At 50.4% G+C, this 57,671-nt stretch carries 44 protein-coding genes and 1 other annotated feature (1 of these 45 running past the window's edge); of the genes, 41 read left to right on the top strand and 3 right to left on the bottom strand.

The window, feature by feature from the left end:
• The 22 genes from M6D81_RS15960 to M6D81_RS15855 all read left to right on the top strand — a co-directional run.
• Positions 1–628, top strand: partial view of a response regulator transcription factor gene (locus tag M6D81_RS15960; protein WP_262677911.1) — the 3' portion only. 131 nt of this gene lie to the left of the window's left edge; the window shows 628 of its 759 coding nt (coding positions 132–759); its start codon lies off the left edge, out of view; its stop codon occupies positions 626–628.
• Positions 625–1,749 (top strand): sensor histidine kinase, encoded by a 1,125-nt coding sequence (locus M6D81_RS15955; protein WP_262677910.1) that lies wholly within the window; start codon positions 625–627, stop codon positions 1,747–1,749. Before M6D81_RS15960 ends, M6D81_RS15955 begins: the two co-directional genes overlap by 4 nt.
• Before the next feature lie 38 nt (positions 1,750–1,787).
• On the top strand, positions 1,788–3,182 hold the full coding sequence (locus M6D81_RS15950; protein ID WP_262677909.1) for a molybdopterin-dependent oxidoreductase: 1,395 nt from the start codon (positions 1,788–1,790) through the stop codon (positions 3,180–3,182).
• A gap of 259 nt (positions 3,183–3,441) precedes the next feature.
• Complete coding sequence (locus M6D81_RS15945) at positions 3,442–4,560, top strand: ABC transporter ATP-binding protein (protein WP_262677908.1); 1,119 nt, start codon at positions 3,442–3,444, stop codon at positions 4,558–4,560.
• A gap of 15 nt (positions 4,561–4,575) precedes the next feature.
• Positions 4,576–7,698 carry an extracellular solute-binding protein gene (locus M6D81_RS15940; protein ID WP_262677907.1) on the top strand — a complete coding sequence of 1,041 codons (3,123 nt, stop codon included), beginning with the start codon at positions 4,576–4,578 and terminating at the stop codon, positions 7,696–7,698.
• The gene (locus M6D81_RS15935) at positions 7,673–8,629 is read left to right on the top strand and encodes a carbohydrate ABC transporter permease (protein WP_317259132.1); all 957 of its coding nucleotides are present in this window, start codon (positions 7,673–7,675) and stop codon (positions 8,627–8,629) included. Before M6D81_RS15940 ends, M6D81_RS15935 begins: the two co-directional genes overlap by 26 nt.
• Positions 8,626–9,528: a carbohydrate ABC transporter permease gene (locus tag M6D81_RS15930; protein ID WP_410795747.1), complete on the top strand. Its 903-nt coding sequence runs from the start codon at positions 8,626–8,628 to the stop codon at positions 9,526–9,528. Before M6D81_RS15935 ends, M6D81_RS15930 begins: the two co-directional genes overlap by 4 nt.
• A gap of 14 nt (positions 9,529–9,542) precedes the next feature.
• Positions 9,543–11,708 (top strand): YIP1 family protein, encoded by a 2,166-nt coding sequence (locus M6D81_RS15925; protein WP_262677906.1) that lies wholly within the window; start codon positions 9,543–9,545, stop codon positions 11,706–11,708.
• Positions 11,705–13,981 (top strand): DUF5696 domain-containing protein, encoded by a 2,277-nt coding sequence (locus M6D81_RS15920; protein ID WP_262677905.1) that lies wholly within the window; start codon positions 11,705–11,707, stop codon positions 13,979–13,981. Before M6D81_RS15925 ends, M6D81_RS15920 begins: the two co-directional genes overlap by 4 nt.
• On the top strand, positions 13,981–14,841 hold the full coding sequence (locus M6D81_RS15915; protein ID WP_262677904.1) for a carbohydrate ABC transporter permease: 861 nt from the start codon (positions 13,981–13,983) through the stop codon (positions 14,839–14,841). Before M6D81_RS15920 ends, M6D81_RS15915 begins: the two co-directional genes overlap by 1 nt.
• Positions 14,842–14,860: 19 nt before the next feature.
• Complete coding sequence (locus M6D81_RS15910) at positions 14,861–15,835, top strand: carbohydrate ABC transporter permease (protein WP_410795746.1); 975 nt, start codon at positions 14,861–14,863, stop codon at positions 15,833–15,835.
• 46 nt (positions 15,836–15,881) lie between these two features.
• On the top strand, positions 15,882–16,583 hold the full coding sequence (locus tag M6D81_RS15905) for a response regulator transcription factor (protein ID WP_262677903.1): 702 nt from the start codon (positions 15,882–15,884) through the stop codon (positions 16,581–16,583).
• A 36-nt stretch (positions 16,584–16,619) separates the two neighbouring features.
• A complete protein-coding gene (locus tag M6D81_RS15900; protein WP_262677902.1) occupies positions 16,620–17,960 on the top strand; it encodes a sensor histidine kinase in 1,341 nt (446 codons plus the stop codon).
• 3 nt (positions 17,961–17,963) lie between these two features.
• The gene (locus M6D81_RS15895) at positions 17,964–18,845 is read left to right on the top strand and encodes an AraC family transcriptional regulator (protein ID WP_262677901.1); all 882 of its coding nucleotides are present in this window, start codon (positions 17,964–17,966) and stop codon (positions 18,843–18,845) included.
• Positions 18,846–18,989: 144 nt separating this feature from the next.
• A complete protein-coding gene (locus tag M6D81_RS15890; RefSeq protein ID WP_262677900.1) occupies positions 18,990–20,474 on the top strand; it encodes a hypothetical protein in 1,485 nt (494 codons plus the stop codon).
• Positions 20,475–20,497: 23 nt separating this feature from the next.
• The gene (locus M6D81_RS15885; RefSeq protein WP_262677899.1) at positions 20,498–21,847 is read left to right on the top strand and encodes an ABC transporter substrate-binding protein; all 1,350 of its coding nucleotides are present in this window, start codon (positions 20,498–20,500) and stop codon (positions 21,845–21,847) included.
• Between the two features lie 127 nt (positions 21,848–21,974).
• Complete coding sequence (locus M6D81_RS15880; protein WP_262677898.1) at positions 21,975–24,257, top strand: helix-turn-helix domain-containing protein; 2,283 nt, start codon at positions 21,975–21,977, stop codon at positions 24,255–24,257.
• A 237-nt stretch (positions 24,258–24,494) separates the two neighbouring features.
• Positions 24,495–26,141 (top strand): extracellular solute-binding protein, encoded by a 1,647-nt coding sequence (locus M6D81_RS15875; protein WP_262677897.1) that lies wholly within the window; start codon positions 24,495–24,497, stop codon positions 26,139–26,141.
• Between the two features lie 90 nt (positions 26,142–26,231).
• Positions 26,232–27,137, top strand: coding sequence for an ABC transporter permease (locus tag M6D81_RS15870; protein ID WP_262677896.1), 906 nt, complete (start codon positions 26,232–26,234; stop codon positions 27,135–27,137).
• 16 nt (positions 27,138–27,153) lie between these two features.
• Entirely contained in the window at positions 27,154–28,026 is an 873-nt protein-coding gene (locus M6D81_RS15865) for a carbohydrate ABC transporter permease (protein ID WP_262677895.1), read from the top strand.
• An 18-nt stretch (positions 28,027–28,044) separates the two neighbouring features.
• Positions 28,045–29,640 carry an arylsulfatase gene (locus tag M6D81_RS15860; RefSeq protein WP_262677894.1) on the top strand — a complete coding sequence of 532 codons (1,596 nt, stop codon included), beginning with the start codon at positions 28,045–28,047 and terminating at the stop codon, positions 29,638–29,640.
• A gap of 49 nt (positions 29,641–29,689) precedes the next feature.
• Complete coding sequence (locus tag M6D81_RS15855) at positions 29,690–31,159, top strand: arylsulfatase (RefSeq protein ID WP_262677893.1); 1,470 nt, start codon at positions 29,690–29,692, stop codon at positions 31,157–31,159.
• Positions 31,160–31,246: 87 nt separating this feature from the next.
• Here the strand turns inward: M6D81_RS15855 and M6D81_RS15850 are convergent, their stop codons facing one another.
• On the bottom strand, positions 31,247–31,834 hold the full coding sequence (locus M6D81_RS15850; RefSeq protein WP_262677892.1) for an NAD(P)H-dependent oxidoreductase: 588 nt from the start codon (positions 31,832–31,834) through the stop codon (positions 31,247–31,249).
• 121 nt (positions 31,835–31,955) lie between these two features.
• Here M6D81_RS15850 and M6D81_RS15845 point away from each other — a divergent pair, with 121 nt between their 5' ends.
• Positions 31,956–32,450: a MarR family winged helix-turn-helix transcriptional regulator gene (locus tag M6D81_RS15845; RefSeq protein WP_262677891.1), complete on the top strand. Its 495-nt coding sequence runs from the start codon at positions 31,956–31,958 to the stop codon at positions 32,448–32,450.
• 113 nt (positions 32,451–32,563) lie between these two features.
• Positions 32,564–33,334, top strand: a complete 771-nt coding sequence (locus M6D81_RS15840; protein ID WP_262677890.1) for a DeoR/GlpR family DNA-binding transcription regulator — start codon at positions 32,564–32,566, stop codon at positions 33,332–33,334.
• Positions 33,335–33,450: 116 nt separating this feature from the next.
• Here the strand turns inward: M6D81_RS15840 and M6D81_RS15835 are convergent, their stop codons facing one another.
• Both M6D81_RS15835 and M6D81_RS15830 read right to left on the bottom strand, forming a co-directional pair.
• On the bottom strand, positions 33,451–34,362 hold the full coding sequence (locus M6D81_RS15835) for a LysR family transcriptional regulator (protein ID WP_262677889.1): 912 nt from the start codon (positions 34,360–34,362) through the stop codon (positions 33,451–33,453).
• Between the two features lie 93 nt (positions 34,363–34,455).
• Complete coding sequence (locus M6D81_RS15830) at positions 34,456–35,094, bottom strand: HD domain-containing protein (protein ID WP_262677888.1); 639 nt, start codon at positions 35,092–35,094, stop codon at positions 34,456–34,458.
• A gap of 278 nt (positions 35,095–35,372) precedes the next feature.
• On the opposite strand from M6D81_RS15830, the gene phnX reads away from it, so the two are divergent.
• The 17 genes from phnX (at position 35,373) to M6D81_RS15745 (ending at position 57,305) form a co-directional block, all read left to right on the top strand.
• Positions 35,373–36,221 carry a phosphonoacetaldehyde hydrolase gene (gene phnX, locus M6D81_RS15825; RefSeq protein WP_262677887.1) on the top strand — a complete coding sequence of 283 codons (849 nt, stop codon included), beginning with the start codon at positions 35,373–35,375 and terminating at the stop codon, positions 36,219–36,221.
• A gap of 2 nt (positions 36,222–36,223) precedes the next feature.
• Positions 36,224–37,363 (top strand): phosphonoacetaldehyde reductase, encoded by a 1,140-nt coding sequence (locus M6D81_RS15820; RefSeq protein WP_262677886.1) that lies wholly within the window; start codon positions 36,224–36,226, stop codon positions 37,361–37,363.
• A gap of 625 nt (positions 37,364–37,988) precedes the next feature.
• Positions 37,989–39,080, top strand: a complete 1,092-nt coding sequence (locus M6D81_RS15815) for a phosphate/phosphite/phosphonate ABC transporter substrate-binding protein (protein WP_262677885.1) — start codon at positions 37,989–37,991, stop codon at positions 39,078–39,080.
• Positions 39,077–39,865 carry a phosphonate ABC transporter ATP-binding protein gene (gene phnC / locus M6D81_RS15810; protein ID WP_262677884.1) on the top strand — a complete coding sequence of 263 codons (789 nt, stop codon included), beginning with the start codon at positions 39,077–39,079 and terminating at the stop codon, positions 39,863–39,865. The genes M6D81_RS15815 and phnC overlap by 4 nt, the downstream gene beginning before the upstream one ends.
• Positions 39,855–40,640 (top strand): PhnE/PtxC family ABC transporter permease, encoded by a 786-nt coding sequence (locus M6D81_RS15805; RefSeq protein WP_262677883.1) that lies wholly within the window; start codon positions 39,855–39,857, stop codon positions 40,638–40,640. The genes phnC and M6D81_RS15805 overlap by 11 nt, the downstream gene beginning before the upstream one ends.
• A gap of 15 nt (positions 40,641–40,655) precedes the next feature.
• Positions 40,656–41,492 (top strand): PhnE/PtxC family ABC transporter permease, encoded by an 837-nt coding sequence (locus M6D81_RS15800; RefSeq protein WP_262677882.1) that lies wholly within the window; start codon positions 40,656–40,658, stop codon positions 41,490–41,492.
• Between the two features lie 25 nt (positions 41,493–41,517).
• The gene (locus M6D81_RS15795; protein WP_262677881.1) at positions 41,518–44,142 is read left to right on the top strand and encodes a discoidin domain-containing protein; all 2,625 of its coding nucleotides are present in this window, start codon (positions 41,518–41,520) and stop codon (positions 44,140–44,142) included.
• Between the two features lie 65 nt (positions 44,143–44,207).
• A complete protein-coding gene (locus tag M6D81_RS15790; protein ID WP_262677880.1) occupies positions 44,208–45,851 on the top strand; it encodes an S-layer homology domain-containing protein in 1,644 nt (547 codons plus the stop codon).
• Positions 45,852–46,060: 209 nt separating this feature from the next.
• Positions 46,061–46,329, top strand: a binding site (T-box leader).
• A gap of 115 nt (positions 46,330–46,444) precedes the next feature.
• Positions 46,445–47,536 carry an aspartate-semialdehyde dehydrogenase gene (gene asd / locus M6D81_RS15785; RefSeq protein WP_262677879.1) on the top strand — a complete coding sequence of 364 codons (1,092 nt, stop codon included), beginning with the start codon at positions 46,445–46,447 and terminating at the stop codon, positions 47,534–47,536.
• Between the two features lie 473 nt (positions 47,537–48,009).
• On the top strand, positions 48,010–48,924 hold the full coding sequence (locus M6D81_RS15780; protein ID WP_262677878.1) for a class I SAM-dependent methyltransferase: 915 nt from the start codon (positions 48,010–48,012) through the stop codon (positions 48,922–48,924).
• A 152-nt stretch (positions 48,925–49,076) separates the two neighbouring features.
• Positions 49,077–50,666, top strand: coding sequence for an S-layer homology domain-containing protein (locus M6D81_RS15775; RefSeq protein ID WP_262677877.1), 1,590 nt, complete (start codon positions 49,077–49,079; stop codon positions 50,664–50,666).
• A gap of 269 nt (positions 50,667–50,935) precedes the next feature.
• The gene (locus tag M6D81_RS15770; protein ID WP_262677876.1) at positions 50,936–51,751 is read left to right on the top strand and encodes a hypothetical protein; all 816 of its coding nucleotides are present in this window, start codon (positions 50,936–50,938) and stop codon (positions 51,749–51,751) included.
• Positions 51,752–51,949: 198 nt separating this feature from the next.
• Complete coding sequence (locus M6D81_RS15765) at positions 51,950–53,905, top strand: GTP-binding protein (RefSeq protein ID WP_262677875.1); 1,956 nt, start codon at positions 51,950–51,952, stop codon at positions 53,903–53,905.
• Positions 53,906–53,922: 17 nt separating this feature from the next.
• Positions 53,923–54,885, top strand: coding sequence for a sigma-70 family RNA polymerase sigma factor (locus tag M6D81_RS15760; protein WP_262677874.1), 963 nt, complete (start codon positions 53,923–53,925; stop codon positions 54,883–54,885).
• Positions 54,886–55,150: 265 nt separating this feature from the next.
• Positions 55,151–55,627 (top strand): GNAT family N-acetyltransferase, encoded by a 477-nt coding sequence (locus M6D81_RS15755; RefSeq protein WP_262677873.1) that lies wholly within the window; start codon positions 55,151–55,153, stop codon positions 55,625–55,627.
• A gap of 32 nt (positions 55,628–55,659) precedes the next feature.
• A complete protein-coding gene (locus M6D81_RS15750) occupies positions 55,660–56,319 on the top strand; it encodes a hypothetical protein (protein WP_262677872.1) in 660 nt (219 codons plus the stop codon).
• 173 nt (positions 56,320–56,492) lie between these two features.
• A complete protein-coding gene (locus M6D81_RS15745) occupies positions 56,493–57,305 on the top strand; it encodes a MerR family transcriptional regulator (RefSeq protein WP_262677871.1) in 813 nt (270 codons plus the stop codon).
• Positions 57,306–57,671: the final 366 nt, after the last annotated feature.

Below are 57,671 nucleotides of genomic sequence, written 5' to 3'. Positions count from 1 at the left end.
GGAGCATGGCGCCGATCTGCTCGTGCTGGATCTGATGATGCCGCGCCGAGATGGACTGGAGGTGTGCGATGCCATCAGACAGGTGGCCGACACGCCTATCATTATGCTCACCGCCAGAGGAGAGGAGCCAGACCGCCTGCTCGGTCTGACGATGGGTGCGGACGACTATATGACCAAGCCGTTCAGTCCGCGCGAGTTGGTGCTGCGTGTGAAGAATATATTGCGCAGATCAGGGATGAGCGGCAACAGCTTAGCCGTACAGGGGAAGCAGACGCCGGATTCGGGCACCGTGCCGACGGAGCGGGAAGCGAAGGAGGAGCTGCGCTTCCACGAGCTATCCATCTTCCCAGATGAGCGAAGAGTGGTTGTGCAGGGCAAGGAAGTGGAGTTGACTGCGAAGGAGTTCGATCTGCTGCAATTGCTGGCGACCTACCCGGGCAAAGTGTTCTCCCGCAATAAGCTGCTTAGCGCCGTATGGGATATCGCATTCGAGGGCGACACGACGACGGTAACTGTTCATGTGCGAAGGCTGCGCGAGAAGATCGAGCCGAATCCATCCGATCCCATCTGGATCAAGACGATATGGGGAATCGGCTATAAACTGGATGGCAAGGGGAGTTCGCCATGAAGCTTCGGACTTACCTGTTGCTGGCCAACTGTATAAGTATCGCCTGTATTATGATTCTGCTGCTCGTATTCTTCCAATATATGCTGGTGACGAAGGAGCAGCTGCTGTGGTTAAGCGGGGCCACGATTGGAGCAGGCATTCTGTCGGCGGGGCTTCACTTCCTGCTCGTGCGTCCGCTGGAAGCCTCCGTCCGCCGAGTGAAGGAAGGTGCCTCGCGTATTGCAGACGGCGAGCTGAAGACTCGAATCGAGTCGGCGGGGCTGGCGGAGTTCAAGGCGCTGGCCGGGCAGTTCAATGCGATGGGCGCCAGTCTGGAGAGAAGCTTCGAGCAGGTGAAGGAGGCCGAGCGCTCACAGCGCGAGCTCGTCGCCAATATCGCGCACGACTTGCGGACGCCTCTGGCTTCCTTGCAATCTTATGCAGAAGCGCTGGAGGATGGCATCATCCGCGACGAGGTTACGCTTCAACGTTATGTCGCGACGATTCGCTCTGAGTCGATCAGGCTGGGTGAGCTCATCGGAGATGTATTCGAGTTGTCGACGCTGGATACCGGCGGCCGGGGAGGCGCAACGTCTCGGGGAGAAGGCGGGGAAGAATCGTCAGTCCTGGAGGATGTGCTCATTGAGCTGCTGCCACGCTTTACCTTGCAGCTCAATGAGAAGGCGTTGCAGCTGCGGGTGAAGCTGCCGGAGCGGGAGAAGGCGGTCGCGGTCGCCATGCCGTCACGGCACTTGCTGCGGATTCTGCAGAACTTGATAGAGAATGCCATTCGCTACTCGCCTGGTGGGGGGATAATTGAAATTGTCGCGTGTGAAGGAGCTTCATCTCCATCGATCTTGCAAGCAGAGGATGGGGCGGAAGGGCCGGGCAAGGCCGCCTGGAGGATGATCCGAATTGAAGTGACGGACGAAGGAGCAGGCGTACCGGCTGAGGAGCGGGAGCGCATCTTCCAGCGCTTCTATCGGTCCGATCGTTCCAGAAGCCGGGATAAGGGCGGCGGTTCCGGTCTGGGGCTGTCGATCGCGAAGCTGCTAGTGGAGCAACATGGCGGAGCAATCGGCGCAGAGGGGCGGTCATCGGGGCAAGGGAGCTGCTTCTGGTTCACTGTGAACGAAGCTTAGATCAAGCTTGATGACAGAGGGACGAGGAGGATGGCGGAATGCGTGAATGGATAGTGAAGCTGCGCAAGGGGTACGGCAAGAAGCTTGCAGCGCTGCATGCCTGGAACGGGTGGATTGTCGTATTGCTGGCCGTAACGGGTCTTGTGCTGATTAGCGGCTTGCTGCGTGGAATGCTGGGAGAGGTGCGTGTCTGGATCAAGTGGCTGCATATTGCCGTTGGAGTGGCCTCGCTCTTGCCCATATTGTATTATTTGCTGCTGGCGGGCAAGCATTGGAAGGGATTGCGGGGCAAGCCCCGGCAGAAAGCCAATGTCTATATCGTGATCGGTTTCCTGCTTGGCTGGTTCGTATCCGGCGTTGTGCTCTGGCAGTTCAGGCTGACGGGCCCTGCAGCTTCGAATGCCGCTCTCGTCGTACATGACCTGCTTACCTGGATCGGCCTTCCCTATATCCTCTATCATTCCGTTACTCGAATGAAGTGGCTGAAGGACCCCGCCAGAAGGACGGTGAATGCGGCCAAGGCACAAGGAAGCGAGCGCGCAGGCATCGGCAAGACGGCAGGGGAGAGCTCTGCCAAGCCGCAGCCGGGACAGCGTGCAGCCCCGTCCGTTGCGACGGAGAGCTCGGACTCGTCGAGCGACGGGCTACGCGATTCCGAACGTATGAAGGAGAAGCGCCGGCATAAGCACGTGCTGCATCCTGCCGCGCCTCAGCCTCTCTACACAAGAAGAGGCTTCATTCGCGGGGCGATTGGCGTAGCGCTTATCGCTGCGGTAGGGCCGTCCTTCTTCAAGTGGCTGGGCAGATCTCTCGGCAGCGGCGGAAGCGGAGCGATTATCGAAGAACTGGTGGAGAAGGATGCCAATGCGCTGCTGCCCGCGCCTCAGCCTCAGCCGGACTCGCTGCCCCCGATCGGCGGCGGAGCCGAGGGGCATTTTCGCGTCTACTCCGTCACCCCTATACCTGCATTTGATAACGGTAATTGGTCATTTTCCATCGATGGCCTGGTAGAGCGCCCGGAGAAGTGGGACTGGGAGGCGTTCGTGAAGTTGAAGCGTTCCGTGCAGGTGAGCGATTTCCACTGCGTGACAGGCTGGTCGGTCTATAACAATACTTGGGAAGGGATACCGCTGAAGGAGCTGCTGGAGCGGGCGGGGGTGAAGGAAGGCGCGAAGTCGGCGATATTTTATTCAGGCGATGGGGTGTATACGACGGGAATTACGCTGGAGCAGCTGGCAAGCGATGATGCGATGGTGGCGGTCATGCACGACGGCAAGCCGATCCCCAGCGATCTCGGCGGTCCGGTGCGGCTTATTATGCCGAAGATGTACGCCTATAAGTCGGTTAAGTGGCTCGCCCGCATTCAACTCATTGAAGGGGAGCATATCGGATACTGGGAGCAGCGCGGATATGCCAATAACGCTTGGGTATAAGCGTAACTTTCCTGATACCTGACAAGTTAGCATCAAGTCTGTGTGCATTTGAAATAGAGTAAGAGACAGGAAGGGGCAGCCCCTCATTCTGTCTCTTTTTGCGTAGCGGGCATCAAGTATAAGATAGCGCTTACAATCTTTACACCATCTTTACACGATTTTCTTACAATTAATATAGAGGAACTTCACATGGCATTTACTTCTATATTGCTGTGAAATGTTGCAGCTATGTACTGTATGAAGCGAGGTGGGTGAAAAAATGGCGCGTATATTGTTCAATCATGTTTACAAGCGTTACGACAAAGAGGACAGGGCTGCCGTACAGGATTTCAACCTGGAAATCGAGGATAAGGAGTTTGTTGTCTTTGTCGGTCCCTCAGGCTGCGGGAAGTCGACGACGCTCAGAATGATCGCCGGGCTGGAGGACATCAGCGAAGGGGAGGTTTTCATTAACGAGGAGTTGGTGAACGACTTGCCGCCCAAGGACAGGGACATTGCCATGGTGTTCCAAAATTACGCCTTGTATCCGAATATGAGCGTTTATGAGAATATCGCCTTCGGCCTGCGTCTGCGCAAGATGCCGAAAAGTGAGATTGACATTTCCGTCAAGCGTGCGGCCCGCATATTGGAGATTGAGCCCTACCTGTGGCGCAAGCCGAAGGAATTGTCCGGAGGCCAGCGGCAGCGGGTGGCGCTGGGAAGAGCGATCGTGCGCAATCCGCAGGTATTTCTTATGGACGAACCGTTGTCCAATCTGGACGCCAAGTTGCGTGAGCAGATGAGAACCGAAATAATCAAGCTGCACAAGCGGCTGGATGTGACGACGATCTATGTCACGCATGACCAGACGGAGGCTATGACGATGGGGGATCGCATCGTTGTCATGAAGGACGGACTTATTCAGCAGGTAGATACGCCGGAAGATATCTATAATCTCCCGAACAATATGTTCGTAGCCAAGTTCATCGGCTCTCCCTCCATGAATTTCATTGAAGGCAAGTTGAAGGGAAATGAAAGCGTTATCGAATTTCACACGAGGCGATTTACGCTGATCGTACCGGAAGGGAAAGCCGAAAGCTTGAGACGAAGCGGGATGATCAATCGTTACGTGGTGCTTGGCATTCGTCCTGAAAACATCAGTCTGGAGCCGATCCTCTTCGAGACGTATCCGGACGCCGTCGTCTCAGGCATGCATAAGCTGAGCGAGTTGATGGGGCCCGATCGTTATCTGTTCATCGATGCGGGAACGAGCAATCCTGTCGTTATACGTACAAATCCAATGCGCAAATTTGATGAGGATGAGAAGATGAACTTCGCCTTTGATATGAGCAAAGCGTTGTTCTTCGACAAGGACAGTGGCAAGCGGCTGTCGGACTGAAGGGGGGACAGGTGAATGTACAGACGTAAACGAAGCGCAGCGTTCAAAAAAGTACTCGTTCATATGCTTATCATCCTATTGCTAAGCTGCATGCTGGTTTCGTCGGAGGTGCCGCATAGGAACAATAACACGGTTGCCGCCGAGGCTGCCTCTGTCACGGCAAGGAGCAGCTCCGCTGCGGATAGCGCAAGTGCAGCAGAGGATAGGGAGCAGTCTAAGCTTGGCGTCTACGATTATGATGCGCTTGGCGGGTATTACCTCGATGCGTTGGCGAAGTGGGAGGCAGACGGCGTGCCGGAAGCGACGAGTATAATCCGCATTCCTGGAGTGAGCGTAACTGCGACATCGGAAGCTGCCGATGCAAGGGGAGGCAGCTATCAGGGGAAGTCAGACGTGCTCATATGGCGGAATTATGCCAGCCACTGGATTGAATACAAGGTGGAGGTGGAGGAAGCGGGCTTATATGAGATGGCCTTGACGTATCACGCTTACACTGATCCGTCGCAGGAGACTAGCCAGTATTATCCGACAGTGCTGGCGGTATCGATCGACGGGCATTATCCATATCGCGAGGCAAGAGCCGTACCGTTCCCGCGTTATTTCGCCGATGAGTTTCCATTGAAGAAGGATCGCTACGGCGATCATATTCGACCGCAGCCGATTGAGATTGAGCGCTGGGCGGAGCTTCCTTTCCGCGATTCGTCGAACGCTGTCAGTCTCCCGCTGCTCTGGAAGTTCTCGGAAGGCGAATATACTATTCGGCTGCAAGGCTCAGAATCGATCGTTATCGACGAGCTTACACTTCGCCCGCCGACCCGGGTGCCTGCATATGCGGAAGCGATCGAGCAGTATCCGCAGCGGACGGCGAGTACGGGCAAGGTGCATATTGTGGAGGCCGAGCAGGCGGACGAGAAGACATCAGTCTCCTTGCAGATGTCTTCCGATCAGTCCGCTTTCATGTCTCCCAAGGCGAGTGGCGACATTATTTTCAACTCGATAGGCGGCAACAACTGGAGCAAGGGCGGTGAGAAGCTCACCTGGAAGTTCGAAGTGCCCGAGAGCGGAAGGTATAAGATTGCGTTGCGCGCCCTTAACTCCTGGTATTCCAATAAAGCGGCTTTTCGCACGATTTATATTGATGGAGAGGTGCCCTTTCAGCCGTTCCTGGCCTATCGATTCCCGCAGTCTAACGATTGGCAAGGCATTGTGCTGGGGGATGAGAGGAATCGGCCCTATGAAATCTATCTAGAGCAGGGAGAGCATACGATTGCCATGGAAGTCACCCAAGCCCCGATGGCCGCCATATCCCAATTGCTGGATGGTTCCATACGCGCTCTCGGGAAGGTGTCCCGGGATTTGACAGCTTTGACAGGCGGTCTGACCGGCAATAAAGTCGATATGAACCGCACATGGAATATTACGGGCGACTTCCCGGAGATCCCGCAACAACTGCAGCAGATCAGAGCAGAGCTATTGACGATGCACGAGATGCTGCTGGAAGCCAACGGGAGGAAAGATGGCGATACACAGACGCTGCTTACGTCCGTGAAGGATATCGATGATATGCTGGACTATCCCAATGATATTCCGTACCATATCGAATCGCTGTCGATCGTCATGAACAAGATGGGGTTGCTTCGCACGAATTTGCTGCGGAATCCCTTGCGTCTTGATCGCCTATACATTGCGCCCATTGATGTGCCATTCCCCCGAATGGAGTCTAGTTTCTGGGAGGACTCGAAGGAGAAGGTGGCGAACTTCGGGCGTTCCTTCACAAAGAAGGACAAATTGTCGGAAAATGAAGAAGATGTATTGAATGTATGGATGAGTTTCGGGCGCGACTACGTTAATCTGCTGCAGGAGATGGCCGATCAAGTCTTCACACCGGCAACAGGCATTCCAGTGAAAATCGATCTGCTTCCGCGCGAGGACTTGATCGTGCTGGCGAATGCGGCCGGTAAATCGCCGGATGTGGCCATCGGGATCTCGGAAGGCCGGCCAATCAATTTCGCGTTTCGTGATGCGGCTGAAGACTTGTCCGCCTATCCCGGATTCGACAAGCTGAAGGAGAAATTCCCTCCGGGTGCGCTGCAGCCTTATTACTACGAGGGCGGCATCTATGCTATGCCGGAGACGCTGCAATTCAAAATGATGTTTTACCGCAAAGATATATTGGATCAACTTGGACTGCAAGTGCCGGACACGTGGGAAGATGTATACGAGATGCTGCCCGTGCTTCAGCAGAAGGGATACAACTTTTTCATCCCTCCCGATTTCTTGGCTTTCTTCTATCAGCATGGGGCCAAGTTCTATACGGATGACGGGATGCAGACCGCGCTTGATTCCCCGGAAGCATTCCAAGCGTTCAAGATGATGACAGAGCTGTACGGTATATATGGAATCGACAAGCAGGTACAGAGCTTCTTCCAGCACTTCCGTGATGGGACGATGCCGATCGGCTTCTCTGACTTCAACGAATACTTGCAACTGAAGATTGCCGCGCCGGAGTTGACAGGGTGGTGGGACATGGTGCCGATTCCGGGGATGAAGAATGAGGAAGGTGTCACGGAGAGATGGGCGGGCAGCAACCTGGGGATGCTGTCGCAAACGCTCGGCGGATTCGGAGGAGGAGTCCAATCGGGAGGAGGCGTGCAGACGTCTGCGATGCTGTTCAAGAAATCTGTGAATAAAGACTGGGGCTGGAAGTTCGTGGAGTGGTGGCTGTCCGCGCAGACACAGCAGGATTTCGGCTCTCGTCTGGAAGGCTATTACGGCGTGCAGTTCCGGTGGAACACAGCTAATATTGACGCTTTCACGAAGTTGCCCTGGGAAGTGAACGAGCTTCAGGCGATCTTGCAGCAGCTGCAGTGGTACAAGTCGATCATCAACATTCCGGGCTCTTACTTCATTCCGCGCGAATTGAACAATGCCTGGAACCGGACGGTCATCGACGGTATGAATTATCGCTCATCGCTGGAGGGCGCGGTTGTGAATATTAATCGTGAATTGATGCGCAAGCAACAGGAATTCGGCTATCGTGACAAGCTCGGTCATGTGGTGAAGACATTCGAGTTCCCTGTCATCGATAAGCCGTGGGAAGGAGTGCAGCGTTATGTTATCGACGGATATGCCCCTTAAGCCAGCCAGGTCGGGGAGGGTGAAGCTGCTCTTGCAGTCGATGTGGCGGTCTCGCCACTCCTATGCTTTTATGGCGCCCTTTCTCCTGTGCTTCACCATATTCATTCTCATTCCTGTTATCGTCGCTATCGCTTTAAGCTTTACGTATTTCAATGCCATTCAATCGCCTGTATGGAACGGATGGGGGCATTATCAATACTTGCTGTCGCAGGATATATTGCTGCTGGAGCATGCCTTGCCGATCACGCTTAAGTTCGCTCTCATTGTGGGGCCTGGCGGCTATATAGCCTCGTTCATACTGGCCTGGCTGATCGCCCAGATTCCCGATAAGGTAAGGCTATGGATCGTCTTAGCCATCTATGCGCCATCCCTGACGGCCGGTACCGCCATGGCGGTCATCTGGACACCGTTGTTATCCGGCGATCGGTTAGGTTACTTGAACAGCTTGCTGTTGAAGCTGGGCTGGATCGATGAGCCGCAGCTGTGGACTTTGGATAAGATTTATCTGATGGACTCGATGATCGCAGTCACGCTCTGGTCCAGCGCCGGCATTGGCTTCCTGGCTATGCTCGCCGGCATTCTGAATGTCAATCCCGAACTGTATGAAGCGGCCAGAATCGACGGCATTAACAATCGGCTGCAGGAGGTATGGTACATTACGATTCCGGCGATGAAGCCGCAGATGCTGTTCGCTGCCGTCATGGCGATCGTAGGGGCGTTCAAAGCAGGCAATATTGGCGTTGATTTGTCAGGACAATTCCCGACGCCGCAATACGCCGGTCATACGCTGGTCAATCATATTGAGGACTACGGGCTCGTTCGATTCGAGATGGGGTATGCTTCGGCATTGTCCGTCGTGCTGCTAATCATTATATTTATCGCGAATCGGATAAGCTGGAGACTGTTCGGGACGAGGGGGGATGAAGGGTGAGACTGCAGTATGCAACAGAGAAGCTTAAGCTTCCGTTTCGTAGAGACAAGAAGCTGTTCGGCTGGGATCGCACGCAGAAATTTCTTTTCGTCCTGCTGTTGTTCATCGGTGTGTTCATGCTGCTCCCGCTCGTGTACATTTTCAATCACGCGCTGAAGCCCTACTCGGAATTGTTCATCTTCCCGCCGAACATCCTGGTTATGGAACCGACGCTGTCGAACTTTACGGAGTTGTTCGTTATCACGAGCGAATCCGTCGTTCCCGCCTCGCGGTACTTGTTCAACAGTGTGCTTATCGCCGTGTTCGCTACGGTCGCCGTAGTCGTGATCAGCGCGATGTGCGCCTACCCGCTGGCCAAGCATAAGTTCCCCGGTCGCGACCTCATCTTCATGACCATTATCGTATCGCTGATGTTCGTGCCGGAGACGATGGCCATTCCACGTTATGTGGTCATCTCTAATCTAGGAATTATCAATACGTACTGGGCGCATATTTTCCCGCATGTCGCCGCACCGGTAGGGGTGTTCCTGATGAAGCAATTCATGGATCAGGTGCCTAATGAAATTATTGAAGCGGCCAAGATTGACGGCGCTCGGGAGTTCATGTTGTTCCTTAGAATCGTCATGCCTGTCTGCATGCCGGCGGCGGCTACGATCGCGATTATTCAATTTCAGCAGGTGTGGTCCAATACGGAGACTTCGATGTTGTTCATGACCGATGATGCGATGAAGACGTTCCCGTTCTTTCTCTCGACGCTGTTGAATAATCTCACCAATTCAGTAGCCAGGCAAGGTGCGGCGGCGGCGGCTACTCTCATTACCTTTGTGCCGGCATTGATTATCTTCCTTGTATTTCAGCGGAAGGTGATTGCTACGATGGCGCATTCGGGCATTAAATAATGACGGAGGTACGTATGATACGCATGTGCATACAAGCAAGATTCATTGCTGTCGGTATCCTGATTCTCGCTATCACACTCTCCGTCCTGCCGATGCGGGCGCACGCGGAAGTCATCTACTCCACGTGGACGAAGGACAGCTACAATGCGTTGGTCTGGACTCAGCCCGTCTACACTCCGGTCAAGGTGCTGGGCAATCAGCTGCAACTTCCCGATCCCGACCAGCCGGGACAGATGAAGTCGTCCCCGCTGGCCGATCCTCAGGACGTATTCGTCGATGCGAATGATCATGTCTATATCGTCGATACGGGGAATCAACGGATTGTCCATTACGATGCGCAGTGGGAGTTGGTGCGAATCATAACCGTCGATGAGCGGCATACGCCGCTTCATATGCCGCAGGGCATCTTCGTGACGGATAGCGGAGACATGTACATTGCCGATATGGGGAATAATCGGGTTGTGCATTTGAATGCGGACGGGGAGTTCATACGGGCGCTGGGTCGTCCGGATTCGAAGTTTTTGCCTGACGATTACAAGTACGATCCGTACAAGGTCGTGGTCGACAAGCGCGGTTACTTGTACATTAATACGCTCGGCGGCTACTACGGCTTGATTCAACTGGATCAAGAGGGGAATTTCGCCGGATTCTACGGCGCCAATCCGACCCCCTTCTCGGTCGTTGACGCATTCAAGCGCGCCGTATACACTCGCGAGATGTATGCGAACGAGCTGAGCAAGCTGCCGCCGCCGATTCTTAATGTTGCGACGGGGCCGCAAGGCTTCATTTATACCGTCTCTTCGAGCGATCAAGTGCTCAGGAATCAGGTGAAGCGCTTGAATTACGAAGGTGTCAACATTCTGGTCACTTCTGATGAGTACGCGGCTGGCGGCGACTCCGGCTTGCAATTCGCCGAGACGATAGAAAACAAGTATGTGAATCGGAAGAAAGTGAATCCGATCCTGAACGACGCCGCGATAGACGACAACGGCAATGTCATTACGGTGGATTCCTCTTACAAGTTCATCAACCATTACGACGCCAATGGCAACTTGTTGTTCTTCTGGGGAGGCGCAAGCTCCACGGATTCGTCACAGCTCGGTCTTGTCCGTAATCCTATTGCGGTAGATGTCAACTCTCGCAACGATCTGTTCCTATTGGACAATCAAGAGAATGTACTGCAGGTCCTGCAGCTATCCGAATTCGGCAAGCTGGTGTATACAGCGAATGAATTGACCCTGAACGGCTACTATGAAGAAAGCGAGTCGTATTGGGAAGAAGTGCTGAGGCTGAACAGCCTGTATACCCCTGCCATGCTCGGCCTGGGCAAGGCGGCTTACAAGAAGGGGGATTATTCCAGAGCGATGGAGCTGTTCGAGCAAGCCGGGCATCAGAAGGGGTACTCGGACGCCTTCTGGCAAGTGCGGCTGCAGTGGTTCCAGAATAACTTCTCTCTGTTCGCTACCTTGTTCCTCTCGTCCGTTGTTCTTCTATGGCTGATCGATAAGGTGAGGAAAAGAATAGGCAGAAGCCATGTCAGGAAGCAGAGCAGACACACGCCGCTTATCGTGCAGCAACTGAAGCACGCGCTGTATATTCTTAGGCATCCGATCGACGGCTTCACGGCAATTCGCTTCGAGAATAAAGCCAGCTACGGCAGTGCGTTCGTTATGCTGCTAGTCGTCTACGGCGCTCTAGTGATCGGGAAGTTGTATACTAGCTTCACCTTCGACAAGACACTGGCAGTAGATATCAATATTATCAAGATCGGCTTGCAATTTCTGCTGATCTGGTTCGCCTGGGTGGTGTGCAACTATTTGATCAGCTCCATCTACAGGGGGGAGGGCCGGTTCAAGGATGTGTTCATCAGCAGCGCCTACGCACTGGTTCCGCTCGTCCTGATCGGCATTCCGCTTGCGCTGATGTCCAATGCGATGACGATAGCCGAAGGGGCGATTTATCAATATTTGCTCAATGGGATGTATGTATGGGTGGGACTGATGTTTTTCTGGAAGGTGCAGTCCCTGCACAGCTACACCGTCGGAGAGACGGTCGTGAACATATCGCTCACTATATTCTCGATGCTGGTGCTCGGTGTTGTTATTTTTATCGTAATCGGACTGACGAATGAGCTGAGAATATTCATCTATGAAGTGTATCAGGAGGTGTATATGCGATGAAGCTGTTCGCACAGAAGCTGAAGTGGAAGCCCAGTGCGACGCAAGCGATTATCGGCGTTCTGGCGCTCGTCCTGCTCGGTATGGCGATCCCGCGGATCGATGTCGAATTCAGAGCAGCGGCCGATGAGGTTCAGACGGTGAATCGCGTAGAACGCACAGAACACCCCATGACAGCGCATGACAAGCTCCCGGATGAAGCGGATTTCGAACTGGTTGCCGAGTCGGAGTCGCTGGCATTGAAATTTGATTCCGTCAGCGGACATTTCATCGTGCATGATCGCCGAAGCGGTCACGTCTGGAGATCTTATCCAGAGCCTGAGCATTGGGAGAATGAGGGGATTGGCGGGATATGGAAGGATCACTTGCGATCGCCGTTCATGCTCCGTTATACCGATTTCGCTCAACGGCAAATGAAGCCCAAGGATACGAACTTCATCAGTGCAGGCGGACGTATTCAGGAGGTCAAGCGCATTGATGGAGGCATTCGCGTCGATTATGAATTGCCGGAGTTGGGTCTGGTCATCCCTGTGCAGATTCGGATCGGGGATGACTACGTGGAGACGACTATCCTTGACGAAAGCTTGAAGGAGCAGAATTTCAGTCTCATCTGGGTGCGGCTGTTCCCCTTCCTTGGCGGGGTTCACTCCGTTGGTCAGGAAGGTTACCTATTCATACCGGACGGCTCAGGTGCGCTTATCTCCTTCAATAAGCCGGAGGAGAATCAGACGAGAACTTTCCAGGGGGCTATATATGGAGAAGACCCTTCCTTCATCAACGGCATGGAGCGTTCGCGGCAACCGATCTCCATGCCTGTCTACGGGGTGAAATCCGGGGATAAGGCGGTGCTGGCCATAGTGACTGAAGGGGAGGAATATGGCGAGATTGTAGCATCGCCGGCTGGGGTATACAGTCAGTACAACTGGATTACGATTCAAAATCGCTACAGATCGACCTTTTTGCAAATTACGAACCGCAGCAGGGAGTCGGGTTTTGCAGCTTACAATGAAGATCAGCGCTTCGCTGCTAATCGTTCCGTCCGCTATTATTTTTTGGAAGGGGATGAGAGTGATTACGTCGGCATGGCTGCACGCTACCGCCAGTATCTGCTGGAAGAAGACGGCTATTCGCGCATAGAGGCCTCTGACGGCAACTTGCCGCTGCACTTGACCATCGTCGGAGCCGACAGGCAGTCGGGGCTCGTTACAGATTCCTATCTGCCAACGACAACGACCGCGCAAGCGATGCAGATCGTGCAGAGATTGTATGGACTTGGCGTGGAGAAGATGCAGATTCAATATACCGGCTGGCAGAATGACGGTTACAGCTCTTACGGCGGTTACGATAGCGTAGATCGACGGCTGGGCGGCGGTTCGGGCATGAAAAAATTTATCGATTACGCCCATTCGCTCGGATTTCCCGTTATGCTGGGAGCCGATTATACGTTGAACAATACGGGGGAAGACGGCTTCAGCGAGCGCCATCACGCTGTAAGGAATATGTCCGGGACGACGCTTAGAGATGCCTACTGGAGCAGTAATGATGCTTCCTTGGTCAGCTTGCAGCGCGCCCAGCACGTGATGGAGAACGATATGGCATTCTACAAGGAGCTTGGCGTGGACGGCATCGTCTTGGGAGGTATCGGGAGTCGGCTGGCCAGCGACTTCAACACCCGATATGGCGGAACACGCACCGAGTCGAAGCAGCTGCAGCAGCGCATGGCCGATGAACTGAGTGAGCAGTTCCCATTAGTAGGCGGCAATTCTACGAACAACTATGTCAATGCTTCTATGGATCATATTTACCATCTGGCCAGCGATTATTCCTACGATGTATTCTCGGATCGAGCGGTGCCCTTCGCCCAGATTGCCCTGCACGGTCTCGTATCCTATTCGTCCTCCTATGCCAATCAACGAGACGAATATCACAAGCAATTCTTGAAGGATATCGAATACGGCGCCGTACCGTCGTTCATCTTGACGCATGATGAATCTGAGAAGCTGAGGTTCGCTTACGGCATCCAGTTATTCAGCTCCGAATACGCGAATTGGGCGTCCCCTGCTGTGAAGGAATATCAGCGTTACAACATGGCGCTCGGCGATGTACAGGATCAATATATCGTCGATCACAGGCAATTGGCGGACGGTGTATTTGCAACGACCTATTCGGGCGGCAAGAGCGTCATTGTCAACTACAATCGGTATCCGTATGCCGGAGACGGCATACGGGTCGGCGCCGAGGATTTTACCGTTGTACAGGGAGGGGCTGACGACTGATGAGGAGAATGAAGGCATCGACGTTGCGTCGGCTGGAAGGCTCGTTATTTATTGCGCCATGGGTGAGCGGTTTTCTGTTATTTATGGCCTTTCCGCTCGGCTATTCATTCTATATGAGCTTTCATGATGTGAAGGTGCTGGCGGACGGCATCAAAATGACGTTTCTGGGCTTGGAAAACTATCAATATATTTTATTCACGAATGGCAGTGTCCTGTACAACGATCTGATTCCGTTCTTGCAGCAAGCGCTGCTGATGATACCTATCATCGTCATATTCTCGTTGCTCGTAGCGATTATGCTCAATCAGAAATTCAAGGGACGCGGCCTGTTCCGCACTATCTTCTTCCTGCCGGTTATCTTCTCAACGGGTCAGATCGTCAATGAGTTTCTTACGCAAGGCGAAGGCGATCTCGGCTTCTTGGAACGATATAACATCGCCTTCTACATCCGAGAAGCGGTAAGTCCGAGATTAGCCGAACCGATTATAGGGGTGATGGATTCCTTCGTGCTCGTTCTGTGGTATTCAGGCGTGCAAATTCTCATCTTTGTGGCGGGAAGGCAGACGATCTCTGCCTCCGTATACGAGGCGGCGAGGATCGACGGCGCTTCCCCGTGGGAGACCTTCTGGAAGATTACATTGCCCGGGATGCTGCCGTTCATTATGCTCAACACGCTTTACACGATAGTCGACTTGTTCACGTTTCCGACCAACCCGATCATTACGAAGGTGACGAACACGCATTACGGCCAGTCCAGTGCGCTCGTGTGGATCTATCTGGTAATTATTTTGACGTTTTTGGGTGTCGTCATGCTGTTATTCGCCAGACTGATCAAATCTTATCAATCGACTCATCGATAAGACAAGGGGGGAGAGGTAGTTGGAGAATCCAATCTCGCTATTCAAGAAGCGGGCGCGGCTCGCCAAGCCTAAGGGATTGCGATCGCCGCTGTATTACGTTCGTAGAACGGTGATCGGGCTGGAGGCCGATAAAGGCTTGCTGTTCAAACTGTTCATCTATGTCATTCTGATCGATACCGCTTTTATTTATTTAAGTCCTATTCTCTACATGATCTCCAACATGATGAAAGGGACTGCCGACCTGCTGGATCCTTCGGTCGTGTGGGTGCCCAGAACGCTATACTTGGGTCATCTTCAGGATGCGTGGGAAAGTCTGAAGTATGTCAAGAGCTTCACCATCAGCTTGTCGCTGACGACTTCGGTGGCCTTGCTGCAGACCGTATCTTGCGCTGTAGCCGGCTACGCATTCGCTCGGTTGCAGTTTCCGCTTAAGAAGTTTTGGTTTTTCTGCTTGTTGTTAAGCTTCGTCATCCCTATTCAGGCGACTGTGCTTCCTTCGCTGTTAGCTGCTGTCAGCATGGGGTGGATCAATACCTATATCCCGATTCTGCTGCCGGCTGTATTCGGACATGGATTGAAAGGAGCGCTTTTCGTTATTATCTTCCGTCAGTTTTTCATGACGCAGCCGAAGGAATTAGAGGAAGCTGCGAAGATGGACGGAGCGAATGTATTCCGAACGTTTTACCGCGTGATGTTGCCGTTGGCGAAGCCGGCCAGCATTGTCGTCTTTTTATTCGCTTTCGTATGGACCTGGAACGACTACTACCTACCGGGCATGTACTTGATGAGTTCCGACAATACGCCGCTGTCGATGGGATTATCGCAGATCTCTGAGGTGTTGACTGTGCGGCAAGCCGAGGAGGGGCCTTCGATATTCGACGAGTCAATCAAGATGGCGACTTCCTTCCTGGTGATCTTGCCTCCGCTCATTCTCTATGCGTTCACACAACGATGGTTCGTAGAGGGGGTGGAAAGAACCGGATTGGTGGAGTAAAGTGGTTATTATAATCCAAACCGCCAAGAAGGGGAGTTGAGCTCGGGTGCGCATTCTAGTAGTGGAAGACGAGCCGAAAATACGCCATGTGCTGATGGCCTATCTGGAGAAAGAGGGCTGGGAGAACGATTACACTGGAGATGGGCACGAAGCGGTCGCCATGCATGATTATAATCAGTATGATTTAATATTACTCGACCTGAAGCTGAACGGCTTGAGCGGGGAGGAGGTGTGCACGCGCATTCGCGAGAAGTCGAATGTGCCGATCATTATGATTACCTCGAAATCCCGCGAGGACGATGTAATTAACGGCTTGCATATCGGTGCCGACGATTATATTCTGAAGCCTTTCCGCGTTAAAGAAGTGATTGCGCACATTCAGGCGTTGTTCCGCCGAATGGCAGTCATCGAACGGCAAGATACACATGCGGCGCGCACTTCGTTCGATCAGGGACGTCTTATCGTTGACTTCGACGCGAGAGAGGTACTCGTGCGGGGCGTTCGCGCGCATCTGACAGAGACGGAGTTCAAGCTGCTCTCCATCGTCGCGTGCGAGCCCAAGAGAGTGTTCAGCCGCAGTGACTTGTATTACCGGGTGCTCGGCTATCGCTTCCAAGGCGATGGCCGAACGATAGATATGCATGTCAGGAATCTGCGCAAAAAAATAGAGGCGGATGCCGCCGAACCGAGATATGTCGTCACGAAAGTCGGGCAAGGCTATCAGTTCGCCATGCAGCCGGACGGTTAAGCGATGAAGGGGAGTCTGTTTCGGTGGTTTCGCAAAATGAGAGTCGTGCTGTTCGTCGCTTTCTTCGGTTATTCGCTGCTCTTTATCGGCCTGGTGTCTTATTTCTATAACGTCAATCTCCACGGCATGTTTGACGGCTATCAATCGAATCTGTTGACGGACCACGCTTACCGGTTGATGGACGATATGCGCAATGCCGACATCGCCAGCACACCTTTGTCCGATGAGACGAAGCAGTGGCTGCAGCGCCGAGCCAGTCTGAGCGCCGTCGTCATGCAATTTGCTGATGCTTCGGGGGAGGAACTATGGCTGGATATGTTCGACAATATCGGAGAGCTGAAGCTGTCCGAACCCGTGGAGCTTCCCTACCTATATGAAGGGCGGCTGATCGGGCACGTTCGCGTCGCTTATACGGGTGTGAATAACGATCTTAGCCCGGTAGTTATCGAATATGAGAAGAAACTGAAAATTCGCTCACAGCTGCTGCTTTTTATCGTCGTCGTATTATCGCTGTTCATCAGCTTATTCATCGCGAAGCTGCTCTCCTCTCCGCTAAGCCGTCTGAACGAGAAGGCCCATCAGATCCGCATGGGCAGGCACAACCTGTCCATAGAGCAGTCAGGACCAGAGGAGGTCCGGAGGCTGGCTGCTTCGCTCGATGAGATGAACCGGGAACTGAAGAAGCAAGAGGATTGGCGCCAGCACTTGATGGAAGACTTGACGCATGAGCTGCGTACGCCGCTTGCCTCCACGCTGTCGCATGTCGAGGCGATGATAGACGGCGTCTATGATATGAGCCGTGAGCAGCTGGAAGAGATTTATGAAGAGCTGGACAGACTCTCCCGCCTGGTCAACGATCTGGAACGGTTGTCCGAGGCGGAGAGCGCCCGCTTCGCCATCAAGTTCGTTCGCACCGATATGATTCGGATTGGCAAGCGGGTATACCATAATTTTGACTCCCTGGCACGGAATAAGGGGATCAGGATGCGCTTCGAATCGTCCTACGTGCCTTGCTACGGTGAGGTCGATAGCGACAAAATTATGCAGGTGTATTCCAATGTCGTCTCTAATGCGATCAAATATACGCCGAGCGGCGGACATATCGTGCTTGGCATCCATTGGACAGCCGAGTATACCGTCTTCACCTGCAAGGACGACGGCATTGGCATTACGAGAGAAGATCTGCCGTACATCTTCAATCGGCTGTATCGGGCTGACAAGTCGCGCTCGCGATTCAGCGGGGGCGTCGGCTTGGGATTAAGTATCGCCAGGGCGTTGGTTGAGGCGCATAACGGAACCATTGAAGCTGAGAGCGAGCCGGGCGTCGGCTCTACCTTTACCATCTATCTTCCGAACAAATTCGGCCAGAGGCAATGAAGCATGGACGATTTCCGAGGAAAAGGGGTGCAAGGCATGAGGGAAAGCGATATTGAATTTATTAACGAGAGTATGTATCCTCTCGAAGATTGGGAACAAAAAGGCGGGGTTTGGCTGGTTAAAGCAGGAAAATCCAGTGTGAAGCCCAATTATTTTGTCGGTCCCAGAACGGCTCCCTTCTATTGCTTGCATTTTATTTTGGAAGGTCACTTGCGTTTTAAACAGGGAGATGTCGAAAAAACATTGAGCTCTAACGACTTATTTTGTTTATTTCCAGGCATGACTCATCAATACTCGATTGCTGATCCGACGCAACCTCTCAAATTAGCCTGGATTGGATTCAACGGGTTACAGGCAGCGGATTTGTTAAGACAAGTCGGCATCACGCCCGGCAAGCCTTATGCGGAGAAACGGTTTTGCGACACTTTACAGCGTCTGTTTAACAGTATTTACAGGAAGGTTACTGTTAATAAGAGCGAAGGGATGGATATGATTGTTCTGCTGTATACGCTTTTTCAGAAACTGCAAACACAGGAACCGGAAAGCGATAAAATACAAGATCCCTATGACTTGGTCTATAAGAGTAAAGAATATATGAATCTGTACTTTCCCGAAGGCATTCAAGTGATGGATATTATTCATCGCTTCGGTGTTAGCCGATCGTATTATGCCAAGATGTTCAACAAGTATTTAGGGTGCAGACCGAAAGATTATCTGCATCAGCTTCGGATGAAAACCGGACAAAGCATGCTCGAAAATACGGAAAAAAACGTCACGGATATCGCTTTGGCAGTCGGGTATTCGGATGTGTATTACTTCTCCCGCGCATTCAAAAAGTACTTTGGCATTTCTCCGCTGAAATATCGAGATAAGTGCAAGTCCTAGCGCTGCCCCGTGTTCTAGTAAACACAAATGGACAAAAAAATAAAGACATTTTCAAATTCTCTTTCCTTATCATTTTAGTTATGATTTTCTTACAAACACGAACCGTAACTATCGCAATGATCATGAAGAAGGAGGGGTTGAATAATGGATGATCGCAATGATAAGCAGAAAACAAAGCATATGAGCCGCAGAGAGGTACTTGCAGGGCTGGGAGCCATAGGGCTCGGGACGACACTCGGGACTACGCTAGGGGCTATTCCTGTATTCGCGAGTGCAGAAGCAAATGGAGAGGGCATCCCCCAGCAATTAAGCGAGCTTAACGCCCAAATGCAAAATCATGAGTACTTCGTCTCCATGAGCGACTTTCCAAGACAAAGCGGAGAAACGGTGGATAATCCGAGAATTCAGAGAGCCATTGATAGTATGACCAGAGGCACGCTGTTTTTCCCGAACGACACCGAGTATGAAATTAATGCTCCGATCATTGTCAACAAAGAGATGGCTTTGACGGCCCCTTATCTAACAAAGATAAAGCCTGTGGTGGACACAGATGTCATTAAAGCGTCGGAAAGATGCCTGATTGAGAATTTCTGGATCGACGGCAGCTCGCTTCCTCCCGGACAAGGAAGTGGAAGCGGTATCATTGTCGGGTATGACGGGGTGCGAAGGAAAGGCGGAACATCGATCAAAAACGTCATGATCGAATATTTGAAAGGTCATGGCGTAGTGTGGGAGCAATCTCCTTATCTATCCACTGAAAAGCTGCTTATAAGATGGTGCGGCGGTGACGGCATGCACTTCACGGCTAATTATAACGATAACAATCACGGCATTATTCATGCGCATGTGGTCGCATGCCAAGGCGCTGGATACCGTCTGAAGTCAACGCCAACTAACCAGGACCGGTACTTGTTGGAAAGCAGGCATCATTTATTCGTGAACGCCAAGGCCTGGGGGTGCAGCGGGGGCGGCGCCATCATAGAAACAAGGGCAAATGCCGGCAAAATTTTCATGGAAAACAATCAACCCTTCGATCTAAAACTAACCGATTCTTCAAGAGGCAATCACTTGGAATTGCAAGGTACGCTCACCGCTTATAAAAACCACATCGATGAAGGCTTCGCCAATCGAATTGAAGGATATGACAATTTCGATCAATGGTCAACGAGAAGGCATTTGTCGGAAAAGTTAAGTGTAAGAAAGCCTGGTCGCCGCGGCTCCATTAATATTGAGCCGGTTGCGCACGACACCTTTGAGTTATTCCCCGAATATACGCTGGAAGATGTCACATTGAATTTTAGTAGACGAAGTGCGAGAAGTTTGACAGTAGGGATTCCTCAGGCCAAAATCGGCGGCGGCGACACGATAAAAAAACATATGAATCAGCTTATTACGCAGCAAATTCCTGCCATACCCGCGCAATCTACGCATGATCTCATCGTGACATGGAATGGTGTGGTACCGGGTGACTCTATTGCTGCAACAGCCAAGACCGTCATGCCTGCGGGCCTGATGAGCAATGTGTATATTTCAGCCTCCAACACAATTATTCTGCGAATTGCCAACATTTCAAGCCAGGCAACAAGTCCATATAGCACCGACTTTGCTCTGGATGCTTGGAAACACTAACTTTCATACGGGGGGACAAGAAAATGTATACAAATAAACGTAAATTTGCACCTGTTGCGATACTCCTGCTCATTGTCATGATGCTGTTCGCTGCTTGTTCGAACGAGCCAGCGGAACCAAATGCATCCAAAGGAACTCCTGAGCCTACAAAAGCTGCTACAACCAGCGAACCTTCCAATAAAGCGGCGGAGGACGAGAAGCCTGAGCCTGTGACAATCAAGGTGTATTCGCATTGGCCTAACATGCCGTCCGACGATGACTTCCAACAATTCTTCGTCGAACCTCTTAAGAAATCACATCCTCATATTACGCTGGAAAGAATAAAACCGGCGGAAGGCATGCGTATTCAAGATCTGGTAGCGGCAGGAGATATTCCAGATATTCTTATTGGCACGGTGCACGACTTGACGAATTATGGGAAATTAGGACTATATTATGATCTGAGGACGCTTGTAAAAGAGAATAACTTCGATCTAGGCTCATTGGAGTCGAATATCATGAAAATTGTCGAATCGTATGGTCAAGAAGGAGAAATATACGCCATTCCGTATTATGTGAACTACAATGTACTGTGGTATAATAAAGAAATATTCGACAAATTCGGAGTGGATTATCCGACAGACGGCATGTATTGGGAAGATGTCGTTGATTTGGCAAAGCTTCTGACTCGTACAGACGGTTCCGTACAATATCAAGGGTTGAATGTGGAGAACGTATCGCGTATCGGGCTTCAAGTGAGCGATGGCACATTGGATCCTACTGCTATGCAGCCTATGATTGACAAGTGGAAGCCGGCTTATGAATTATTCAAGACCATTACGTCGATTGAAGGCAATCAGCCGATGAAGAAGGTAGATTTCAGCAAAGAATTGTTCCTGCAGGGAACACAAGCGATGATCGCTACATCAGATATTACGAATCAGCTTATGGCGGTGCAAAGCCCATTCGAATGGGATATGGTCACTTTCCCGCAGCATAAGGATTCTCCGGGGACCTACGGTTACGGGGGCAGCCGGGCATTAATGATTGCCAAAACAAGCGAGCATAAACAAGAAGCCTTCCAATTGATTCAATCCCTGTTATCGGAAGAAGTGCAACTGGAATGGAGCAAGCTCGGCAAGTTGTCTCCCTTGACCACAGAGTCCGTGCAGAAGGTATTCGGCAGCGCTGTACCGATCTACGACGGGAAGAATGTAGAAGCCATATTCAAATTGAAGCCGAAATGGTTCACGCCTACCGATTATCATCATGAAATGACGAAGATTATTCATAAACATATGTACGATTTATATGAAGGAAAAGATGTAAATACCGTCATTCGCGAAACAGAACAAGAAATGCAACAGAAGTTAGAGGAACTGAAAAGAGGATAAAAGAACAAGGTATCATATTATGAAAGCCAAAGACAATTTGTCTTTGGCTATCTCCATTACAGTGAGAGCAGGGTACTCTTGCAATAAACAAAACCACATGCTGTAAAGGTCTGGGAGGATGTTCAACATGAAGCGGCAGCTGAGAAATTTATCGGTCAGGAAGAGAATGTTTATTTCTTACCTTTTTATATTTATTGTTCCTGTACTGATTATGGGGGCCGTTACTTATCAATGGATGTATAATGTAACCGTTTCCCAAGTGGAGGATTCCTATAAGAAGAACCTGTCTACGATTATTCAAACGATAGATCAGCGTATTCAATCTTTAGATAGCTTCGCCATTCAGCTTTCCCAGACACGTTGGGTCAGCAAGTTAATGTATATGTATGGCTCTTCAATTGACCCGGCATTGATCGATCCTGTCTCACTGAAGGATTATAGCGAAGAGTTCAGACTGTATACGGTCGCCAACGAGTTCATTGAGAGCATTGGTGTCTATTATCACAGCAAAAACCTGGTTTTGTCCACTTTTGGGAGAGATACGTTTCCTTGGTTCGTTGAAGAGGGCTTCAAGGTCAACGAACTCAGTGTCGAGGACTGGACGGCGATGACTCGTGAATATAATGATGGGAAAATTCTAAATCCCGTAACCTTGGAGCGCTATGACCATCAAAAAGAAGGTCTGGTGTATTTGCATTCTCTTCCTGTAGGGAAATATCAGGGGATTAAAGCCACACTAATTGCATTTATTAATGTTCAGTCGATTAACACATTGTTAAACAATTTAATAGTGGACAGAGACGGCTCAGTCTATATATTAGATGAACATGATCATCAAGTGGCTGGCCATGTCCTTAGCGAGAAAGACAAAGAATTTATTCAAAATCATTCCTTTGACTCCACGCTTGTTACGGCTACATCCTATAGTCAGGACAATGAGGAGAGAATGATCTTCTTGAGTCAATCCGAGAAGAACAATTGGAAGTACGCAGTCACTATTCCTGCAGCCAGTGTAGCGGAAAAAATTAAGCATGTTCAAACGATTGTGTTGCTTTTGGTGTTTGTTTCAAGCGGTCTGGGAGTGTGGCTTTCCTATGAGTTATCCAGAAGAAGCTACAAGCCGCTCGAAAGAATAGTGAAGCTTTTCATCCATGACGCACCGCCAGCGGAAGGCAGTGCAAGAAATAATGAGTTTATGTGGTTGGAAAACAATATTCAAAAGTTGTTAATTGAAGAGAATCAGTTGAAGAAGAGAATGGAGAAATCTCATCCCATACTGAAGAACGGCTACTTGCTAAAGCTGTTAACGAATGATAACCACACAAGACAAGAAGCTTTACGAGGGTTGCAGTTGCTTGGGATTGATTTTCCATATCCCTTCTTTACCTGTATAGTGATTGTTGCTCATCACGCTTCTGTCTCAGAAGCGATAACGAATCGTGCCCTTGATTGTTCCAATCGTTGTAAAACCATTGTGTACAGTGCGGAATCAACAGAGCAAATAATACTTGTTGTAAATTATGAGGAAAAGTCTCGCAAGGAATCGCTTATTACAGCATTCTCTAATGCTTGCAAGGATCTTGCGGAGCATAAGTTTTCTGTTGGTGTTGGAAGCTCATCGGATATGAACAGTCTTCATCTGTCCTACCTTACTGCTTGCACTGCAGCAGATTATCGGCTGTATAAGAATGAAGATCGGGTTATTCGATACGAGGAAGTTCTGAAGGAAGAACTGTATTATTTTTATCCATTGGATAAGGAAATTCACATTACCAATCACCTTAAATCAGGCAATTATGATGATGCAGCAGCATTATTCCAAGAAATTTTGCAAGAAAATCTAGGGAAAGCGACTGCCAAGGCTACATCAATCAACGCACTGCGATACTTTTTCTTTAATGCAGAGCTAACGGCTATTCGATTGATCGAGGAACGAGGTCTAACCTCGGTTATTCAGCTGTCCTCAAACCATATTTTCAGACTGGATACGATTGATGATATGAAAGCGTATATTTTAACGATATATCATGAGCTTTGCGAAGCCGTTAATAATGGGAAAGAAAGTCACAACTATGAGCTAAAACAAAAAATTGAACAGTATATAGAGAATCATTACAGAGACTCGTCGATATCACTAAGCGGGATAGCGGACAAGTTTAATCTGTCATCCTCTTATTTAAGTCGCTATTTCAGAGAGCAATTTGGTTACAACTATACGGATTATGTAAATCGGATGCGGATTGAAGCAGCTAAACGCATTCTAATGGAAGACAAACAAGTCAGCATTAATCAAATTGCGCAAGACATCGGCTATGACAATGACGTTACATTTCGCCGAGTTTTTAAAAAATATACGGGAGTTGCCCCAAGTCAATATAAAGGTAATTTGTTGGAGAAGCCCTTACTTTAGCCGCTTTGTTCAAAGCGGTTTTTGTAAACGTAAAGAAATGTATGCCTTTTCAAATGATGTTTGCAGCGAATTGTAAAAAAAAATGATGCTCTCAATTTTTGTTCGTTGCTTGCTCTGAGCTTCTTCCCCTACCATGAGATTGCGGAAGGGAGGACTGCAATCGAGGAAGTACAAACGACGGATTCATGTTAAAAAAGAAAGCGCTTTTTTGAGTTCATACTGAAAGGGGTATTCTACATGTTGAGAAGACAGTTGATGATCGTATTATCTTTGATTATGGTGATAGGTTTAGTGCTATCTGCTTGTTCATCAAATCCTAGTAATGACAAGACAAGTAAGAACAGTTCCCAGAAGGACAACAATGACAACAAGCAAGGAGAAGGAACGAGCGCAACCGAAGAATATAAGCTTCCTTTCGCCAATGATGATGTGACCTTAACCTTCGCCGGTGTTGACAGCTGGTCGCCTAATATCACTCATAATGATAACCTGCCAATCTTCCAGGAGATGGAGAAACGGACCGGAGTCAAAATTAATTGGCAGATGCATCCTTTTAGCCAATATAACACTTCCATTCAAACTCGCTTAGCAGCCGGGAAGGATCTGCCGGATATCTTCGCCATACCTCCCTTCGGAGCTGGTGCGGATGTAGTAAGGTATGGATCGGAAGGGATTCTGCTTCCATTAGATGAGTATATCAACGAGCAGAATGCTCCCAATATCGTAAAATTGTTCGAAGAGCATCCGGACCTAAAAAAAATACTGACATCGCCTGATGGACATATATACGCAGTGGGTGAACTAATGAAGAAGGTGAACACCTTAAACCCCAGAGTATATATGCTTCGTAAGGATTGGCTGGATAATCTGGGCTTGTCAGAACCCGAAACAGCTGATGACTGGTACAATATGCTGAAGGCTTTCAAGGAACAGGATCCTAATGGCAATGGCCAAGCTGATGAAATTCCGATGATTGTAAGCCATGGATTCGCAGATTATTCTTTGCTGGGATCGGCATTCGGTATTTACCCAGGAAGCAACATCTGGATTAACGAGAATGGGAAATTATATTACCAATATGATCAACCGGCATTTAAAGAATTCCTGACCTTCCTTAATAAGCTGTATAATGAGGGTTTACTTGATCCTGAATTCGCTAGTAACGACGAGAAGAAAACGATTTCCATGGTAGCCAAAGGTAATGTGGGAACCACACCTCACCAACTGCCAGTAGTAGACAGGTACAACAAGGATATCGCCAATTCTGGAATTGAAGGTGAATATATTCCAGTTCTGCCGCCTGTCAATATGGAAGGTGAGCGGTACATTATCAAGAGATCGCCTATGGGCGGCCGTTACGGTGTGCTGAAGGATACCAAGCATCCTGAAATCGCTGTCAAATGGATTGATTACTTGTGGGCTAGTGAAGAAGGCTTATTGCTGCAAAACTTCGGAATCGAAGGTCAATCTTATACGATGAAAGACGGCAAGCCTGTATTCACTGAGTATATTACGAATAATCCTGATGGTTTATCCCCTATTGACTCTCTGCGCAAGTTAGGGGCATTCCCATCATTCCTCAGCCATCAATTATATGACTTCAAGACTCAGACGACTCCAGAGAAGGTTGTGCAATTCGCAGATGGGGCTCAGGAATACATGATTGAGCCGTTCCCATCGATGCTAGGCACAAGCGAGGAAGTAGAAGAATTGAGCTCGCTCATCGTGGATATTACCACTTATGAAGACGAGATGATCCAGAAGTTTGTTATGGGCAATAAGCCGATAAGCGAGTTCGACAACTTCGTGTCCACACTGAAGAGAATGGGCATCGAGCGGGTGGTTGAAATCAAACAAACACAATATGATCGCAGCAACCAGTAGGTAAGCGCTATAAGGAATTGGGGAATGTATCATTCCCCAATTCCTTCATTGACAGCTAGACCATCCGGAGGGAGAAATGAGTGAGTTCATATGCCAAAAGCATTAAAAGTCATCAAAAGAGATAAATATTTAATCTTGCTGTTGCTTCCCGCTATTCTTTATTATGCATTGTTTCATTACGTCCCCATGTATGGGTTAGTCATTGCGTTCAAAAAGTTTTCGATTGCCAATGGGATTATGGGAAGTGAATGGGTAGGCTTTCATTGGTTTGCCCAGTTTTTCGAATCTTACTATTTTTTCAGATTGCTTAAAAATACAATTCTGCTAAGTTTATATAGCATATTGATTGAATTTCCGATACCTATTGTGTTCGCGTTGCTCTTAAACGAGTATAAGGATGGACTGTTCAAGAGAACGATCCAAACGGTCACTTATATGCCTCATTTTTTGTCAGTAGTTATCGTGGTCGGCATTATGGTCAACTTTCTTCATCCTGTTGACGGTGTCATCAACACGTTGATTGAATCGTTTGGCTATAAGTCAATAGATTTTTTTAATGACCCTTCATGGTTCAGAACCTTATATATCGGTTCCTCTGTGTGGCAGAATTTTGGTTTCTCATCGATCATTTACTTGGCCGCAATCAGTGCGATTGATCCTCAATTGTATGAAGCGGCTCGCATGGACGGGGCGAACCGTTGGCAGCAGATGTGGAGTGTTACACTGCCCGGGATTCTACCTGTCATTATGATTCTGCTAATTTTAAGGGTCGGTAATCTGCTGGATGTAGGCTTTGAGAAAATTATACTTATGTATAATCCGAGTACCTACGAAGTAGCCGATGTTATTTCCACTTACGTTTACAGAAGAGGCATATTAGGAAGCCAATACAGCTTCGGCGCGGCAGTTGGATTATTTAATGCCATTATTAACTTTGTATTGTTAATCGCTATGAATCGGATTAGTAAAAAACTGACACAAAACAGTCTATGGTAAAGGAGGGGGAAGCCATATGAAAGTATCCGTCTGGGGTAAAATAGAAAACAACATGTTGAATGTCTTCATGGTATTGATCATCCTTATTACTTTGTATCCCATTATTTTTGTCGCAAGCTCTTCTATCAGCAATCCTGTATCTGTATTGAATGAGGAGGTTTGGTTATTCCCCCAAGGCTTTTCTTTGGAAGCGTACAAACAAATATTTCAAAATAAAATGATCTGGACCAGCTACTATAACACAGTCTGGTATACGATCGTAGGGACAACTATTAATGTGACCTTCACCGTAATGGCCGCGTACGCTTTGTCTCGCAGAAGTTTTTTCGCGCGAAATCAAATTATGTTTATTATCGCCTTCACTATGTTTTTCGGAGGCGGGATCATTCCGAACTTCATTCTCATTAATAATCTTGGGTTATACGATACGCGATGGGCGATGGTATTGCCTAATGCCATAAGCGCCTGGAACTTAATTATCGCCCGGACTTATTATCAAGGTATCCCTGAAGAGATTGTGGAATCGGCGAAAATTGATGGTGCCAACGATTTGAAAATCATGTACAAGATTATGGTCCCCATATCGATGCCTATCATTGCCGTATTGACACTTTTCTACGCTGTTACTCACTGGAATGCCTTCTTTAATGCCATGTTGTATTTGCCATCGCCGGAATTACAGCCTTTACAACTATACCTTATGAAAATCCTGGTACAGCTATCGTCTGAAATCTCTGAAGTAGCGGGAGAAAGTGTAGTCGACAGCTTACCCCCTCTTCAATTGAGGTACGCTCTCATTATGGTGACTATTCTGCCAATTATAAGTGTATATCCGTTCCTTCAGAAGTACTTTGTTAAAGGTGTCATGATTGGAGCGATCAAAGGATAACGAAGGAGAATGGATGGGATGAAGAATGTTAAGCGGCCCAACATCATACTTATAATGGCTGATGATATGGGTTTCTCGGACATCGGATGTTACGGTGGAGAAATCGCTACACCTAACCTGGATAAGCTTGCAGAGCGTGGAGTGCGCTTTGCCCAGATGTACAATACAGCTCGTTGCTGTCCAAGCCGCGCTTCATTGTTAACCGGCCTCTACCCGCATCAAGCAGGGGTGGGGTACATGGTGGATGATATGGGCACCCCCGCCTATCAAGGGTACTTGCGAGACGATTGTGTGACGATAGCCGAAGCGCTGAAGGACAGCGGGTATCAGACCGGTATGTCAGGGAAGTGGCATGTAGGCGGGAATTACGCGATCGATGAGAAGGAGCGTTGGCAGCCGGGCAGTGAAGGGAAGCCCATTCCTGTTCAGAGAGGCTTTGATCGCTTCTACGGAACATTGGCGGGGGCGGGAAGCTACTTTCACCCGCACACCTTAATGGAAGGAGATCAGTTGATCGATCGTACACCGGGGGATGATTACTATTATACCGATGCCATTTCGGACTATGCCCTGTCGTGTATAGAGGATTTTGCGAATGAATCAGATCCCTTCTTCCTTTATGTGGCCTATACTGCGCCGCATTGGCCGCTGCACGCTGTTCAAGAAGATATTGATAAGTACTCTGGTAAATATATGACAGGATGGGATCGATTAAGAGAAGGTAGATACAACCGATTGGTGGATAGCGGAATGATATCGGATCAATGGTCGCTTAGTCCGCGAGATGCGCAAGCTCCTTCATGGGAGCAAGTGCCGAATAAGGAATGGGAAGATGCCCGTATGGCGGTATATGCCGCTCAAGTAGACCGAATGGATCAAGGCATCGGGAGAATGATGGGTAAGCTTAGTGAATGCGGGATTGAAGAGGATACCCTGATTTTGTTCTTGTCCGATAACGGCGGCTGCGCTGAACTGCTGGAGGAGAACGGCTGGATTGAGAATTCCGTCTATCCAGCCAGAGACGGAAGCAAGGTCGTCCCTGGCAATGATCCGTCCCGTATGCCGGGAGCCGAGGATACTTATATGAGCTACGATCTGCCTTGGGCCAATGCCAGCAATACACCGTTCCGCTTCTACAAGCACTGGGTTCATGAGGGCGGTATATCCACCCCCTTCATAGCCCATTGGCCTCAAGGGATAGAGCGAATTACCGATCCGGTACAACAGCCGCTTCATATTGCAGATATTATGGCTACTTGTCTTGACATTGCCGGCGCAGCTTATCCTGCTGAGCGGCAAGGGAACTCTGTTACTCCGCTAGAGGGGGAGAGCTTTAAGAATCTGCTGCACGGCCAGGCATGGGATAGAGAGCGGCTTATCTACTGGGAGCACGAGGGGAATTGCGCCGTTCGCGACGGCAAGTGGAAGCTTGTCAAGAAGTTCAGAGGGGATTGGGAGCTGTACAACATGGAAGAGGATCGGACGGAGCTCCATGATGTAGCGGGACAGTATCCCGAGAAGGTCCAATACCTGCATGCGGCATATGTTGCTTGGGCTGAACGTTGTGACGTGGTGGAAAGATCACAATTATTGGCTATGAAGAGCAGAGTGTAATTGAGGCACAACCTTGATATACAATTGAACGACCTATCGGGAGGTTGAAATGATGCGTGATAAAAGACCGAATATTGTGCTGATTATGACGGATCAACAGCGCTGGGATACGCTGGGGTGTTATGGGAACGATTGTATTGAAACGGCCAATCTCGATTGGCTGGCTTCGCAAGGCACAGTATTCAAGCATGCTTACACCCCGAGTCCATCTTGTGTTCCGGCCAGAGCATGTCTGATGACAGGCATGAATACGTGGCAGACAGGCATTCTTGGCATGGGAGGGGGGCAAGGTGGCAAGACCACCGGCTTCCCCCACACATTGCCCGGCGAACTGGCCAAAGCCGGCTATCATACGCAGGGAGTCGGAAAGATGCACTTTCATCCGCAGAGATCGCTTAACGGCTTTCATCATACGGTACTGGATGAATCGGGACGTGTGGAGGACCCTGGATTCGTATCCGATTATAAGGGATGGTTCGATCAGCACAAGACAGGCGATTACGGCATAACGGATCACGGCATCGATTGGAATTCCTGGATGGCCAGACCTTATCATGCCCCTGAGTTTCTGCATCCAAGCAATTGGACGGTGAATGAATCTATCGCATTTTTGGAGCGGCGCGATCCGAATCAACCGTTCTTTCTGAAGACATCATTCGCCAGACCGCATTCGCCTTATGATGCGCCGGAATTTTACTTCAATTTGTACTTGAACAAGAAGCTTCCGATGCCGGCAGTGGGCGACTGGGCGGAGCGGCACGACGATCCGGTAGAATCAAGGAAGCCGTTCGCTTGGCGGGGCAAGCGCAGTGAAGAAGAAATTCATCGGGCACGTGCGGGGTATTACGGCTTGATTCATCATATCGATCATCAAATCGGAAGGCTGCTGATGTACTTGAACAAGAATGGTCTGATGAACAATACGTTGATCATGTTCATGTCTGACCATGGGGACATGCTAGGCGACCACCATCTATGGCGGAAGACTTATGCTTATGAAGGATCTGCCCATATCCCGATGATCGTCAAGCTGCCAGCCTCCCTCGGCCGGCAGAAGCAGATCGTCGAAGAGCCGGTAACGCTGCAGGATATTATGCCGACGGTGCTGGAGGCGGCGGGAGTGTCCGTTCCTGATTGTGTTGACGGCAGCAGCATGGTGGATTTGATGCTGGGCAAGAGCGATGGCTGGCGTTCGTATGTGCATGGCGAGCACAGCACATGCTATGCGGAGGAGCAGGAAACGCAATATTTGACCGACGGAAAGATGAAATATGTATGGCTTCCTCGTCTGCATGAGGAGCAGCTGTTCGATCTGGAGAGCGATCCGATGGAGCTGTGCGATTTGAAGGCGCATCCGGACAAGCAGCCGGAGCTGCTGAAATGGCGACAGCGTCTGATCGATGAGCTTGCACCGCGGAACGCAGGCTTGACGGATGAGGCGGGTCTGGTCAGTCAAGCAGGCAAGCCATACTTGACATCCCCCAATTATAAGAAGCGTATTGAGGCGGTTAGAAGCTGATTCGGTGAGGAGTGCGCTTTGCGCAGCTTCTGCCGATTCGCGATAGAGCCGGCTGACCGCAAATAACGGTCAGCCGGTTTTCTTTGCTCAGGAAGCAAGCGTTTTGAAGTAACGATAGATTTTATCCAGCTTCTCTGCTTGTTTCCCGTTCTTCTTCTCCATGCTTCCGAATTCGAAGAATTTCACTTTTTTGATGCCTACATATTGGAACAGAGCTTTTCGCATAAGTACTTTATGCGCATTGTACAACCAGTATAATGTGTATAGTGGAGGTCCTTGCATCGTCGATATACAGACGACAGATTTTCCTTTTAGCAGCCCTTCCGGCATCGTCTTTCCGATATCCCGATAAGCGAAGTTCGTGGCGAACAGCCGGTCGATATAACCGAGCAGCATGGCAGGAGGTCGTCCCCACCAGATAGGGTATATGAAGACGATCTTGTCAGCCCACAGAATCTGCTGACGATACTTCTCAAGCTCCGGTTCCAGATGCAGGTCGCGTCTCTTCTTCTCCTTGTTGAAGACTAGCGCAGGGTTGAAATCTTCCGCGTACAGATCGAGCACCCGCACTTCCTGCATATGCGGATTTTCTTTCATGCCTTGCAGCGTTTTCTGGAGGAACGCATGGTTCAAGCTCTCATGATTGGGATGCGTGTAAATAACCAGGGTTTTCATTGGACACCTTCTTTGTTATCATTTGATAATGAAATAGTAGCACACCGATTATTTTATTGTCAAATGATAATTATCTTTTAATAACTAAATGGACATAATAGACGGTATGGAGGTGGATAACATGCATCATGAGAAAGAAAAGGGCGTCAGTATATCGGCTGGCCGAATCGAAGCAAATCCCCAAGACGTATTATTCAAGGAGCTTTTCTCGTTCATCAACGCCTTTCATACAATTATGCATGAAGTGAAGAAAGGGAATCCGATGCTGCGAGAGGTAACGTCCCTTCAATACGACATATTGGAATATATGGCTGTCGAGCAGCCGTTAACGATGAGCAAGATTAGCGATTGCATGGGCCTGTCGATGCCCAATGCCAGCCGCGAGCTGAGGAAGCTGACGGACAAAGGAATGTGCGAACGGGTGGATGATCCTGAGGACGGAAGGAAGCAGTACATTACGCTGTCGCCGCTCGGACTGGAACGGATGAGCGAGGCTTTTGCGTATATGAGAGAGCAGTTCATGAGCCGAGTGGAAGGCGTACCCGAAGAGAAGCTGGCGGAGACAGCAGAGGCGCTGAAGCTGCTGCAAGTAACCTTCTTCCGACCTATTTCTTAAGAAACTGTAAAAGAGCGCATGAAATACGAGGGTTGGGCCGCAAAATCTTGACTCGAGGCTCCATGCTTGTATAATGAAAGTGGCAAGTATGACGTTCGGGAGTGGATGGATATATGTTGCAGGAAGAGCGATACAAAAAAATACAGGACATCTTGAAGCAGAACGAGTCCGTTAAGGTGACCGAGCTGGTGCAAGTGCTTAATGTGTCGATTGACACGGTTAGGCGTGACCTGGAGAACATGGAGGGCAAGAAGCTGCTCAAGCGGGTGCATGGCGGAGCAGTGCCTGCTGCGGATCATGGCGACCGCAATGCTTTCTTCTACCGAGAGAACAAGAACAAGGACAAGAAGATAGAGCTGGCGCAGCTGGCGTGCGAGTATGTGTCGGAGGGACAAGCGATTGCCTTGAATGCAGGAACCACCAATCTGGAAATCGCCAAGAAGCTGTCGGAGAACTTCGAACGGTTAACCATCATTTCGAACGGTCTGCGCATTATCGAGCACTTCTCGCATAAGCCGGGCTTCACTGTTATTGTGCCGGGCGGAATATTGGATCACGAAGAAAACGCGCTGTACGGGAAAAAGTGCGAAGAAGATATTACCGGTTACAATATCGATCAGGTGTTCATCTCGATAAACGCCATATCGGTGGACAAAGGCTTAACCGACTTCCGTATTCATGAAATCGATATTATGAAAGCGATGATGTCGTCCGCGCGGCAAAAAATTGTGGCGGCCGATTCCAGCAAATTCGAAAAAGTGTCATATATGAATGTATGCCCGCTGTCGCATATTGACACGATTATAACGGACAGCACAATTAATAAAGATATTGTAAAGATGTATCGGGATACGGGAATACAGGTCGTTTACAAGCACAGTTAAACGGCCGACGGCGGGATGGGCTCCTGCTGGGCGAAGCATGCATGCCCCCTTTAAACCACTGTAAAAGTGGTTTAAAGGGGGTAGAACCGTGCTGTTTGACAGAATTCAGTTATGACTTAATATCCAGGCGAATTGGTTGAACTTAGTCCATGCTTAGCAATGCTTTGTTGGAGCAGGTAGATGAATTGCTGTGCCGCATAGCCGATAAATTTCTCTTTATGGTAGACAAGCCCAATTTGTCTGCGTATAGGCGGATTCATAATTTCGATCATTCTTATTTGATCGTTGCCCCACATGTGTAGCAATGTTTTGGACAAGATGGATATGCCAGCTTCTGCTTGTACCAGACTCATGATGGTTTCTGCCGCGTCTGTTTCGATCATCGGATTCAGTGGTGCTTTGATAAACTTAAAGGCAGCCTCGATCTGTTGACGACACTGATAGTTTTTAGGGAAAATGATGAATGGTTCGTTCTTGACTTGCTCCAAATCGATTGTTTTTTTGTTTGCTAAAGGATGACGATGTGACACTGTCAAATACAAATTTTCTTCATATAAAGGAACAATGGTAAGTCGTTTATCATGTATTGGGACAATAGTTAAAGCAATTTCTAGTTCATTGTCAATGATGGCGTCTACTACATCATCCTTGCCGATCACTGTAATTTGGATATTTGGATACTTTTTATGAAAGGTAAGAAGCAGAGGAGAGACAAACTGGGTAAGTTCACCTGTCAAAACACCGATCGATAGCTTTCCGCTTTTCACTTCCTGCAACTCACGCATCTCCTCCATGGCGCTCTGGATGCTTTGAAAAATATGCGTTCCATGCTTGAACAAGACCTGGCCTGCACTGGTTAAGGTTGTTTTCTTACCAATTCGATCAAACAGAGGCATGCCCATTTCAATTTCTAAAGCTTTAATTTGATGGCTTAATGTCGGCTGGGTTACACCTAATTGCTCAGACGCACGTGTGAAATGAAGCTCCTTGCACAATGCCATGAAGTATTCCAGTTGTCTAAACTCCATTAAGACCTCCCCATCCTGGTTAATCCATTTCGTGTTTCCTCTTAATCAGAAACAACACCCAGCGATTCAGAATGCTGCTTCTTGATTCCGTCATTATTCTATCCAAGGTGAATGTAAGACGCACTCACAGAAGTTCTTTCTTTTGAAATCTGGATTTAAAAGAGAGCAGACATCGGCTTTAATATTGCCGAATGTGGTCTCTTGTTTATGCTTGAAACCATCGTAGAATGCAGACAAAATCTTCTGTTTGAAGTTATCTCTTGGATAATTAGTTGTAACCTTTTTCCGCATTTCCTCTGTAAGACTATCAAAGTTTTCGCCCATTACATCATAACCGACACCGGAATAAATTAACATCACCTCCGGCTCCTTATACTGAGCAATGCCAATCGTGGTATGAAGAGCAATGGCATCCCATACCAGACGAATAGATTCGGCAGGAACTCCATGCGCCTTGAGGTAGTCACGTGCTGCATTCGCACCATCAACTTCGAAGCGTTTATCTGAACTGCTGTACTGTTTGACCAAGCCCAAATCATGGAACAATGCGCTAATGTACAACAGTTCAGTACTGAAACTAACTCCTTCCTTTATCCCTTGGAGTGCTCCGAATAGAAATACACGGTGGGAGTGGTTCCATAATAAATCATTGCCGTACTCACGAAGTAATTCTGCCGCCCCCAAAGCCAGCTTGCTATCTGGAATCTTAATATCTGCAACTACATTACTCATAGTTAGTCCTCCTCCTTTTTCTTGCACAGTTATTGACAACTGTTTGAAGCAATAATATGTCAGAGACTTCTATTGATCAATACTATGATTTCTATGATTATGATAGATTTATCACATCCAAAGGGGATAATCACTGGAGAAGCCGGATGCGACGACCCGAACGTTAGCGGCAACTCAAATATTAAAACTGCATAAAGATGCAAAATATATTGATTTAACATGCATTTTTATGCTATATTTGTTGCGCAATTATTGTGTGGATCGAGGAGGGAAAATAGATGGAAAGAGCAGAGACAAAAAAAATAAGCGCCGTTATATTCGATTGGGCCGGAACGACGGTGGATTACGGCTGCATGGCGCCGCTCGAGGCATTCATCCAGTCATTCCGGAAGGAAGGCATTCACGTAACGGATGAAGAAGTGCGCGGCCCCATGGGCATGAAGAAGAAGGATCATATTCGCGCACTGCTGGAGCTGGAGTCCGTCCGGCTGCAGTGGACGGAGAAGTTCGGCAAGCTCCCGGAGGAGAGTGATGTCGATCAATTGTATGCCAGCTTCGAGCCTATGCTGATGGCCGTGCTCCCGAATTATACGGAAGTAATTCCTGGCGCGATCGAACTGGTGGACAGCCTGAGGTTGAAGGGGATGAAGATCGGGTCGACCACCGGCTACACATTGGATATGATGAAGGTCGTTACGGCAGAGGCGGAGAAACAGGGCTACAAGCCCGATTACTGGATTGCTTCGGACGAAGTGCCCGCAGGCCGTCCCGCTCCTTACATGTGCTATCGGAATGCGCTTGAGCTTCAAGTATTTCCGATGGACACTTGCGTGAAGATCGGCGATACCGTTAGCGATATTCAAGAAGGGATCAATGCTGGCGCGTGGAGCGTAGGCGTAATATGCGGCGGAAGCGAATTCGGCTTGACGGAGCGGCAGACGCAGGAGCTTGGCGAGGAAGAGCTTAGGACGCGCATGGCGGCGGTCCGCAGCAGATTCGAGCGTGCGGGCGCTCACTTTACGGTGGATGCCATTGCGGAATTAGAGACGGTTATCGAGGAAATCAATCAAAGGCTGGCGCGTGGGGAACATCCCCAGGCTTGCGGCGTGCTGCGGAGTGAGGCTTAGCGATGGAGCGATTCTATAATCCGGTTGAAACTTATTTTGGCACAGGAGCGATGGAGCAACTGTCGGCCGTTATCGATTCGGATGGCGAGACGGTGGAGAAGGTACTACTTATTACGCGAGGCGGCGACTTCAGCAACACAGCCGATTACCGCAAGCTAATGCAGCAATTGCAGCATACGGTCGTATTCGTCTATCCGGTGGAAATCTCCAATCCCGATGTGACCGACCTTCATGCTCTGCTGCAGGCAACGCGCGACTTCGATTACAATCTGGTGATCGCAGTCGGCGGCGGCAGCGTGCTGGATCTGGGGAAGTCGGCGGCCGGCTTTAAAGGATACCAATGCGAGAGTGCGGACGGGCTGCGCGAGGCGATCGTCTCGCGCGCCTACTCATCCAATAGCCAGGCGTGCAGTTGGATCGCCCTTCCGACAACTGCGGGAACGGGGTCGGAGGTGACGCCGTGGGCCACCATATGGGATCGAAAGAACGATGTGAAGTATTCGGTAGAGGGCAAAAACCTGTTCGCCAAAGCGGCTATTATCGATCCGCTGCTAACACTCAGTCTGCCCGTCAGAACGAGCATTATATCGGGACTGGACGCGATCTGCCATGCTACCGAGGCTTACTGGTCCCGTAATACCAACGAAATTTCGAGACAATTCGCGCTGCAGGCTATTCGCAGTCTCGTGCCTAATCTGGCAAGCCTTAGAGAAGATCCGCACAACGTAGAAATCCGCACGCAGGTTGCATTGGGAAGCTTCCTGGCGGGGCTGGCTTTCAGCAATACGAGGACGACAGCCTGCCATTCCATCTCCTATCCTATAACGCTGCTCTATGGCATTGAGCATGGGTTGGCGGCGAGCATGACATTGGCGAAAATGATGAAGTGGAACGAGGAGGCGTTGATCGATCCGGAGAAGCTTTTCCGTGCATTCGGAGCTGCAGATGTGGATGGAATCGGATCGGTGCTTGACGGCATTTATGAGAAGTCGGGCTTTTCAGGCCGATTGAGAGACTATGCTGTTCCGCAGGAAGGTTTGCGCATGATCGTAGAGAAGGCGTATACGAAGGGAAGAATGGACAACAATCCGAGGAGTATTGAGCAAGAGGAGCTGCATGAGCTGCTTCTCGAAGTTTATTAAGGGAGAAGGAACGACACTTTAAACGGCCTCCTTAGGGGTGGAACCAAGCAGTTCCATACCTGAGGAGGCTTTTCTCATTGTTAAGAAAGGATGCATTAGTCCTCCTAGCTGCGGATAAATAAGATGAAATGGCAAGTGATGGTGCACTGAAGCGGATGTATTCGGTTGTAACGGTTGTAGCGGATGTAGCGGTTGCCACAGAGCTTAATGGGCTCGAAATGGGTGAATCCGTATTTTAACGGTTGCCCTGGCGCTTATAGGGGATGAAAAGTGTGATTTTAGGTGTCACGGTGGGAAATAGGCCTCGTGGTGACCGTTACAGCTCGAGAAGTGGGAATTGAGCCGCCATAAGCTCGATGGCAACCGTAAGAGCGGCGAATAAAGTATCGAGCGGGAGATCAAACGTGGAGTTAAACGGAATGTCTAAAGGACGAACGGCAATGCCTGCCACCCGTCAGGGGAATACGTCCTGTCATTCACGCCTAAATATGCGGTTTTGTAATTTATTTTGCGTTTTATAATATTAAGATACTGTAAAATACCGCAAAACATATTGCGTAACAATGCTTTTTCCCGATATACTTTGAGAGGAGAAACCAACTATATATTTAGGGGTGGAAAAAACATGAAAAAAACGGCATTAGTCATTCTTGCACTTTTGATCTCGGTTATAACGGCATGTGGAAACAACGGGGGCAATGAAAAAGCGAATCAAACAGAAGGTACGGCTGCGGAATCGAATGGCTCTGCTGCAAAAGAGGGCGGAAAACTGACGATGGTCTGGCTGCCGAATGAATCCGGCGGCAACATGAAGGAAGCTCGCGATCAAGTTGGTGCGATTATCGAGCAGGCGACAGGCAAGAAGGTAGAGCATAAGACGACGACGGACTACATTATTGCCGTAGAGTCCATTGCCAATGGAAGCGCCGATCTGGCTTATCTGGGGCCGCAGGGCTATGTCGAAGCCAGAAGCAAGAACGACAAGGTTGAGCCGCTCGTCGTGAACAGCGGCAAATCCGGCACGCTCGACGATGCGATGTATTACAGCTGGCTCGCCGTGAAGAAAGGAAACGAGGACGCTTATAAGCAAGGAGATGCATTCTCGATCGACAATATTCAAGGAAAGCGGTTCTCGTTCGTATCCAACAGCTCGACATCGGGCTTCAAAGTGCCGACGGCAAGCATCATTTCCCACTTCAGCGCAGCGAAAGGAATGACAGAACTCGAGGTCGACGATTTGGTGGAGGGCGGCAACGACAAGTTTTTCAGCCAAGTATCGTATGGCGGTTCCCATCAAGGCTCAGCCGTCAACCTGCTGTCGGATAAGGTGGATGTAGCAGCATTCTGCGACACTTGCGTCACCAATTACGTGGAGTTGTTGTCCGGCGACATGAATGCGACGGGATCGGAATATAAGGTGAAAGCCGATGCGGACGCGCCGTTCAATACAGTCGCAGGCGAGGAATTCGTCGTTATCTCTTCCACGCCGGTGCTGAATCAGCCGATCGTTGTGAACAGCGAGACGGTAAGCGCGGAAGATATCGGGGCGATTACAGAGGCGCTGACTTCCGACGAGACAGCCAAGAACGAGAAGATCTTCGTGCCGAAGGATTCCGAATTCAAAGGCATCTTCAAACAAGAAGGAGAATCCAAATTCCTGAAAGTCGAGGATGCGTGGTTCAACCCGATCCGCGAGTTGACTCAGGTGGCGAAATGACAGCCATCTTGGAATTGAAGGATGTATCGAAGCGATATCCTACCGGCACAGTGGCCCTGACGGATATTAGCTTCTCCGTAGACAAGGGACAATTCGTCTCTATAATAGGCCCCTCCGGAGCAGGCAAGTCGACGCTTCTCCGCTGCATCAATCGGTTGATTGATGCCAGCGGAGGAGAAATCCGGCTGGAAGGCGAGAATTTGATGGAAATGAACAAGCGCACGCTTCGCAGAACGAGAGTGAAGATCGGCATGATCTTCCAGCATTACAATCTCGTCGAGCGGCTCAGCGTCATCGAGAATGTGCTGCATGGGAGATTGGGCTATAAAAATGTCTTCGCGGGCTCGCTCGGCATCTATTCGGCCGAAGAGAAGGCGAAGGCGATTGACATTCTGCAGTCGCTGGGTCTGGAGGAGCAGGTATACAAGCGCTGCGACCAGCTGAGCGGCGGGCAGAAGCAGCGTGTGGGCATTGCACGGGCGCTTATCCAGGAGCCGAAGCTGCTGCTGTGCGATGAACCGATCGCTTCGCTTGATCCCAACGCCTCGAAGGTGATTATGGATCAGCTGCGCAGCATATCCAAGGTTATGGGCATTACCGTTCTGGTCAATCTGCATCAGGTCGACGTTGCGATGAAATACTCCGATATGATTATCGGGATGAAGAAGGGCGGCGTCGTGTTTAAGGGAAGTGCGGAAGAGATGAAGGACGAAACGATTTTCAACATTTACGGATCCGAAGCAAGCGAACTTGGCATCGACATAGGAGAGAGTTATGCAAGCTAGTTACTTTATGAAAAAAAGATTGAGCAGCGCTTGGTTTTGGCTCGTACTGCTGGCCTTGACGGCCGGGGCGGTCATTCTGACGGAATTCGACTTCCTGGCCGGCTTCGCGGCGGTTCCCAAAGCGGTGCAATGGGGAATTACCCAGTTCTATCCCACAGCCGATTCGCTGGAGAAGCTGCCGGATATTATGGATAAGCTGGTGGAGACGATCATGCTGTCCATTGCTTCTACGACGGTTGCTGGCGTGGCTGCGCTAGCTCTGGCCGTCATGGGCTCCAGGACGATGCAGGTGCATGTCGTATTCAGCATCATCTGCCGCGGCATCGCGTCGGTCTTTCGGAACATCGACGTATCTGCATGGTCGCTCATCTTGCTGTTTTCATTCGGCCAGCACGTGTTGACGGGCTACTTCGCCCTGTTCTTCGTCAGCTTCGGCTTCCTGACCCGCGCTTTCGTCGAGACGATCGACGAGGTGAGCTCGCATTCCGTTGAAGCGCTGAGAGCGGTCGGGGCCGGCTACTTCTCCATCGTATGTCGCGCGGTCATTCCCTCCGCCATGCCGCAGAAGCTTAGCTGGGTACTGTTCATGATGGAGACGAACATTCGCAGCGCCACGCTGATTGGCATATTGACAGGAACGGGAATCGGCTTCTCGTTCGATCTGTATTACAAGAGCTTTGATTATCACACGGCAAGTCTAGTTGTCGTATGCATCGTCGTGACCATACTCGCCATTGAGTGGATCTCCAATACGGTCAGACGAATGATTCTATAGAGGGGGTGAGGACGGATGTCGCCGACGATCTCCAAGTCAGCCGGTGAAGCGCCGGAGGCGGGCAAGTCCAGGAAGCCGTTCGACAAGGCTGCTTTTGTACTCAGATTCACGCTGTTCTCCCTGGCGGCGCTAACCGTGTTAAGCTTTATCAGCTTCGACTATGACAACATCCAAGTGTTTGCCGCTATCGGCGACGCATTCGATAATCTTGTCAGCATGCTATCGCAAGCGAAGTTTACGAATATTACGTTTAAAGACGCGCTGTTCGCCGTTCTGGTCACGATTGGGCTGGCCTTTTTGACCACTGTATTCGGTGCCGTCATCGCTCTGTTCTTCGGCCTGCTGGCTGCGCGCAATCTGTCCAATCCCACGCTGTCCTACTTCATCAGAGGAGGAGTCGCATTTATTAGAGCCGTTCCAACGGTGCTGTGGGTGCTTATCTTCGCCGTGCCTGCAGGGCTGGGGAGCGTTGCGGCCGTGATCGGCATGACGTTCCACTCTATCGGCTATCTGATTAAAGCTTACTCCGAGTCGTTCGAGGAATTGGACAAGGGGATGATCGAAGCGCTAAGGAGCAGCGGTGCAAGCTGGTGGCATATCGTATTTCAAGCCGTTATCCCTTCATCGAGATCGTATATCATGTCGTGGACGTTCATGAGGTTCGAGATTAACTGCGGCGCAGCGGTTGCGATGGGGGCGGCTGCCGGGGCGGGCGGAGTCGGCTTCGATATGTTCATGGCGAGCTCGTTCTATCTGGATATGAATGAAGTAGGCGCGATCACATGGCTCATCCTGTTGTTCGCAATCGCATTGGAAACATCGGCTACCCGTATGAAAAACAAGCTGAAGTGATGACAAGCCTTAGGAGGAGTTGTACTTGTTCTTACTAAAAATGAAGAAGCCGGTACTGCCGTTGCTGGTCTGTGTATTGTTGCTCGCTGTCATTCCCGCGTTCCCTGACGCCGCGAGAGCGGTGGAAGCGCGTGTCGAGAGTGTGGAAACACCTTATCCGGAGACGGCTCCGGGCCGGTACGAGGGAACGGTGACCGTCTCCGTGTACAGTCCTACGCCGGACGCTAATGTGTACTATACACTGGATGGAATGACACCCGAGGCGACTAGCCCGCGGTACGACGGTACGCCGATCGTGCTTACGGAATCCGCCAATCTGTCTCTGATTGCAGAGAAAGACAGCGTATGGAGCGAAGCTATCTCCTATGGATATATCGTGAAGTCGAGCGAGCGGCCGCTGCTGCAATTCGTCGCTATGTCGGATGTGCACAAGGGGCCGGGAACGCCGGAGCAGGAGCAGGAGGCGCACGATCAGTATACGAGCAACTTCGACGTGATCGCGTCCATCTTCCCGAATCCGGACGCCATCATGTTGATCGGCGACAACATTAACGACAACTGGAACGGTCTCGGTCCGCATCACGCCTTCATCCGCGAGATGTTCGAAGCGCAGCTTGCCCGCAAAGGGTGGGAGGATACGACGCGTATCCAGTTCGCTATGGGCAATCATGACGCTACCGTAGCAGAGGCCCGCTCTCTCTATCCGGCCGAATGGTTCACGGAGCAGCCTAATGGCTACTACGAGAAAACGATTGGCGGATATTCGTTCTTCTTCTTGAACGGCAACAATTACAACGGCGATATGGAGCAACGCAACTGGCTGAAGGAAAGGCTGGCGGCGTTGATTTCCGAGCCCGGTCAATTCAATGAACCTATATTCATCAACATTCATCAACCGATATTGGGCACGGTCATGGACGGGCAGCAGGCTTCCAATAGCAATCTGTACACGGATCTGAAGGATTATCCGCAAGCGATCGTCTTGTCCGGCCACTCCCACTTGAACATTAACGACCAGCGCTCCATTCACCAGAAGGACTTCACATCGGTGAATGTAGGATCGATGTCCTATATTCAGGTGGAACGCGGTTATTCGCTCATTACTGACGAAGGCGTCGTAAGCCGCTTCGAGCTGCCTCAGAATCAGGCTCAGTTCATTGAAGTGTATGAGGACCGCGTCGAGATCGAGCGGGTGGCGCTCAACGCCGATGCCGGCTCCACCTTCAAGAACGGCGTATGGCAAGGCGGCAATCGCACGCCGTTCAAGAACAAAGGGACGCTCGCAGGCGACAAGTGGGTCGTGAAGCTGCAGGGCGATACGGCGGAAGAGATAAAGGAAAACTTCATCTATACGGAGCGGAACAAGACAGCTCCGGCATTCGTGGAGAATCCGCAAATTACGGTGACGGAGAATGTATACGGCGTGCCTGAGCTCTCGTTCCGTCAAGCCAAGGACGATCAGCTCGTCCATCATTATGACATCAACATAATGAATGCGCGCACGGGAGAAGATGTGAAGTCGTACAGTGTCGCATCGGAGTTCTACGTCTCTCCTACACCTAGCGTATTGCGAATGCCGATTGAGGGATTAAGCGAGGCAACGGCGTATTTCATCACGATAACGGCAGTTGATTCATATGGCAACCGTAGCGAGAAGGTGCAATCCTCCTTCATGACGGGAGGTTCCGCACCTGATCCGAAAAACCCTGCCGACCTGTACACCTATGAGCAACTGACGGAGAAGATCGGGGAAGCCGAGCAGTTCGCGGCCTACATTGCATCGACAACGGGGTTGTCCGTACCTGCGCAAGTGATGTCCGCGCTCGAATCGAGTCTTGCTGGGGCAAAAGCGCTGACGGCAAACGATCAGGCCGCTATTATCGATCAGGCGTACATCGATCTGATGTGGGCGCTGCGGACGGGCAAAGAAGCCATTGTATATGACTTTATTCCAAAGAGCTCATTCACCATCGATTCCTACAGTTCTTATGACGACTTCGAGAATAACTTGCCGCACTACATCTTGGACGATGATTATACGACGATCTGGCATACTCGCTGGAAGGCTCCTGTACCGTCGTTCCCGCATTGGATCGTGATCGACATGAAGGACACCTTCAAGCTGAGCGGCATTCAGCGGACTAGCCGCACGAAGCTGTCGGCCATGGAATTCCCGAAGGAATTCCAGCTGTACGCGTCCGATCGCCTCTCCGATCTGAGCGATCCGGCGTTCCTCGCCAATGAAGAGAACCGGGCGAATGGCGTCTTCGGCAAGACTTCGACCGGAACGGTATATCAGGACTTCGTGGCGCTGGACAAGCCGATTCAAGGACGTTACGTGAAGCTGGTCATTACCAGCACATACGGTACCGGCTCGTTCACCAGCATGAGTGAAATCGACTTTATCGGCGAAGCTGTCGCTCCTGCAGTGACTGCGGGGGACCTCAATGAAGACGGGAATGTCAATTTGCTAGATGTAACGGAGATCTTGCAACTGATTGTCGCCGGTTCAAGCGAAGCGGACGAAGCCAAGCGCGGTGCGGCTGATATTAACGGCGACCAGAAGGTGGACACGAACGATGTTCTCGCTCTCTTGCAATTGATTGCAGACAGACTGGTCCTGACCGATCATGATTCTGTGAATCACTAATCAAACCGTATACAGGGAAGGCGCGAGGTATGCCTTCCCTGTATGCTTAGAAAAGGATGATCGCTATGAAGATGAAAAAACTGTTGATCATTTGTACTCTCGTCCTATCACTGATGATTCAAGGCGTGGTGCTTGCCGAGCCGGCAACGGCATCCGTTCCGGAAGTGGAAATCCAGTCTGCTCAGGCGTATGTCGGGGAGACGTCGACTGTGGATATAGTGCTGCACCATCCTCAAGGACTGAAGACGATCGAATTTCAATTGAATTACGATCAAGCCGCGTTGGAACTGTCGGATGATTCGGTTGCAAGAGGGGATGCTATGACTGAATGGCTGTATGCCTACAAGGTTAATCCCGACAATGGAACGGTAAGAGTGGCGGCCGTTCATGAGGCGGGATTCCAGAACGATCAGTCGGCTGTCATTATGCGCATGACGTTCAAGGCGAAGGACGCTCCAGGTGTCAAAACGTATACGATTACCGATCTCAAGGGGTATACAGGTGCAGATAAGCTTGCGGAAGTGACAAGCGCTACAGGCACGTTCGATATACGCTCCCGCGTGACAGGTCACGTACCGGGGATACCTACCAAACAGCCTACGGGTCAGCCTGACGAGCGAATCGAGCTCAAATCCGAATTAGATTCGGAAGGTGCTGCCAATGTTCAGGTAGACGATAAAGATGTAGAGGAAGTTGTGCAGCATGATGATCTGGCGGAAGTTGCCGTTCATGTCGAGACGCCTGCAGAAGCAACAAGCGTGCATGCAGGCATCGGTAAGCAGTCGATTGACCGCATAGTGGAGAGTGGTAAGAAGCTAATCATCTCCTCTGTGCTTGGAGATATCGAACTGAGGCATGCCGTGCTTGCGCAATGGAAGGGTGATGCGTTCACGATCAGCATCGAGAGGGAGCCGGAAGTGAATGGCAAGCCGGTCAGAACGGTTGCCGTTACGACAGATGGCGAGCCGATCGGCTCGCTCGGCGGCAGTATCAAGGTTCGCTTGCCTTACGAGACGGGAGCAGATGAGTCCGGGGACAATATTGTCGTGTACCGCCTGGAAGGCAATCGTAAAATACTGATGCCTCATGCAAGAGTGGCGAACGGTGCGGTTGAATTCGTGACGCAGGAAGTCGGTGCATTCGCGATTGGCTATAATGCAAAGTCGTTCACGGATACGGCTCGTCATTGGGCCAAGCAGAGCATTGATTTCGTAACGGCAAGGGAGCTGTTCCTGGGAATCGGCGGCGACGCTTTCGCACCGAACGACACGATGACCAGGGGAATGCTGGTGACGGTGCTGGGCAGACTGCATGGCGCTATTGTCTCGGATACAGATACGAGCTTTGCCGATGTGGAGGCCGGGAAGTATTACGCTCCATACATTGCTTGGGCTTACGAGAACGGGATTGTGAACGGAATGGGCAATGGCCGCTTCGCTCCCGACAAGGAAGTGACCAGAGAAGAGATGGCGACGATGATCGCCAGCTACATCAAGCATGCCGAGCTTGCTATGACGGACGCGGGCAGTGAGCGAGAGTTCGCAGATGAAGGCTCGATCTCCTCATGGGCTCTGCCGGCCATCAAGGCTATGCAGGAGAACGGAATTCTGACGGGCAAGCCGGGGAATATGTTCGACCCCGACGGTACGGCTACAAGGGCGGAAGTTGCGAAGGTGATGAGCAAGCTGATCCATCTCGCTTTACAATAATAAGCCGCGCGACAGATCGTTAGTCCTCCCTTTAAGGAGCGGCTGAACCTTCTGTCGCGTTTTTGCGATTTTTAGCTAACAGCTTGATGGAAGGAATAGCGGATGTAGTAACAGTGCATGCAATGCGTACAAATTGGCAATTCGAAAAGTTCAATTTTTTGAAAAATAAGGTTTACCTCCGAGCGGGAATTTGTTAAGATAATCATCAACGAAATGCGATGACGAGAGAAGTAGGTAGATGAATTCTTTCACAGAGAGCTCCGGCAGCTGGAAAGGAGCAAAGAAGACTTTACTGAAGAAAGACTCTGAGCAGCACATCGGAACCTGTTGCCAATAACGGCGGGGGGTGGTGTGCCAGGGGCTCCTGTTACAGAGCTAGAGTATACGCGTATTGGAAGCGCCGTACTCGAAGAGGCGTATATGGCGACATATGCGTGAATCTGGGGTGGTACCACGAGAACAATATCTCGTCCCTGAGGCTGATGGCAGTCTTGGGGGTGGGATTTTTTTTGTATCAGGAGCAAGGCAATCCACATGTAATAAGTGTAAAGACGATGCAGAGGCGAACTACGAATTAGGAGGAGATGGATGTTATGTCACAATTATTGAGAGCAGGCATAGTCGGAGGAACGGGAATGGTCGGACAGCGGTTCGTGCAGCTGCTGGACGGACATCCTTGGTTCAAAGTGACCGCGATTGCGGCAAGCGCAAGCTCGGCAGGCAAGACGTACGAACAATCCGTGCAGGGCAGATGGAAGCTGGATACGCCTATTCCGGAGGATGTGAAATCCATCGTCGTGCAGGACGCTTCCAAGGTGGAGGAAGTGGCGGCCGGGGTAGACTTCATCTTCTGCGCGGTGGACATGAAGAAGGATGAGATCAAGGCGCTGGAAGAGGCGTACGCGAAGACGGGGACACCTGTCGTCTCCAACAATTCGGCGCATCGCTGGACGCCGGACGTGCCAATGGTCATTCCGGAGATCAATCCGGACCATCTGGACGTGATCGAAGCGCAGCGCAAGCGTCTGGGCACGTCTACCGGCTTTATCGCGGTTAAGCCGAACTGCTCCATTCAGAGCTATGTGCCGATGCTGAACGCGCTGCAGGAGTTCAAGCCGAAGACGGTTGTCGCATCCACGTATCAAGCGATATCCGGCGCGGGCAAGAACTTCACCGACTGGCCGGAAATGCTGGATAACGTCATTCCGTACATCGGCGGCGAGGAAGAGAAGAGCGAGCAGGAGCCGCTGCGCATCTGGGGAAGCGTCGAAGACGGTGCGATTGTGAAGGCGAGTGCTCCGCTGATTACGACGCAGTGCATTCGCGTTCCGGTGCTGGACGGACATATGGCTACCGTATTCGTCTCGTTCGAGAACAAGCCTTCGAAGGAAGAAATATTGGATCGCTGGAAGAGCTTTGCGGGGCGGCCGCAGGAGCTTGGATTGCCTAGCGCGCCGAAGCAGTTCATCACTTACTTCGAAGAGGAGAACAGGCCGCAGACGCACCTGGACCGTGATGTAGAGCGCGGCATGGGCGTATCCGCAGGCAGACTGCGCGAGGACTCCCTGCACGACTTCAAGTTCGTCGGCCTCTCGCACAATACGCTTCGCGGCGCGGCTGGCGGTGCGGTGCTGATCGCCGAACTGCTGAAGGCGGAAGGTTACATTGGGCCGAAGCAAGCGTAGCAGCAAAGCATGCGTAAAAAGCAATGGCTTAGGCAAGGCTGGTCAGTCTCTCTTGCGTGGAGAGGCTTGGCCGGCCTTTTTGCTGTGCAGGAACGTACGCGTAGCGGTGGTTGTAAGACATGGCACATAGGCTGGAGTTCGGAAAGTAGCAGGTCGGGGGCTGTAGCGCATGTAGCATCGGTTGGAGCGTGGAAAGTAGCTAGTTGGTCGGCTGTAGAGCATGTAGCATCGGTTGGAGCGTGGAAAGTAGCTAGTTGGTCGGCTGTAGGGCATGTAGCATCGGCTGGAGAGTGGAAAGTAGCTAGGGAGAATGGAGGCAAGCAGTGTACACGAGGCTTGAAAGAGGACTTCAAATGTGACAAAACTGTGAAATGTACGAAATTCATATCCATATTATACCATAAAATTGCGAAAAAGTCAAGTGTTGTTTCATGATGCGCCTCAATGATACAACAGAATTGAGGTGATGAAGGATGGAAAAGAAAAGCTTAACGGCATTGGTTAGCGCATTCGCTAGAGCGTATCACGCCGAACAGAATGAAATCATGATTTTTGACGACTCGCTCGCCAGGCAGCTATTAACCGATGAGGAATATGAGAGCATAGCCGCCAATATGTCGCAGGCGATTGCTTTCTTTCGTCCGGACTTTGCGGGAACTGCGAGGCAAGCGCTCCGTGAAGTGGTTGATTACCAGCTCTCTCCAACGCCGCTTGGCAGAGCGGCATTCGCGGAACAATCACTTGAAACAGCCGTTACTTTGGGAGCCGGACAATACCTTATTCTTGCAGCCGGCTACGACACCTTTGCTTATCGCCAGCCGCAGTGGGCGAGAGGGCTGGACATTATCGAGATCGATCATGCTGCAACTGCTGCGGACAAACAGAAGCGTATGTCAGCCCGGTCCTTCGACACTCCTTCTAATCTGCATCATATTGCAGCCGACTTCAACTTGCCGGAATGGCAGAGCAGGCTGCGCGCGTGCCCTTCGTTCGCAACGGACCGTCTCAGCTTCTGCAGCCTGCTGGGCATCAGCTATTACTTGGACAAGGAAGTGTTCGCACGTCTGTTGTCCGACCTCGCTCTGCTGCTCCCGAAGGGCAGCAGCATCGTCTTCGATTATCCCGATGAGCATACGTTCACACCACAAGCCGGCGACAGAGCCCGGAAGCAGGTAAGGATGGCCGCGCAAGCCGGTGAGCCTATGCAGGCTTGTTATTCCTACTTGGAACTTGAGGAAATGCTGGAAGGAGCGAACTGGCTTATTTATCGCCACCTCACGCCAATCGAGATCACGGATGAATTATTTCAAGCCTATAATGAAAGCTATTCCGATCATCCCATTACGGCCTTCGACAATGTGAACTATTGCCTGGCGGTTAGAAGCTAATTGGCTTGCGTCGCGGCATCACCATCCCATTCAGCAGTAAACGCGGATAATCATAATATATGATTATTTCGGATCAGTATCGACCGTGCTATTATGCTTCCAGGCGAATAAACCTATAATACTAGCCGCTAATCGTTCGGGAGGAATGGAAGATGAAAATGAAAGCTGTAAGCATGTTCATGTTAGCGCTGTTGCTGTGGGCAGTTATTGCACCGTTATCAGCGCTGGCTGTCAGTGATCCGGATAACGGTGATTGGGATCTGGAGTCGGTAACGCTTCACAATACAAGCGAAGCCGAGTTAATGGTGCGATCCGGTTCAATCAATAATGTAGGTTTCGGTTTCTACGAAGATGAGAATCCGTTCACGGCAGAGCACACGTGGTCTCATCCTTACCCATGGGAGCCGCGTGAAGGCGCAGCTGACGGAACGGACAGAATTATGCTTGGTACAGCTTATAAAGGCGAGTCGTTGGACGGTTACTCCTATCAGTGGGAGCAGGATGCCGAAGGGGCCACGACCAGAGCGGTCAAATTGAGTTACGATATGTCGGGAATTGCAGTGAAAAATGCGATGCTGCAAATATGTGTGGATGATTTCCAAGCGATTAACTGGGGGACAGATTTTACCGTAACCTTGAACGGCAAGGAGGCGCCGTTTATTTCAGAGGTACTGAACCATATTGACCAGACGGGGCCGGTCGTACAGATTATTTCAATTGAAGTTCCGCAAAGGTTCTATTCGGAAATTGCTTCGGGTTCGCTATCGATCTATATCAATGAAACGACCGGACTGGGTGACGGTTTTGCCATCGATTTTGTCAAATTGCTGGTAAACTATAGCCGCTCGACCTACATTAGCACAGTGGAAGGTGTAGTCAGGGATGAGTCGGGCAACCCGATGGCTGGCGCTACTGTTCGTGTGCTGGGAACGAAGAATACCGTGAAGACGGGGCCGAAAGGCCAATTTACCGCTGAAGTCGTATCCGGATTGAATGCATTCCGGGCGTCGAAGGACGGCTATGTGGAGAGCTATGACTTTGTCATCGCCCCAGCGGGAAAAACCGTATCGATCAAGGATTTATGGCTGCTTCCGGGGGCGGGACAACCGGACACGAACTACAGCTATTTTGCGGATGGCGATGCCTGGTCCGATGCTTCCGTCTGGGCGACGAAGGAATTGGAGAAAGCGGACAGCATGGGGATTATTCCGGATTCCTTGTATGGCGAGGATTTGACGAAGCCTATCACTCGGGCCGAATTCGCGGCAGTGGCTGTAAAGGTGTATGAAAGTCTTTCCGGTAGCACGGCTTTACCGGTCGTGAACAATCCATTCAACGATACAACAGATATCGAGGTATTGAAGGCATATAACGTCAACCTCGTTGCCGGTCTCTCGGCTGACCGGTTCGCGCCCGATGCGCTGCTTAATCGCGAGCAGGCTGCAACCATGCTTACGCGAGCATTTAAGAAATCGACGATAACCGGCTGGTCATTGGCTAACGACGGTCAATTCAAGCTGTCCTATACGAAGCCTGCGGTCTTTGCCGATGATGCGAAAATCTCTTCGTGGGCGAAGGAGAGCGTGTATTTCATGGCCGCCAACGGAATTATTGCGGGCACAGGCAACAACCACTTCAGTCCACGTGCCACGACTGCCGCGGAAGAAGCGAAAAACTATGCGAGCGCTACTCGTGAACAGGCGCTGGTCATAGCCGTGAGAATGATTGAGAACCTGAAATAGCCAGCACTTGGCTCACGAGGAGAAACCGATCAGGTCATTGCGGTCGTATGATACTGCTGGAACAATAGGAAGTTATTTCGTTCAGGGGCTTGTTGCAGGAACAAGAGGCTTGTGCAGGGAATTGCAGGCAAGTTTGGAGTACATCGCTTATTTGGCGATGTACTTTTTTTGTCTCACTACTGGCCCGAACGACAAAATTAAAGGTCGGAACGGGATGATAGATGCAATACGTGGAATACCTTAATATTGGAAAGAGGAGGCGAGAACAATTGAGTACGACTTTTGAGGTATATCCCGCGACATCGTATGTACCGACGCTTGTAAACGTGTTGAAGGTCGCCAATCGGAAGCTGCAACATTTTTTATCGCCATTTGCTTTGAAGGAAATGCCGGTCATATATGCGAGAATAGGTGAGGAAATCTTATCGCAGAATGATAAGAACGATAAAGACATGGCCTGGGGAGAAGGGGATGCGTGGTTCTATGTTGAACCTGGTTCCGGAGGCGGAACGGATGCCTATTATGAGATAGTTGATGCGATTACGATCGAGATCCGGGAAGAATACGGCGAGGATGGAGAGGATTATCTGGAAGTGAAGAGGTCTCTGTCTGTCGGTCATTATTGGATCTTTCGAAGATCGGCGGGGCAGCCGGCGATCATTAATCTAGTCTATGGTATTCTTGCTTCGGCATTGGCCGAGTTGACAGAAGGGTATATCCATTCTGACGATGGCGCTTGGAATGGAAAGCCTGTCCGTTCCGATGAGTTCGATAAGCATTATTTTGTCTCGGGTGCGGCAAGCACTTGTAGCGATGCTGTCTGGTACGAACAATGTCTGCAAGGCATTAGCAGCCAGTACGGCGGTATTCCTTACGAGCTCGAATATCAAGCCTTGTATAGAAATGATTTATCTTGTGAGCAGCGATTGTTGTATTACCCTTCCTTAAGAACGTTTCGTGAAGGGGCGGCGGTTGACGATCGTTTATTCCTCTTATTAAGTCAATTTGCAAATATCCCATACGTCGTTGTAGATAGATTAAAGATAATTGCATCAGAACACTACGAGAACAATCGTGAAGATTAATACATAGGGAAGGTTGGTCGTATTACTCTCGTTGGGAAGCGTACGGGTCTCTTGAAGTGGTCAATCGAAATAAGAACATATGCGCGATATTTTACGTAAATAATGCTATAATATGACAAGTACATAGAAGGCTTGCAAGGGCGGTCGGCTACCTCTCGCATCCAACTTGTAAAAAAGAAGCTGTGAAAGTGGGATAGGATGAAGCGATTAACGATTGGTTTGTTTGCCCATGTGGATGCGGGCAAGACGACTTTTGCCGAACAACTGCTGTACCATACGAACAGCATCCGCTCGCGTGGGCGGGTTGATCATAAGGATGCATTCCTGGACAGTCACGACATTGAACGGGCAAGGGGCATTACGGTATTCGCGGATCAGGCGATGATGGATTATAAAGGCGACAGGTATTACTTGATTGATACGCCCGGTCACGTCGATTTCTCCCCCGAGATGGAGCGGGCAATTCAGATTATCGATTATGCTATTGTCATTGTCAGCGCGGTGGAAGGTGTGCAGGGCCATACGGAAACCGTCTGGCAGCTGCTGCAGAAGCATCGGATACCGACGTTCTTCTTCATCAACAAGACCGATCGGGTCGGCGCGGATGCAGAGAGAACGTTGGAGGAGATCCGCCGACAGTTGACGGACGATGCCTGCTCCATTACGGAGAGCTTCACTGGCGGTATCGTCGGCGAACCGTTGCGAGAGGCAATGGCCGAACGGGATGAAGGCTTGCTGGAAGCGTATCTGGAAGGGCGAGATACTCCCGGCTTCTGGCTGCAAGCTTTGCAGCAGATGGTGCAAGAGGGGCGCCTTTTCCTTTGCGCTCACGGGTCCGCTTTGCAGGATACGGGTATTCTTGCATTCCTGGAACAGCTGCATCTGCTGGCGATAGCGTCTTATGAAGGGGATGCCCCGTTCGGAGGACGAATCTATAAGATCCGGCACGATGATAGCGGTGTAAGATTGACGTTCATGAAGGTGTTGAGTGGCAGGTTGAAGGTGCGGGAGCAGCTCGGCTATGAGAGCGAAGGGATTCACTACGATGAGAAAATTACGCGCATCTTAACGTTTAACGGCAACAAATCGCAGCCATCGGATCAAGTGGAAGCCGGCGATTTATTCGCGGTCGTCGGCTTGTCGGCAGCCGAAGCCGGACAAGGTTTGGGGCTGATCCGGAATCGGTTGGCTTACGAATCGGAGCCGGCCTTGCAGTCGAAAGTGTTATTCGACGATTCTCTCTCCATCCAAGAAGTGCTCGGTACGTTCCGCATCTTGCATGCGGAGGACCCGTCGCTGAATGTCGTGTGGGACGAGCATCTGCAGGAGATCCACATTCGCGTCATGGGCCTGATTCAGCTGGAGGTGTTGGAGCTGCTTGTGAAGGAGAGATTCGGTCAAGTCATCTCTTTCGGCCAACCGGAAATTTTGTATAAAGAAACGGTTCAATCCGCTGTGACGGGATACGGTCACTTCGAGCCGCTCAGGCATTATGCGGAAGTGCACTTGCTGCTTGAGCCGGGAGAGCGAGGGAGCGGGATTCAATTCACTAGCACGTGTCATCCTGATGATCTCCACTACAGCTATCAGAATCTGATTGGGACGCATCTTGACGAACGAGAGCATAACGGACTGCTGACAGGCATGCCAATCACGGACATAAAGATCACGCTGATCAAAGGTGCCGCGCATAACGAGCATACGCATGGCGGTGACTTCCGCGAAGCTGCCTTCCGCGCTCTGCGGCAAGGGCTGGAGAAAGCGAACAATCTGCTGCTGGAGCCCTATTATGATCTTAAAATTAAAGTAGGAATCGATGAGATGGGGAGGGTGATGTCGGATATACAGCGGGCTTCGGGGACGTTCGAGCCGCCGCAGACGCTGGGGACCCATGCGGTCATTACAGGGAGGGTGCCCGTGTCGACCTTCATGAACTACTGCACGGAGTTCGCATCCTTCACGCATGGACGAGGCAGCATCCGCTGTGTGTTCAGCGGCTATGACACATGTCATAATGCGGAGGAAGTGATTCAGCAGACAGGCTATCGGAAGGATGCCGATCCTCTGTATACGTCATCGTCCATCTTCTGTGCCAAAGGTGCGGGCTATTCGGTGCCTTGGGACGAAGCAGAAGCCAAGATGCATCTTCTATAAACGAAAGGAGGCTGGAAATGAGCCAACTGCACGAGGAAGTAAAGACGGCGGAAGGAATGCGGGGCGAGCTGACCGGATACTGCTACAGAATGATGGGGTCATACTCCGAGGCGGAGGATGCCGTTCAGGATACCATGCTGCGTGTGTGGCAGGCCAAGGGGGAGCTTCAGAATAGCGCTTCATTACGGTCCTGGATATATCGAATTGCCACGAATGTCTGCTTGGACAAGCTCCGTCATGCCAAGCGTCGGGCGCTTCCTATGGATTTAACCGACCCAGCCGTTATGATTGCGGAGCCAAGGGAGAATCTGTCTGTAGAGGAGTGGATCTGGCCGATACCCGATTCCTCGACCGACCCGGTCGCCATCACAGTTGGCAAGGAATCCATTCGCCTATCGTTCATTGCTCTGCTGCAAACTTTGCCGCCTCGACAGCGCGCGGTACTGCTATTGAACGACGTGTTCCGATGGTCGGCCAAGGAGACGGCCGAAGCGCTGGAGATGACTGCAGTCGCTGTCAACAGCGCCTTGCAGCGGGCACGCTCAACGATTAGACAGGTTCAGCTTCGTTCCGAGACGCTGAGGGAGATTGACGCCGATGTCGATCAGCGTCTGCTTGACAGTTACATAGAAGCGTTCGAGCATTACGACGTCGACAGACTGCTGGCGTTGTTCCACGAAAGCGCAAGCTTGTCCATGCCGCCTTATGTCATGTGGGTGCGAGGCAGCATGGACATTGCGGCATTCTATCAAGCGACGCGCGCACATTGCACGGGTTCGCGTCTGATGCCGTTGCGTGCTAACGGCAATTGCCCGGCATATGCGCAGTATGTGCCTGCGGGAGACGACGGGGTATGTATTCCTTGGGCCATACATATTCTTGAGATCCAGGAGGGGAGAATCGCGCATATCCATCACTTTATCGACAGCGATTTATTTGCGCGATTTGGCCTGCCCTTATTTTTGAAGCGGGATCGATGATTTATGCGCCAGATAGTCGTCTCAACTAGTGCAAGCAACGAAAAGATTACGCAGGCAGGAACGATTCCGCCTATAAACGAGGAAAACCGGCACATCATTGTGCCGGTTCATTCATATGTCAGAAAAGATGAGAGCCTAAAAAAGTCATGGATACATAATAGTGTATAAAAAAATTCAATATAAGTCTATTCCTTTTTTCGTATAACATGTATGTTATAGAAGCGATCGCGGCGCAAATTCAAGGAATGGAAGGGAGCTTCTCTACATGATTATGCTCAGAAAAATTACATTGGAAAACCGGCGTGACCTATTCAGGCTGGAGGTCTCGGAAGACCAGCGCCGCTTCGTTGCATCCAATCTGTCCAGCGTCGCTTCGTGTTATGTGCTGGCAACCAATGGCGGACATCCTTTTCCGTTTATGATCTACGCAGATGAGCAGCCGGTCGGGTTTGTCATGTTGACTTACAACATTACCGGGTATGATCTCCCGACAATCGCAGATGAGAGCTATTGTATATTGCGGCTGATGATTGACCGGCAATATCAGAACAAGGGATACGGCAGGGAAGCAATGAAGAAAATAATGGCATTTATTCGCACCTTCCCTGCAGGGCCGGCTCAGTATTGCTGGCTCTCTTATTCGGCTGAAAATGCGGTCGCCAAAAAGCTGTATGAAAGCTTCGGCTTTCGTGACAATGGGGAGATTATCCACGACGAACGAATAACGGTGCTGCGACTATAGTGAGGCATTGAACTCGGGAAAGGGCGGATAAGATGAGAAAAATAGTGTTAATGATCGGTTTGGGATGTGCAATTCTCTTGGCGGGCGCCTGTATGCTGGCTTTTCAACCGAAAGAAATCAAGGCGGACAAAGTTTACGGCAAAGGAAAAAGCGACAACCAATATAGCCTTTCTGTCAGTCTGGGCGGTGAAAACAAGATTCCAAGCACGCTTGGGCAATACAACGAGGTAAGTGATAGTTCCGCTGTTAATATTGTGTATACGGTCGTCTATGAGCAAAACAAATGGTTCAAAAACGATCAGCGCATTATTAAACTGCTGCGATTCGAGAGGCCGTTCCCCGAAGATAAAAATGAGGACGTAAAAGACTTTTATTACAGACTGGTGGATGAATCGCTTGAACTAATCAATGATCAGACTTTTGTGTTCACACGACTGTATGAAAAACGTGTTTCCTACAACAATTTATTCGATCTCATTCCGCAGTCTATTGTTGTCCCCGGGTATTCTGACATTAAGGAATCAAGACAATGGATATCTCAGAATCATCCTCAGCATCTGGAATTAATGGATAGAACTATTGTTAACGCCTCCATGCTTGAGCGCTGGGAACAAGATGGCTACATGCAAAGGTACAGCGAAGCATCTCCTGAGGGGCTTACGCTGGACAATATTATCAAGCAAGCGCCGTAACGAATGCATTGCAACCTGTAAATAGCAGGCAGACCATGAGACCATATGAGGAGCGTATTGTTTCGATACAATTGGTCGAAGCTCTACGTGCTGATGGAGCAAGGTATTGACATTGCCCCAGGGGAAACGTTGTAGGATGAGTGTACAGACCACTGCTGGAGGGAGGTGAGAGTATGCTGACTGTCGGGCGTATCGCGCGGCTATTCGGAGTAACGACTAAGACGCTCCGGTATTACGATTCCATTGGACTGTTCACTCCGAACCAGATCGGCGAGAGCAATCAATACCGGTTGTATGCTTCTGACCAGCTGCCCGAGCTTCGGCGAATTTTATTTCTGCGTTCCATGGGGCTGAGCATTGAATCGGTCATGTCGTTAAAGCAAGATGGCACTTTGGAGGACGATGACAAAATAATGCGGCTTCTGCAGGAGCGCGCTCACCAGGTCCAAGAGGAAATCGACGCCCGGCAAAAGCAGTTGTCCGCCATTCAGCAGATGGTCGAGTATATGACGGTAACTGGAGGCATTCCGATGGAAGCGAAAATTGTGGAGAAAGAAGCGTTTACGGTGGTGGGATTGTCATGGGACAGCACATGCGGAGCAGGGGATATCCCCGCATTGTGGCAACGATTTCTCCCGCGCGAGTATGAGATTGAGGGCAAGCTGCAGCCGGAAGTATCTTACGGCATCTGCATTCCGGGCGACAACGATATGGAGTTCACCTATGTGGCGGGATATGAGTCACCGGGAGAATCCGTCCCGGAAGGGATGGAGAAGATGCTTGTTCCGGCGCAGCGCTACGCTGTCTTCACCCACAAAGGCAATATCGGAAAGTTAAGCGAGACGTATGAGCTGATCTACAGCAAGTGGCTAAAGCTGCAAGGTCTCGAATTGGTAAGAGGCATCGACTTTGAACGCTACGATGAGCGGTTTACATCGCCGCATGACGACAATTCTGAAGTGGATATTTATATCCCGATTGCGTAGCAGACGCAGAAGGGGAAACGATTGCGAAGGTAATAACTGGATTGGACTAGAGAGCGATTATTCCACAATACATCTTGCGAACTCCAGGCAATCAGTGGATGCTCGAGACTTGGCACAAGAAGCTTCGATCAAATGGATCGAGGCTCTTCGTGCTTTTATATAGCCCCGTCAATCGCCCCCCCGCTTGCCAAAAAGTAACCTTCTATCACTCCTTATCGCTATATAGGCCATTCGGAGTGCCTCGTCCACTAGCGGCTAATACGAAAAATCGTACAAATCGGAGCAGTCAAGGCCGCCCGCAGCGAAGTTTGTACGAAAAATCGTACAAATCGGAGCAGTCAAGGCCGCCTGCAGCAAAGTTTGTAC

This window comes from Paenibacillus sp. J5C2022 (assembly GCF_025567625.1).
In the GTDB taxonomy this organism is placed as follows: Bacteria; Bacillota; Bacilli; order Paenibacillales; family Paenibacillaceae; genus Pristimantibacillus.
This window is presented reverse-complemented; position numbering and strand designations above follow the sequence as displayed.

Coding starts and splice junctions, on each gene's coding strand:
- M6D81_RS15875 (WP_262677897.1), top strand. CDS start 24,495: ATGTTGAGAAGACAGTTGATGATCGTATTATCTTTGATTATGGTGATA.
- M6D81_RS15760 (WP_262677874.1), top strand. CDS start 53,923: ATGAGCCAACTGCACGAGGAAGTAAAGACGGCGGAAGGAATGCGGGGC.
- M6D81_RS15920 (WP_262677905.1), top strand. CDS start 11,705: ATGAAGCTGTTCGCACAGAAGCTGAAGTGGAAGCCCAGTGCGACGCAA.
- M6D81_RS15915 (WP_262677904.1), top strand. CDS start 13,981: ATGAGGAGAATGAAGGCATCGACGTTGCGTCGGCTGGAAGGCTCGTTA.
- M6D81_RS15850 (WP_262677892.1), bottom strand. CDS start 31,834: ATGAAAACCCTGGTTATTTACACGCATCCCAATCATGAGAGCTTGAAC.
- M6D81_RS15935 (WP_317259132.1), top strand. CDS start 7,673: ATGTTATCGACGGATATGCCCCTTAAGCCAGCCAGGTCGGGGAGGGTG.
- M6D81_RS15860 (WP_262677894.1), top strand. CDS start 28,045: ATGAAGAATGTTAAGCGGCCCAACATCATACTTATAATGGCTGATGAT.
- M6D81_RS15775 (WP_262677877.1), top strand. CDS start 49,077: ATGAAAATGAAAGCTGTAAGCATGTTCATGTTAGCGCTGTTGCTGTGG.
- M6D81_RS15855 (WP_262677893.1), top strand. CDS start 29,690: ATGATGCGTGATAAAAGACCGAATATTGTGCTGATTATGACGGATCAA.
- M6D81_RS15880 (WP_262677898.1), top strand. CDS start 21,975: ATGAAGCGGCAGCTGAGAAATTTATCGGTCAGGAAGAGAATGTTTATT.
- M6D81_RS15950 (WP_262677909.1), top strand. CDS start 1,788: ATGCGTGAATGGATAGTGAAGCTGCGCAAGGGGTACGGCAAGAAGCTT.
- M6D81_RS15845 (WP_262677891.1), top strand. CDS start 31,956: ATGCATCATGAGAAAGAAAAGGGCGTCAGTATATCGGCTGGCCGAATC.
- M6D81_RS15805 (WP_262677883.1), top strand. CDS start 39,855: ATGCAAGCTAGTTACTTTATGAAAAAAAGATTGAGCAGCGCTTGGTTT.
- M6D81_RS15815 (WP_262677885.1), top strand. CDS start 37,989: ATGAAAAAAACGGCATTAGTCATTCTTGCACTTTTGATCTCGGTTATA.
- M6D81_RS15940 (WP_262677907.1), top strand. CDS start 4,576: ATGTACAGACGTAAACGAAGCGCAGCGTTCAAAAAAGTACTCGTTCAT.
- M6D81_RS15900 (WP_262677902.1), top strand. CDS start 16,620: ATGAGAGTCGTGCTGTTCGTCGCTTTCTTCGGTTATTCGCTGCTCTTT.
- M6D81_RS15765 (WP_262677875.1), top strand. CDS start 51,950: ATGAAGCGATTAACGATTGGTTTGTTTGCCCATGTGGATGCGGGCAAG.
- M6D81_RS15780 (WP_262677878.1), top strand. CDS start 48,010: ATGGAAAAGAAAAGCTTAACGGCATTGGTTAGCGCATTCGCTAGAGCG.
- phnC (WP_262677884.1), top strand. CDS start 39,077: ATGACAGCCATCTTGGAATTGAAGGATGTATCGAAGCGATATCCTACC.
- M6D81_RS15800 (WP_262677882.1), top strand. CDS start 40,656: ATGTCGCCGACGATCTCCAAGTCAGCCGGTGAAGCGCCGGAGGCGGGC.
- M6D81_RS15955 (WP_262677910.1), top strand. CDS start 625: ATGAAGCTTCGGACTTACCTGTTGCTGGCCAACTGTATAAGTATCGCC.
- M6D81_RS15945 (WP_262677908.1), top strand. CDS start 3,442: ATGGCGCGTATATTGTTCAATCATGTTTACAAGCGTTACGACAAAGAG.
- M6D81_RS15890 (WP_262677900.1), top strand. CDS start 18,990: ATGGATGATCGCAATGATAAGCAGAAAACAAAGCATATGAGCCGCAGA.
- M6D81_RS15835 (WP_262677889.1), bottom strand. CDS start 34,362: ATGGAGTTTAGACAACTGGAATACTTCATGGCATTGTGCAAGGAGCTT.
- M6D81_RS15745 (WP_262677871.1), top strand. CDS start 56,493: ATGCTGACTGTCGGGCGTATCGCGCGGCTATTCGGAGTAACGACTAAG.
- M6D81_RS15750 (WP_262677872.1), top strand. CDS start 55,660: ATGAGAAAAATAGTGTTAATGATCGGTTTGGGATGTGCAATTCTCTTG.
- M6D81_RS15840 (WP_262677890.1), top strand. CDS start 32,564: ATGTTGCAGGAAGAGCGATACAAAAAAATACAGGACATCTTGAAGCAG.
- M6D81_RS15885 (WP_262677899.1), top strand. CDS start 20,498: ATGTATACAAATAAACGTAAATTTGCACCTGTTGCGATACTCCTGCTC.
- M6D81_RS15820 (WP_262677886.1), top strand. CDS start 36,224: ATGGAGCGATTCTATAATCCGGTTGAAACTTATTTTGGCACAGGAGCG.
- asd (WP_262677879.1), top strand. CDS start 46,445: ATGTCACAATTATTGAGAGCAGGCATAGTCGGAGGAACGGGAATGGTC.
- M6D81_RS15790 (WP_262677880.1), top strand. CDS start 44,208: ATGAAGATGAAAAAACTGTTGATCATTTGTACTCTCGTCCTATCACTG.
- M6D81_RS15895 (WP_262677901.1), top strand. CDS start 17,964: ATGGACGATTTCCGAGGAAAAGGGGTGCAAGGCATGAGGGAAAGCGAT.
- phnX (WP_262677887.1), top strand. CDS start 35,373: ATGGAAAGAGCAGAGACAAAAAAAATAAGCGCCGTTATATTCGATTGG.
- M6D81_RS15755 (WP_262677873.1), top strand. CDS start 55,151: ATGATTATGCTCAGAAAAATTACATTGGAAAACCGGCGTGACCTATTC.
- M6D81_RS15830 (WP_262677888.1), bottom strand. CDS start 35,094: ATGAGTAATGTAGTTGCAGATATTAAGATTCCAGATAGCAAGCTGGCT.
- M6D81_RS15870 (WP_262677896.1), top strand. CDS start 26,232: ATGCCAAAAGCATTAAAAGTCATCAAAAGAGATAAATATTTAATCTTG.
- M6D81_RS15865 (WP_262677895.1), top strand. CDS start 27,154: ATGAAAGTATCCGTCTGGGGTAAAATAGAAAACAACATGTTGAATGTC.
- M6D81_RS15925 (WP_262677906.1), top strand. CDS start 9,543: ATGATACGCATGTGCATACAAGCAAGATTCATTGCTGTCGGTATCCTG.